At 33.1% G+C, this 57,671-nt stretch carries 47 protein-coding genes (1 of these 47 running past the window's edge); 13 read left to right on the forward strand and 34 right to left on the reverse strand.

Annotated elements, in window-relative coordinates; all coding sequences use genetic code 11:
• Positions 1-431: 431 nt before the first annotated feature.
• The 3 genes from CHB81_RS17475 to CHB81_RS17485 form a co-directional block, all read right to left on the reverse strand.
• Positions 432-680, reverse strand: coding sequence for a hypothetical protein (locus CHB81_RS17475; RefSeq protein WP_141130417.1), 249 nt, complete (start codon positions 678-680; stop codon positions 432-434).
• A gap of 124 nt (positions 681-804) precedes the next feature.
• Positions 805-2,040, reverse strand: coding sequence for an ABC transporter permease (locus tag CHB81_RS17480; protein WP_089353136.1), 1,236 nt, complete (start codon positions 2,038-2,040; stop codon positions 805-807).
• Between the two features lie 120 nt (positions 2,041-2,160).
• Positions 2,161-2,655: a YkgJ family cysteine cluster protein gene (locus CHB81_RS17485; RefSeq protein ID WP_089353137.1), complete on the reverse strand. Its 495-nt coding sequence runs from the start codon at positions 2,653-2,655 to the stop codon at positions 2,161-2,163.
• Between the two features lie 74 nt (positions 2,656-2,729).
• Between CHB81_RS17485 and CHB81_RS17490 the strand changes: the two genes are divergently transcribed.
• Both CHB81_RS17490 and CHB81_RS17495 read left to right on the forward strand, forming a co-directional pair.
• Entirely contained in the window at positions 2,730-3,437 is a 708-nt protein-coding gene (locus CHB81_RS17490; protein WP_089353138.1) for a bifunctional 2-polyprenyl-6-hydroxyphenol methylase/3-demethylubiquinol 3-O-methyltransferase UbiG, read from the forward strand.
• An 18-nt stretch (positions 3,438-3,455) separates the two neighbouring features.
• Positions 3,456-3,998 carry a YfiT family bacillithiol transferase gene (locus CHB81_RS17495; RefSeq protein ID WP_089353139.1) on the forward strand — a complete coding sequence of 181 codons (543 nt, stop codon included), beginning with the start codon at positions 3,456-3,458 and terminating at the stop codon, positions 3,996-3,998.
• A 91-nt stretch (positions 3,999-4,089) separates the two neighbouring features.
• Here the strand turns inward: CHB81_RS17495 and CHB81_RS17500 are convergent, their stop codons facing one another.
• From CHB81_RS17500 to CHB81_RS17535, 8 genes are all read right to left on the reverse strand, one after another.
• Positions 4,090-4,722, reverse strand: a complete 633-nt coding sequence (locus CHB81_RS17500; RefSeq protein WP_089353140.1) for a 7-carboxy-7-deazaguanine synthase QueE — start codon at positions 4,720-4,722, stop codon at positions 4,090-4,092.
• 101 nt (positions 4,723-4,823) lie between these two features.
• On the reverse strand, positions 4,824-6,491 hold the full coding sequence (locus tag CHB81_RS17505) for a tetratricopeptide repeat protein (RefSeq protein WP_089353141.1): 1,668 nt from the start codon (positions 6,489-6,491) through the stop codon (positions 4,824-4,826).
• Positions 6,492-6,507: 16 nt separating this feature from the next.
• A complete protein-coding gene (locus CHB81_RS17510) occupies positions 6,508-7,431 on the reverse strand; it encodes a PstS family phosphate ABC transporter substrate-binding protein (RefSeq protein WP_089353142.1) in 924 nt (307 codons plus the stop codon).
• A 2-nt stretch (positions 7,432-7,433) separates the two neighbouring features.
• The gene (locus tag CHB81_RS27170; RefSeq protein WP_057122313.1) at positions 7,434-7,664 is read right to left on the reverse strand and encodes a hypothetical protein; all 231 of its coding nucleotides are present in this window, start codon (positions 7,662-7,664) and stop codon (positions 7,434-7,436) included.
• On the reverse strand, positions 7,664-8,461 hold the full coding sequence (locus tag CHB81_RS17520) for an energy transducer TonB (protein ID WP_089353143.1): 798 nt from the start codon (positions 8,459-8,461) through the stop codon (positions 7,664-7,666). The genes CHB81_RS27170 and CHB81_RS17520 overlap by 1 nt, the downstream gene beginning before the upstream one ends.
• Positions 8,462-8,498: 37 nt before the next feature.
• Positions 8,499-9,056, reverse strand: a complete 558-nt coding sequence (locus CHB81_RS17525) for a biopolymer transporter ExbD (RefSeq protein ID WP_089353144.1) — start codon at positions 9,054-9,056, stop codon at positions 8,499-8,501.
• A gap of 19 nt (positions 9,057-9,075) precedes the next feature.
• Entirely contained in the window at positions 9,076-9,702 is a 627-nt protein-coding gene (locus CHB81_RS17530; RefSeq protein WP_089353145.1) for a biopolymer transporter ExbD, read from the reverse strand.
• A 57-nt stretch (positions 9,703-9,759) separates the two neighbouring features.
• Positions 9,760-10,584, reverse strand: a complete 825-nt coding sequence (locus tag CHB81_RS17535) for a MotA/TolQ/ExbB proton channel family protein (protein ID WP_089353146.1) — start codon at positions 10,582-10,584, stop codon at positions 9,760-9,762.
• A 379-nt stretch (positions 10,585-10,963) separates the two neighbouring features.
• Between CHB81_RS17535 and CHB81_RS17540 the strand changes: the two genes are divergently transcribed.
• Complete coding sequence (locus tag CHB81_RS17540) at positions 10,964-12,481, forward strand: helicase HerA-like domain-containing protein (RefSeq protein WP_089353147.1); 1,518 nt, start codon at positions 10,964-10,966, stop codon at positions 12,479-12,481.
• A gap of 77 nt (positions 12,482-12,558) precedes the next feature.
• On the opposite strand, the gene CHB81_RS17545 is transcribed toward CHB81_RS17540, so the two are convergent.
• Entirely contained in the window at positions 12,559-13,899 is a 1,341-nt protein-coding gene (locus tag CHB81_RS17545; protein ID WP_089353148.1) for an NAD(P)/FAD-dependent oxidoreductase, read from the reverse strand.
• Between the two features lie 478 nt (positions 13,900-14,377).
• Between CHB81_RS17545 and CHB81_RS17550 the strand changes: the two genes are divergently transcribed.
• The 8 genes from CHB81_RS17550 to CHB81_RS17585 all read left to right on the forward strand — a co-directional run bounded on the left by CHB81_RS17550 (position 14,378) and on the right by CHB81_RS17585 (position 21,864).
• The gene (locus tag CHB81_RS17550) at positions 14,378-14,974 is read left to right on the forward strand and encodes a GNAT family N-acetyltransferase (RefSeq protein ID WP_089353149.1); all 597 of its coding nucleotides are present in this window, start codon (positions 14,378-14,380) and stop codon (positions 14,972-14,974) included.
• Positions 14,975-15,159: 185 nt separating this feature from the next.
• Positions 15,160-15,630 (forward strand): hypothetical protein, encoded by a 471-nt coding sequence (locus CHB81_RS17555; protein ID WP_089353150.1) that lies wholly within the window; start codon positions 15,160-15,162, stop codon positions 15,628-15,630.
• 114 nt (positions 15,631-15,744) lie between these two features.
• Positions 15,745-16,578 (forward strand): alpha/beta fold hydrolase, encoded by an 834-nt coding sequence (locus tag CHB81_RS17560; RefSeq protein ID WP_089353151.1) that lies wholly within the window; start codon positions 15,745-15,747, stop codon positions 16,576-16,578.
• Positions 16,579-16,615: 37 nt separating this feature from the next.
• Positions 16,616-17,422, forward strand: a complete 807-nt coding sequence (locus CHB81_RS17565) for an AraC family transcriptional regulator (protein ID WP_089353152.1) — start codon at positions 16,616-16,618, stop codon at positions 17,420-17,422.
• 74 nt (positions 17,423-17,496) lie between these two features.
• On the forward strand, positions 17,497-19,005 hold the full coding sequence (locus CHB81_RS17570; RefSeq protein WP_089353153.1) for a serine hydrolase: 1,509 nt from the start codon (positions 17,497-17,499) through the stop codon (positions 19,003-19,005).
• 49 nt (positions 19,006-19,054) lie between these two features.
• Positions 19,055-19,522 (forward strand): nuclear transport factor 2 family protein, encoded by a 468-nt coding sequence (locus CHB81_RS17575; protein WP_254921156.1) that lies wholly within the window; start codon positions 19,055-19,057, stop codon positions 19,520-19,522.
• Positions 19,523-19,756: 234 nt separating this feature from the next.
• Positions 19,757-21,208 carry a serine hydrolase gene (locus CHB81_RS17580; RefSeq protein WP_089353155.1) on the forward strand — a complete coding sequence of 484 codons (1,452 nt, stop codon included), beginning with the start codon at positions 19,757-19,759 and terminating at the stop codon, positions 21,206-21,208.
• Positions 21,209-21,414: 206 nt separating this feature from the next.
• The gene (locus tag CHB81_RS17585; protein ID WP_089353156.1) at positions 21,415-21,864 is read left to right on the forward strand and encodes a hypothetical protein; all 450 of its coding nucleotides are present in this window, start codon (positions 21,415-21,417) and stop codon (positions 21,862-21,864) included.
• A gap of 113 nt (positions 21,865-21,977) precedes the next feature.
• Here CHB81_RS17585 and CHB81_RS17590 read toward each other — a convergent pair whose 3' ends face one another.
• Complete coding sequence (locus CHB81_RS17590; RefSeq protein WP_089353157.1) at positions 21,978-24,368, reverse strand: penicillin acylase family protein; 2,391 nt, start codon at positions 24,366-24,368, stop codon at positions 21,978-21,980.
• Positions 24,369-24,485: 117 nt separating this feature from the next.
• On the opposite strand from CHB81_RS17590, the gene CHB81_RS17595 reads away from it, so the two are divergent.
• A complete protein-coding gene (locus tag CHB81_RS17595; protein WP_089353158.1) occupies positions 24,486-26,048 on the forward strand; it encodes a hypothetical protein in 1,563 nt (520 codons plus the stop codon).
• Between the two features lie 174 nt (positions 26,049-26,222).
• A complete protein-coding gene (locus CHB81_RS17600) occupies positions 26,223-28,034 on the forward strand; it encodes a hypothetical protein (protein ID WP_089353159.1) in 1,812 nt (603 codons plus the stop codon).
• Positions 28,035-28,092: 58 nt separating this feature from the next.
• Here the strand turns inward: CHB81_RS17600 and CHB81_RS17605 are convergent, their stop codons facing one another.
• The 21 genes from CHB81_RS17605 to CHB81_RS17705 form a co-directional block, all read right to left on the reverse strand.
• The gene (locus CHB81_RS17605; RefSeq protein WP_089353160.1) at positions 28,093-28,518 is read right to left on the reverse strand and encodes a YMGG-like glycine zipper-containing protein; all 426 of its coding nucleotides are present in this window, start codon (positions 28,516-28,518) and stop codon (positions 28,093-28,095) included.
• A 194-nt stretch (positions 28,519-28,712) separates the two neighbouring features.
• Positions 28,713-29,990, reverse strand: a complete 1,278-nt coding sequence (gene kynU / locus CHB81_RS17610; RefSeq protein ID WP_089353161.1) for a kynureninase — start codon at positions 29,988-29,990, stop codon at positions 28,713-28,715.
• A 317-nt stretch (positions 29,991-30,307) separates the two neighbouring features.
• Positions 30,308-31,357, reverse strand: a complete 1,050-nt coding sequence (gene queA, locus CHB81_RS17615) for a tRNA preQ1(34) S-adenosylmethionine ribosyltransferase-isomerase QueA (protein WP_089353162.1) — start codon at positions 31,355-31,357, stop codon at positions 30,308-30,310.
• Positions 31,358-31,739: 382 nt separating this feature from the next.
• Positions 31,740-32,963, reverse strand: a complete 1,224-nt coding sequence (locus CHB81_RS17620) for a 3-phosphoshikimate 1-carboxyvinyltransferase (RefSeq protein ID WP_089353163.1) — start codon at positions 32,961-32,963, stop codon at positions 31,740-31,742.
• 134 nt (positions 32,964-33,097) lie between these two features.
• Positions 33,098-33,424 (reverse strand): nucleotide pyrophosphohydrolase, encoded by a 327-nt coding sequence (locus CHB81_RS17625; protein WP_012022600.1) that lies wholly within the window; start codon positions 33,422-33,424, stop codon positions 33,098-33,100.
• Positions 33,425-33,426: 2 nt separating this feature from the next.
• Positions 33,427-35,418 carry a DUF3857 domain-containing protein gene (locus CHB81_RS17630; RefSeq protein WP_089353164.1) on the reverse strand — a complete coding sequence of 664 codons (1,992 nt, stop codon included), beginning with the start codon at positions 35,416-35,418 and terminating at the stop codon, positions 33,427-33,429.
• Between the two features lie 2 nt (positions 35,419-35,420).
• Positions 35,421-37,433, reverse strand: coding sequence for a DUF3857 domain-containing protein (locus tag CHB81_RS17635; protein WP_089353165.1), 2,013 nt, complete (start codon positions 37,431-37,433; stop codon positions 35,421-35,423).
• A 2-nt stretch (positions 37,434-37,435) separates the two neighbouring features.
• A complete protein-coding gene (locus CHB81_RS17640; RefSeq protein WP_089353166.1) occupies positions 37,436-39,457 on the reverse strand; it encodes a DUF3857 domain-containing protein in 2,022 nt (673 codons plus the stop codon).
• A gap of 15 nt (positions 39,458-39,472) precedes the next feature.
• Entirely contained in the window at positions 39,473-41,380 is a 1,908-nt protein-coding gene (locus tag CHB81_RS17645) for a DUF3857 domain-containing protein (protein WP_089353167.1), read from the reverse strand.
• An 86-nt stretch (positions 41,381-41,466) separates the two neighbouring features.
• Entirely contained in the window at positions 41,467-41,919 is a 453-nt protein-coding gene (gene dtd, locus CHB81_RS17650; protein ID WP_089353168.1) for a D-aminoacyl-tRNA deacylase, read from the reverse strand.
• A 187-nt stretch (positions 41,920-42,106) separates the two neighbouring features.
• Positions 42,107-43,084 (reverse strand): ribosome small subunit-dependent GTPase A, encoded by a 978-nt coding sequence (gene rsgA / locus CHB81_RS17655; protein WP_089353169.1) that lies wholly within the window; start codon positions 43,082-43,084, stop codon positions 42,107-42,109.
• Positions 43,085-43,242: 158 nt separating this feature from the next.
• On the reverse strand, positions 43,243-46,455 hold the full coding sequence (locus CHB81_RS17660) for a VIT domain-containing protein (protein ID WP_089353170.1): 3,213 nt from the start codon (positions 46,453-46,455) through the stop codon (positions 43,243-43,245).
• A gap of 217 nt (positions 46,456-46,672) precedes the next feature.
• Positions 46,673-47,755 (reverse strand): bifunctional 3-deoxy-7-phosphoheptulonate synthase/chorismate mutase type II, encoded by a 1,083-nt coding sequence (locus CHB81_RS17665; protein ID WP_089353171.1) that lies wholly within the window; start codon positions 47,753-47,755, stop codon positions 46,673-46,675.
• Between the two features lie 20 nt (positions 47,756-47,775).
• A complete protein-coding gene (locus CHB81_RS17670; protein WP_089353172.1) occupies positions 47,776-48,633 on the reverse strand; it encodes a prephenate dehydrogenase in 858 nt (285 codons plus the stop codon).
• Between the two features lie 206 nt (positions 48,634-48,839).
• Positions 48,840-49,985, reverse strand: coding sequence for a pyridoxal phosphate-dependent aminotransferase (locus tag CHB81_RS17675; protein ID WP_089353173.1), 1,146 nt, complete (start codon positions 49,983-49,985; stop codon positions 48,840-48,842).
• A gap of 72 nt (positions 49,986-50,057) precedes the next feature.
• Entirely contained in the window at positions 50,058-50,894 is an 837-nt protein-coding gene (locus CHB81_RS17680; protein WP_089353174.1) for a prephenate dehydratase, read from the reverse strand.
• 459 nt (positions 50,895-51,353) lie between these two features.
• Positions 51,354-51,539, reverse strand: a complete 186-nt coding sequence (locus tag CHB81_RS17685; protein WP_089353175.1) for an addiction module protein — start codon at positions 51,537-51,539, stop codon at positions 51,354-51,356.
• 133 nt (positions 51,540-51,672) lie between these two features.
• On the reverse strand, positions 51,673-52,845 hold the full coding sequence (locus CHB81_RS17690; protein ID WP_089353176.1) for a DUF1501 domain-containing protein: 1,173 nt from the start codon (positions 52,843-52,845) through the stop codon (positions 51,673-51,675).
• Between the two features lie 12 nt (positions 52,846-52,857).
• The gene (locus tag CHB81_RS17695; protein ID WP_089353177.1) at positions 52,858-54,255 is read right to left on the reverse strand and encodes a DUF1800 domain-containing protein; all 1,398 of its coding nucleotides are present in this window, start codon (positions 54,253-54,255) and stop codon (positions 52,858-52,860) included.
• Positions 54,256-54,671: 416 nt separating this feature from the next.
• A complete protein-coding gene (locus CHB81_RS17700; protein ID WP_089353178.1) occupies positions 54,672-57,065 on the reverse strand; it encodes a ribonucleoside-diphosphate reductase subunit alpha in 2,394 nt (797 codons plus the stop codon).
• A 259-nt stretch (positions 57,066-57,324) separates the two neighbouring features.
• Positions 57,325-57,671 carry the end of a ribonucleotide-diphosphate reductase subunit beta gene (locus tag CHB81_RS17705; protein ID WP_089353179.1) on the reverse strand. It continues 631 nt past the right edge of the window, so the window shows 347 of its 978 coding nt (coding positions 632-978); the start codon falls outside the window, past its right edge — the gene reads right to left on this strand; the stop codon is at positions 57,325-57,327.

Raw genomic sequence — 57,671 nt, forward strand, 5'->3', positions numbered from 1 at the left:
TTTTAGCGGGGTGCAAATGTAACATCCATTTTCAATTCTCACAAGCTTTTTTTAATCTTTTTTTGAAAATAAATTTTCTTTTTTGATTATCTTTTTTGATTATCTTTTCTTGTCAGTCTCTCAGTGAACGTCTTCGTTGTTGCGGGTGCAAAAGTAGGGAGTTTATTCTCTTAAACAATAACTTTTCTTAACTATTTTTAATCTTTTTTAAAACTTTCTCTTAACATTCTCATAACAGCAAACTTAGCATTTCATGCTTTTTATCATTTATAAGTTTTTTCTTTCACGTATTGCATTTGTTGCAATTTGATTAATATAAAATCATCCCGCTTTACATGCTTCGCAAACATTTAGCCCATTCCTTGCCAACTTTACAATAGCACTAAAAACCTAGTTTTATCGGGTTTTACTCGTTTTACATGGTTTTGCCACTAAGGCGCTAAGGCTCGAAGTTTTCTGCTTTCCTTTTTTATTGGGTTGAAAAAGCCGCAAAGCCAGGGTTTGTGCTGGAGTTTTCTCGCTTTTGCCCGTTTTTTTCTTCTTATTACTAATGTTTCTTCTGAAAACTGCTGCCATAGCCCCGATAGTCCCGAAGTCCCGAGAGGAAATCCTTTTACTTTTTCTTTAAAAAGCAAAAGATTATAATGGATAGCGGGATTAAGCTCCTTATTTAAAATCAAATTACAATTCTTAAATCCCAAATTCCAAGTATACTTATATACAAGACCAGATTCTAAATTAGAGATATAAAATAAAAAAGCCCGCTAGTAAAACTAGCGGGACAATATATTCTTATTTTTTAAACTAATCGAAACGAATTGCTTTGACTGGAGAAATCTTCGTTATAATATAGGACGGAATTAACAATACCAAAAAACAAACGGTTACTGTTAGCAAATTCAGCAAGGCTACGTAACCCCAATTTAAATAGACTGGCGCCTGATTGACGTAGTAATTTTCAGGGTTAAGTGCAATTACACCAAATCGCTGCTGGATCAACAAAAGCGATATACCTATTAGATTGCCCCAAAACAATCCTCGCATGATTAAATAGAACGCATTGTAGAGAAATATTTTTCGAACGGTCCAGTTGTTTGCTCCCATTGCTTTTAAAATCCCAATCATTTGGGTGCGCTCTAAAATTAAAACCAACAACGCTACTACCATATTAATAGTTGCGACTAAAATCATAACCGCCAAAATCACTATGATATTAAAATCGAAGAGCTGAAGCCAATCAAAAATATAGCTATACTTCTCGATTATGGTTTTAGTATCCAAAGTAGACGGCGTTTGTTCGTAAATTTGATTACCAGCTTTTTTAATATTACTAAAATCATTTACAAAAACTTCAAACGCTCCAACTTGATCCGGACTCCATTTATTAATTCTTTGTATGTGACGAATATCTCCTATTATATAGGTAGCATCAAAATCCTGAAATCCCGAATTAAAAATGCCGGCAATTTTAAATCGGCGAATATTTGGCAATTTACCCTGCTCCTCCTTTACAAAAAAGGTATTAAAACTATCTCCCAGTTTTAAATTAAGCCTGTCAGCAAGAAATCTTGAAATTATGACTTCTTCATTTAATGCTTGTGAGAAGTTTGGTAATCTTCCTTCAACAACATATTCTTTTATATTGTTCCAATCATAATCCGCACCAACGCCTTTGAAAATAATTCCTTCAAAAGCATTTTCGGTTCTAATGATTCCCGCTTTACTTGCGATTGCCTGAATATGTTTTACTTCGGGAACTGATTTGAAATTTGGGTAAAAATCTTGTTTTTTAGAAATTGGCATCAAAGTAACCTCCGAGTTATTATTATCATAATTCGAAATAATAACCTGACCATTGAAAGCGGAAACCTTATCTCGTATTTTTTGCTGCAAGCCGATTCCGGTAGCAACTGAAACCAGCATCATAATAATACCAATTGCAATTGCCGAAATAGCAATTTTTATAATAGGCGAAGAAATACTGCTTTTATAATCTTTGGCAGTAATTAGTCTTTTGGCTATGAAATATTCTAAATTCAAATTTTCAGTTGTCTTGTATTAATTATTATAATGACATTGCTTTATTCATCGAAATCAAAATTACATTTAAAAAAGTAAAAATGTTTTGCTTCTAAAAAACAATTACAAAAACTTTACGGCTTATAAAGGAAGTTTCTTTTTCATTTCTTCCACTATATTATATGCCGCAGGACAAATAGCAACATTCTTTAGGGTAAGATCAGTAATTTGATGAAATTTCTTTCGATCTGTATGCGGAAATTCTCTACATGCTTTTGGGCGAACATCATAAATCATGCAATAATTCTCTCCGTCCAAGAAAGTACATGGAACACTTTTTAAAACATAATCTTTGTCTTCATCAATTCGAAGATATTGCTCGATAAATTGTCGTGGCTTTTGTCTGAAAGATTTTGAAATTCTTTCAATATCAGCCAAAGTAAATAGAGGCCCGGTTGTTTTACAACAATTGGCACATTGTAGACAGTCTGTTTTCTTAAATTCAGCATCATGCAAATCCTGCATAACGTAATCTAAATTCTTAGGCTGTTTCTTTTTCAGCTTATCAAAATACTTTTTGTTTTCGATATGCTTATCTTTGGCTAACTTATTTAAGTTATTTAAAATTTGTTTCAAGTTTAATATTTAAAGTTGATCTGCAAAATTAAACAACTTTAAACTTGAAACCTTAAACTTTGAACTAAATTACAATGAAAGATCTATTTGGGAAGGCGATGTTCGACTTTCAAACCAATAATTCGCCCGAAAATCTGCTTACAGAAACTTCAATTTCTGAAGAAGATGAAATGAGCGTTGATTATTTGTTCCGTTCTTATAATGAAATGCCAAAAATTGAGCAAAAAGCACTGCAATTAGCGACTGGAAAAACTCTGGACGTTGGCTGTGGAGCCGGAAGCCATAGTTTGTCTTTACAAAATGATCGCAATCTAGAGGTTATTTCGATTGATATTTCCGAAAAAGCAATCGAGACTTGCAAACTTCGAGGTGTAAAGAACACTAAAGTTCAAGACATACTAGACTTTGAAGGTGAAAAATTCGATACGATTATTTCATTAATGAACGGAACAGGGATTTTTGGAAAACTGGAAAACTGCAACAAATATTTATCTAAACTAAAATCTCTTTTAAATCCAGATGGGCAAATTTTAATAGATAGCTCAGATATCATTTATATGTTTGATGAAGATGAGGACGGTGGAAAATGGATTCCGTCAAATAATGATTATTACGGAGAACTTGTTTTCAACATTTCTTATAAAGGAGAAAAAGAAGAACCTTTTGATTGGTTGTATTTAGATTATAATACTCTGCAGAATGCAGCAATCGCAAACGGACTTAAATGTGAACTTATTTTGGAGGGCGAACATTATGATTATTTAGCCAAACTTTCTATTTAAAAATAAAACATTGTAATCATGGAAGAGTTAGATTTAGAAAAATTAAAGTATCCAATAGGGAAATTTGAATTCCCACACGAGTATACCCCTGAGTATATTGCCGAAAAAATTGCAGAAATCGAATTTTTTCCTGAAAAATTAAAAAAAGAAACGATTCATCTGACGGATGAGCAACTAGACACTCCATATCGTCCTGGCGGATGGACCGTTCGACAAGTGATTCATCATTGTGCCGAAAGCCACATGAATTGCTATATTAGAATAAAATGGGCGTTGACTGAAAATAATCCTGTGATAAAAGCTTACGACGAAGTTTTATGGTCTGAATTACATGACAATTTAAATATGCCAATTCAACCAACACTAGCTTTATTAGAAGGTTTGCATTTTAGATTAGCTTATATAATGAAGAATTTATCAGAAGCTGATTTAGAAAAATCCTTCATTCATCCGGAAAACAATTCTGAATATAGAATCAAACAGCTTATTGGAACCTATGCCTGGCATGGGAATCATCATTTGGCACACATTACTTCTTTAAAAAAACACAAAAACTGGTAATAATCAGAAACTGTATCTTTTTTATACATTGTATATTATTTACCAAAAACAAAAAATCTCTTCGCTTGAAGAGATTTTTTGTTTTTAATACTTAAGGGATATTTAAATATTTATGTGTTTGAAGTGAAACTCTCCATTTTGGATTATTCATTACATAATCAACAATCAGCGGCGTCATCTCTTCTTTTTTACTCCATTCTGGCTGAAGAAATAAAATTGCCTTATCATTTACAAGTTCAGCTTGTTCTTCAGCAAAGATAAAATCGTGCTTGTTGTAAATAATCACTTTTAATTCATGTGCATTGTCATATACAGTTTGAGTTGGTAATTTGTTTTTCTTAGGTGAAAGACAAATCCAATCCCAAGTTCCGGTTAACGGATAAGCACCCGAGGTTTCTATGTGAACTTTTAAATTTTTATCTTTCAATTGCTGCGTTAACAATGTCATATCCCAAGTTAATGGCTCTCCACCTGTAATCACAACAGTATCCGCATAACTTGAAGCATTATTCACAATTAAATCAACACTTGTTGGCGGATGTAATTCAGCATTCCAACTCTCCTTCACATCACACCAGTGACAACCAACATCACAACCTCCAATTCGTATAAAGTATGCAGCTGTTCCTGTATGAAAACCTTCTCCCTGAATGGTATAAAACTCTTCCATCAAAGGCAACATTGCTCCTTTATTAACTTCTAATTGTATTTCTTTTGATAACATTATTTTATTTTAAAGTGCAAAGATAGTCAATTAAATACGGAACCAAAAAAACCGATAGCTCTTTGAACTATCGGTTTTTATATTTAATTAAAAATCTTTAATTATTTTAAAGCTTTCACAGATTGTGTTGCGTAAGCATTAGTAGGATCTAAAACTAAAGTTTTATTGAAATATTCAACAGCTTTAGCTTTATCAGTATTAGCATAACTTGCACCAATACTATTATAAGATTCTACAATTTTTTTAACTGTTGCAGGTTTTGCCAATTCCTCAGCTCCTTTAGCAGATGTTCTGTTAATATACTCTTGGTAGTTTTTAATGATTAAATCATCTTTCTCTAACAAGTTGTTGATTCTACCTTTGTATAAATAAGCTTCATCATATGTTGGAGAAGCAACTAAAACTCTGTCAAAAGCAGCATCAGCTTTAGCTAAACCAGCAGCGTCAATAGCTGTTTTTTCTTTATTTGCATTTGCATAGTAAAGCGAGATACCATAATATACATTATCGTTCAAATAGTTTTTAGATTCTGTATTAGTAGCACTTAACTCATATAAAGCAGCAGCTTGAGTGTATTGTTTTTTAGTAAACAATTCTTTTCCAAAATCTCCAAGATCTTCAACAGCTAAAGGCTCCATTGCTACAGCTTTTTTGATATCAGCTAAACCAGAGTCAAAAGCAGCAGCATCAACTACACCATCAGCAGCAGTTCCTTTTTTAATTTTAGCGAATCCTAAATATAAATAATCTTTTGCGATTACTTTATTTGTTGGAACTTTTACATAATCTTCTAATGATTTGATCGCTACATCAATGTTTCCATTTTCATAAGCTGAATATCCTAAATATCTGTAAATTCTAGGATTAACTTTGTCTAACTCGATCATTTTGTTCGCTTCAGCTTCCAGAGCTTTGTAGTCTTTTACTAAGATCAAGAAATCAGCATGACGCATTCTTGAGTCCATAGAATAATCAGTAAGACTTAAGTATTTCTCGTAGTTAGAGATTGCTTTTTGATAATTTACTTGTTGAGTAGAAGGTTTGTTTCTAGCCCATTTGTAATATGTTTCAGCTAATTCTCTGTAAACAGGACCATAATTAGCATCTAAAGCGATAACTTCATTAAAAGCTTTAATAGCTTCTTCATAAGATTTAGCTCCTTTTAAAAGAACACCTAATTGCATTTTTGCTCTTAAAAGAGTTGGATCTGCAGTAAAGGCATCACGGTAAGCTTTATAAGCATCATTTTGATTATTTGCTCCATGGTAAGCATCTCCGATTGCCAAAAGTGCAGTAGCATTTTGCGGCTCAATTAACAAAGCTCTTTTTAAAATCGCAACAGCATTAGTGTAATCTGGATTTGCTGAATTCATGTAAGCTCTACCAATGTAAATAAACTCATTTACATCTTTACGCTTCATATCTTTTGCAGCCAAATCAAAATTAGCTTTAGCACCAGCTGCATTTTTAGCATCAAGATCTAATTGACCTAATCCAATATAATTTAAGTTTTTCTTATCTGCTGCTTCTAATCCATTTAAGTAATAAATTTTAGCAGAATCAACAATAGTTTGATTTAAGTAAATATTACCTAAAACAAAATTAGCTTCACCATCAGAAGGTTTAGCTTTAATGATTGATTTTAATAATGATTTTGCTTTATCAAATTGCTCAGCATCGATTGCTTTCTTAGCTTGGTTGATATCTTGCGCTTTTGCTACAGAAGCTGAAGCAACTAAGGCAAGACTAAAAATTTTAAATTTATTCATCTTTATTGTAATTAATTTATTCTTTATCGTTTATAATTTGACTTCTAATCTTAAGTTTTCTTCCCGGTGTTCTAACTGGCATCAATCCAGATTTCAAAACAATACGTTGACCAATATCTCCGGCAATGAATGAAGCAAAGCCCATTCCTAAACCTGAATATCCCTGACAATTTATAATATACAAATCACGTGCCAAAGGATATTTCCTTAATATAAGGTCACTTTGACTTGGATCATAATACTTATCATCATTTAAGCCTTTTACACTTAAAATATTGATTTTTTTTATTGCCTCAATCATATTTGGAGAAGGCTGTGACAGCCAATTTACACCAATCACGCCAATCATTCCATCATTCTCAGAAACGAATTTAATAACTTCATCGTTAGTTTTAAAAGAAAAAACACCTGTTGCAGGAACACTTTTAACTTTAGCCAGCTCTTTCATATAACGCACGGTACTTGAGTTTGGATTATCAAATACTAAACCTTTAATTCTTGGATCAGCTTTGCCCTGCATAAAATCGATTACACTTTTCAACGCAATTAATGTATCATTATTGCTCTTGTTTGAAATTAAAGCAATTGCATCTGTCGCAAATGGAGTAACTCTGGGATTTATCTTACTCTTGTCGAATCTGGCTTTTTCTTCGTTAGTTAAATCTCTTGTTGTTACAGCCACTTTTGCTTTCTGATTTAACAAGTCATTTATAAGTTCTGCTTCTGATTTAGGTGTTACCGAAATATGAGCTCCATAGTAAGTTCCTTCAAAAACAGCAATCTGGTCATCTACAATTGGTTTTACGGTTTCATCAACCGTAATATCCATTTTTCCTTTTAAGATTGTTTCTTTATTGGAATCATTTTTGCTTTTTTGGTTACACATGGCAAACAAAAAGACAAAGACAACCAAGCCAAAAACTCTACTATATTTTAACATAATTACTCTGTGTTTGAATTAATTAATCTCAAAAACCTGATTGCTGAATAAACGATTAGCAAACCACCAAAAGCATATCTGTATTTTGGTTCCATGTCTAATGGGAGCTTTTCCCAAAACATAATCATTAAACCCAGCACAAGATATATTAAAAAAAACAGTATTCCTAAAACAAGAAGAAATCGCTCTTTGAGCGATTTCTTCTGAATATTATTAAGCATATCTTTTAACATTATTCTGCAGATTGAATAGTAATAGGAAGAGAGTAAAGAACCCTAACTTTTTTACCATTTTGCTCGCCGGGAGTCCATTTTGGACATTTTTTAAGAACACGAATTGCTTCTGCTCCCGTACCGTAACCGATATCCCTTAAAACTTTAATGTCGGTTAATGAACCGTCTTTTTCAACTACAAACGTAACGTAAACTTTACCTTTTAAACCTTCTTCTTCCGGAGTTTTGTAATTGTTTCCTACGAATTTGTAGAATTTCTCAATTCCTCCAGGGAAGTCTGGTTTTACTTCGATACCAGCTGTGTTATATACTTGGTTATCTTCTTCTACTACTGCAGCAGTTCCAGTACCTACTGGCTCATCAACAGTTAAAACTGCATCCGGATCTCCTTTAATAGTTTCAGAACCTACCTTTTTGTCTTTAAGTTCCTCAATTTTTGGAGGATCTTCAGTAACCTCTTCTGCCTTTGCAACCACTGGTTTTGTAAACTTCACCTGATCCACTTTTGGTGGTGGCGGTGGTGGTGGCGGCTGGTTAGGCTTTACTTCCTCTTTTTTAGGAGGTAGTTTTATTGTCGCGATCTTAACATTGTTATTCACATCATCTTCACTAGAATCTGGTAAAAAGCTTGCAATAAGAGGAGCTGCAACAGCAAAGCTAAAAATAATCGAACCTATAATAAGCGCCTTAACCGTAGTTTTGCCGTTCGATTTTCTTAACTCATATGCACCATATATCTTATTACGTCCTTCGAATACGATATCAAGCCACTGATTTTTTATAATATCTAATTTCATTTTTCTTGATTATTAGGATGTTAAAACAAGATAACTCTTATTTTTTATCTATCAATTTATTTTCCTCTGGACTAAACTCAGGAACAATAGCATAAGTTTCTACTCCAGTAATAGCCATCTCATCCAAAATATCAACCAAATTACGATAATTCGATTTTTTAGTTGGTTTAATGATAACTATGATCCCATTTTTAGGTTTCCCTTTAGCAGCAGAATATTCTAAAACTGATTTTTTTCTTTTAAGCAGTTCTCTACGGATACCATCTTTACCATAAGTGATATCTTTAGGTCCAGCAATAGGAGTAGCTAATAATCCCATATAATAGGTCAACTTATTATTTTCTCCTAATATTACAGTCATCGTACGATTTTCATCTACTTTAGTATCTATCGTCTTCGTCGAATCTGGTTCTTTATCCGGCAAAGACAAGTCCATCGATTGAGGTTTTGACAACGATGTGGTTAACATAAAGAACGTGATCAATAAGAATGCCAAATCCACCATTGCCGTTAAATCGACTTTCGAATTTTGCTTTTTACTTCTTACTTTGCCACCTTTTCCGCCACCACCGTCGCCGGTATTTAATTCAGCCATTTTAGTGTATCTTTTTTAATTAAAAGTCTTTTCCTCTCGTACCTGTAACTAAGTTAAAGGAATTGATTTTCTGATCTTGTAGAATATCCATAATCTTTTTGATTTGTGGATATTGTTCTTTAGCATCTCCTTTAATTGCAATTTGCAATTCTTTATCATCAATGTCAATTGCAGCTCTTCTTGAAACTAACAACCATTCTTTTAATTGATTATCTAAAGAATCGATTGGAATTCCACCTTGGTCCGCTTTCACTCTATCAGATGCTTTCATAGCAATGATACTTTTCAATTCTGCTACTGGAACACCGAAGTCATCCATTAAAGCAAATTTAGTTTTATCATCTTCTGAAAAAGTCACGCCAAATTTTGCACCCATTCCTTCAAGAGTTCTTTTACGAATCTCTCTTCCTTTGATGTCAAAAAACACTTTGCTTTTCCCGTCTTTGTCTTTTCCTACTGTAATAATTGCCAAATCGGTATCAGGCAATTTAAATTCAGCAACAGAAGCAGGCATATCTACAGGAAGTGCTTCAGGCACCTTAGCAGTAGCGGTCAAAATAAAGAACGTAAGCAAAAGGAACGCAACATCACACATGGCAGTCATATCTGTCGATGTTGACTTTTTTTTCATTTTTATTTTAGCCATTCTCTTTTATTTTTATTTTGATATAATTAATCTTAATTATTAAATATCAAAAATTAATTATTGTTTCAAACTTCCTCTGAATCTTCTGTAAGTATTAACGATTGTAGTACCAGCCTCATCGATAGAGTAAGTTAAATCATCAATCTTAGCAGTAAAGAAGTTGTAAGAAACGATAGCTAAGATAGAAGTAGAGATACCTGTTGCAGTGTTGATAAGTGCCTCAGAAATACCTGTTGCAAGAGCAGCTTGGTCAGGAGTACCAGCAGAAGCTAACGCACCAAACGCTTTAATCATACCTGATACAGTTCCTAATAATCCTCCTAAAGTTCCTAATGATACTAAAGTAGAGATAATAGTCATGTTTTTTTCTAACATTGGCATTTCTAATGAAGTTGCCTCTTCGATTTCTTTGTGGATTACTTCTGAAGCTTCTTCACTGTTGAAACCTTCTTTTTTAACATCTTGATATTTAATCAAAGCAGATTTAATTGCATTTGCAACTGAACCTTGTTGTTTGTCACATGAAGCGATAGCAGCCTCGATGTTTCCTTCTTTAATACTTGATTGTACATTTTTCATAAATGCATCTAAGTTAGCTTTTCCAGCAGCTTTACCGATAACGATAAATCTTTCAATAGAAAAAACAACAACCATTAAAAACATACCTAATAATACTGGTACGATGAAACCTCCTTTATATACTTGACCTAATGTATTGATCGGGTGACCTGTTTCTGGGTTACCTCCCTCGAAGTTAGATGCATCTCCCATGATTACTTTCCAAATAAACACCCCAACCAAAATACACGCAACAATAATGATTCCAGTAATCATTCCTCCTCCATTTGAAGTGCTTTCTTTTTTAACTTTAACGTTTGCCATTTTTTTTAATTTTAATAGTTTTAAATAATTTTATTTTTTAGTTATATTTAACTTGTAGAGGAGCAAATTTATACGTTTAGTTTAAATAAAAAAACTTTTTTTAATTTTATTGAAGGAAATTTAACGTCAATTTAAAAAATATCTCATTAAATTGCCCACATCATTTTTTAAATAAAACAAAAAAAAGGACGATTAATGGGAAAATTACAACGTTTTAGTAAATATTCAAACATTCCTTTGATATCTTCTTAAAAAGTTGCGAAATAATTTTTTGTATTATTTTCAATCGAAAAAAGCTTTTTCCTACTAAAAAAAACGATTCAAAAATGTTAAAAAACAGAGCATTACTCTTATAATCATCTAAATTACAAATAAAAACATGAATAAAAAAGAGAATTTCATTCAAGATATAAACAATGGTTATTTATCAAAAGGTGATAGCATTATATTAGGAGGAGCCATTTTAGACGGAGAACCTATTGCTGAGGCACACGTCAAGATTCCTCTAAAAACTTTAAACCGCCACGGACTAATCGCAGGCGCAACAGGAACCGGAAAAACAAAAACAATACAGGTTTTTTCTGAACAACTCTCAAATGCAGGGATTCCTGTTTTGATGATGGATATAAAAGGAGATTTTAGCGGAATTGCTAAAGAAGGAAAAGAGGAAAGCTTTATTACAGAGCGACATGCAAAAATAAACATACCTTATAATATAGCTTCGTTTCCGGTCGAATTGATGTCTTTATCAAAACAAAACGGGGTTCGCCTTCGTGCTACGGTTTCTGAATTTGGTCCTGTGTTATTTTCCCGTATTTTAGATTTAAATGATACTCAGGCCGGAGTAGTATCTGTTATTTTTAAATATTGTGATGACAATCAAATGCCTTTATTAGATTTAAAGGACATTAAAAAAGTCATTAATTATATTACAGAAGAAGGCAAAGATGAAATCGCAGCCAGTTATGGCAAAATATCTACTGCAACAACCGGAACAATTCTTAGAAAGATAATTGAGTTAGAGCAGCAAGGTGGGGATTTATTTTTTGGTGAAACATCTTTTGAAACAGATGATTTGATGCGTATTGACGAAAACGGAAAAGGCTACGTAAACATCATCCGCTTGACGGATATTCAGGACAAGCCAAAATTATTCTCGACTTTTATGTTGAGTTTATTAGCTGAAATTTACCAGAAAATGCCAGAAAAAGGAGATGCTGAACAACCTGAATTGGTCATTTTTATTGACGAAGCACATTTAATTTTTAGCGAAGCCAGCAAAGCTTTATTGGAACAAATTGAAACTATTGTAAAACTAATACGTTCAAAAGGAGTAGGTATTTATTTTGTAACTCAAAACCCAATGGACGTGCCAAGCGGAGTTTTGGCACAATTAGGATTAAAAATTCAGCATGCATTAAGAGCTTTTACAGCAAATGACAGACAAGCAATAAAAAAGACTGCCGATAATTATCCTACTTCTCCTTATTATAAAACAGACGAATTACTTACCAATTTAGGAATTGGAGAAGCTTTGGTTACAGCCCTTAACGAAAAAGGGATTCCAACCCCGCTTGTAGCCACAATGATGCGTGCGCCAATGAGCCGAATGGATATTTTGACTGCTGACGAAATCGAAGAAATAAACAACAAATCGAAACTCGTTAAAAAATACATTGAAGAAATTGATCGCGAAAGCGCTTACGAAATGCTGAACAAAAAAATTGCTGATGCAGTTCAGGCCAGCGCAGAACAAGAAGAGGAAGCTCCAACAAGGTCTTCAAAATCTGAACCTAGCACAGCAAGTGTTGTTGGAAAATCTGTATTGAAAGTCGTAACGAGCGCTACTTTTATCAGAGGTGTTTTTGGCGTATTGTCAAAAATGTTCAAGAAGTAAATTCAATATCAAAAATCAATTACAATATCAATGTCAAATTTTAAATTGAATTTTGATATTGTAATTGACATTGAATTTTATTTCTTCAACAACTCGAGAATCTTATTTTCGATTTCAGGAGTGTTCCAGATGTTTTCGATATTATCCATTCGTAAAACTTTTTCCATTATTTCATTTTGGAAATCTCCAATTGCCAAAGCTTCGGTATACGGACGATCACTAAAAGTTACACGGCTGTAAAGCGGAATCCATTTATCAGGATGTTTATCAGAGAAGGCTTTTTCAATTTTCTTTTGTAGTAAGAATTTTTCATCAGCCGTTTTTGTGCTCATTTCCATGAAATTGCGATACGAAAGTTCAGCAATTGCATCAGCATTTGGTTTACGTGAGATTTGATATTCAGAGAAAATCTTCTTCCAATCGTCTCCGTATTTTTCAATCATTTCGTATAAGACCGTGATATCTTCAAAACCGGCATTCATTCCTTGTCCGTAAAACGGAACAATAGCGTGACAGGCATCTCCAATTAAAGCAATTTTATCTTCATATGTCCATGGGAAACATTTCATGGTTACCAAAGTACTCGTAGGATTCTTAAAGAAATCTTCTGCCAGCTTCGGAATCACTTCAATTGAATCAGGGAAGTTTTTCGTAAAGAAATCCTCCACCATTTTACGATCTGTTAACGAAGCAAAAGAATTTTCTCCTTCAAAAGGCATAAACAAAGTACATGTAAAACTTCCGTCTAAATTAGGAAGCGCGATTAACATGTATTCGCCACGTGGCCAAATATGAAAAGAGTTTTTATCTAATTTATGTGTAGCGTCAGCATTTGCCGGAATATTTAATTCCTTATATCCCATATTCAAAAATTCCTGCGAATAATTAAACATGCTTTGACGTTGCATTCTGTGTCTGATTCTCGAAAAAGCACCATCGGCACCAAAAACCATATCGTATTTCTTCTCCTCCCACTCGCCTCTTTCCGTTTCACCAATATGCAAAGTAGCATCGCTTAGCGTCACATCCCAGATTTTTTGGTCGAATAAAAACTCCGCTCCCGCTTGTTCAGCAAGATCAATCATTTTCCGGTTTAGCGTTCCTCTCGAAATCGAATAAATCGACTCGCCTTCCTGTCCGTAATTCTGAAAATTGAGTTTATCAACCAAATGAATTGCACGTTTGTCCATTGGAATTGCGATTTCCCGCACCGAATCGCCTACGCCAACGCCATCAAGCGCTCTCCAACCACGATTAGACATAGCCAGGTTAATAGAACGACCCGAAAAATTAATTTTGCGAATATCAGGGCTACGATCATAAACATGAACGGTGTGACCTGCTTTTTTAAGATAAATTGCCAATAGTGATCCTACTAATCCAGAACCTACAACAGCAATTTTTAGTGAAGTTTGCATCAAGAAAAATCTAAATATAAGATCGTAAAAATAAGTAATAATTCTACAAGAGCTTAAAAATAAAGGAAATATTTATGATTTATATGGGCATGACCCGCTCATCCCGAAGCCTCGGGAGCGGGTCGTCCCGAAACTTCGGGATCGGCTATATTCCCGATTAACAAAAACTAAGGCTAAAATGCCTTATTTTTTAAATCGGGAGATACCTCCTCAAATGAAATTCACTGAACTCCGCTAATAATAAAATAATATGAAGTAATCCCTCATGCGGCACAAGTTTTCATAACAAAATCCTGTTTTTAATGATTTATTAGAAATCCGGAAAAGATTACTTTCGTCTTATCAGAAAAAAAATAGCCACGGATTTGACGGATTAAACAGATTACGCAAGTTGTTTACCTTAAAAAATCAGTGTACATCCATTCAACCCGTCAAATCCGTGGGCAATAAACAAAACCACTTCCCTCAAATAAACACTATGAAAAGCGAACTACTACAATCAAACATCATCTTAGAAAACGAAAAAGTTTTATTACTTCCATTTGAAAACGAAAGAAACATCGAACTCAAAGAAATCATCTTCGACGATGAAATATGGAAATATATGGGAATGTACGTTCGAAACGATAATGACTTTAAAAACTACATCCAAAACACCTTAAAACAAAAAGCTGACGGGATTTGTTATCCGTTTTTAATTATCGACAAATCCACAAACAAACTTGCCGGAAGTACCCGTTACGGTTACTTAAACCATGCAAGTCAAAAATGCGAAATTGGCTGGACCTGGTACGGAAAAGAATTCCAAGGAACGGGTTTAAACAAAGCTTGTAAATATGAATTATTAAAGTTTGGTTTCGAAAACATACAATTCAAAAGAATACAATTCAGTGCCGATTTGGAGAACAAAAAATCACAAAGAGCAATTGAAAAGCTGGGCGCAATAAAAGAAGGAATCTTTAGAAATAATTATATCGATTCTGAAGGAAAAAGCAAAGATGATGTTTATTATAGTGTGATTTTGGAAGAATGGGAAGGCACTAAACGGGACCATTTTTCTGAGTTTATTTATTAACTTTTGTAACAACTAAATCACTACTTTTAACTTCTCATAAGGTCAGCTTTTTACTTTTAAAAATGTCTTATTTGATTCTAAAAACTAATACAATTAACTATTTCCTTTAAAATATTGTGGTCAAGAAAAAAGCATTAATTCTTTTACTTTTTGTAATTTATATAAATTCGTTCGCACAATCAAAAATGCTTACGGGTAACAAACACTTAATATTTGTAGAGATCCCTAAAAATTGGGTTCAAGCACCAAACGATCAAATCCCCTTTCTCATAAAACCAAATGAAACTAATATTAGCGAGATAACTTACATGTATGTTTATGGATTAGATTACGCATCAGTTCCAGACTTAAACTTGTGGATTGAAGGAAATAATTCAGAATTAAAAAAAGATATTCCAGATGTAAAAATTGAGCAATTAGATCTTAAATTTGAAAATATAAAAGCAGATAATTTCTTAACCGGAAATTATAAAACAGTTTGTTATACCTATCCGGGCATTAAAAAAGAAGCTCTATTGGTAATCGAATCTAAAACAACCATATTTACCGCAGTACTGTCAGCTAAAGACACTGCAGAATTTGATAAATATCTTGGCTCCTTTAAAGAATTAGTAAATTCATTAAAAATGCAATCTGCAAACGTAAAACAAGAATAGTAAAAACATTTTAGCCTAAAATTTCTCAATCAAAACTGAAACAAAAAAAGGATTAAATAGTCTAACAATAATTATAAGTCAATCACTCAAAAATCATCAATCAATCAAAATCAAATGAAAAAATCAATCCTCCTATTAATCATCTTCATATCGACATTTGCTAAAATTTCTGCGCAATCCGAAATTAAAATTCCATACGGAAATAATCCAGAAGCTGGGCATTACAAAGAAATCAACGGTTTTAAAATGTATTATGAAATTTATGGAACCGGCGAACCTTTGGTTTTACTACATGGTAATGGCGGTTCTATTAAAGGTCACACACGCCGAATTGAATATTTCAAGCAAAAATTTCAGGTCATAGCTATTGATAGCAGAGGTCATGGAAAATCTATTGACAATTCAAATAAACAATTGAATTATGTTCAAATGGCTGATGACGTTAGTGTTTTATTAGATTCTCTTAAAATTAAAAACGCTAATATTTGGGGTCAGAGCGATGGTGGAATTCTAGGCCTTTTATTAGCAATTAATCATCCTGACAAAACCGCTAAAGTGGCTACTTTTGGTGCCAATATATTTCCTGGTAAAAAAGCTATTTTTAACGAAATTGATCAAATGGTTATGGATACTTTAAAAGCAACAAAAGATCCTCATACCAAAAATCTGTATACTTTATTAGCTTATCAGCCGAACATTAGCGAGAAAGATTTACAAAAGATCAAATGTCCCGTTTTAATTATGTCCGGTGACAGAGATGTTATAAGATTAGAACATTCGATTAAAATCTTTAATAATATTGAAAACTCTAACTTTTTTGTAATGCCAGGTGCCACTCATTTTGGTGCTTATGAAAAACCGGAACTTTTTAATCTGGTTTTAATGAGTTTTTTCACTGAGCCTTTTAAGAAAACATCAAGCGTAGAATTATTTACAGGAAAAAAATAAGAGCCAAACAATCATTCAACAACATAATAATCTCCAAATGAACCTATATTCAGAATATTATGTAAGTAAAAATTGCGAGCGTTTTGTCAATAAAATTTGGTGTTTAGACAACAGCATTGGCGAAAGCCTGATCGAAAACAAACTTGTTTTACCAAACGGTTGTTTTAATCTGGCTATTGTGAGCGGAAATGCGATTGAAGTTCATACTAGCAAAAATAAATACACGATGAACGAAGGTTTTTACTTTTGTTCGCAAATGACGAATAATGTTTTGGTTAATATTCAGCCTAAAACTAAAGTTACTATAATACAATTGCATACCTGGACACTTTCGATGTTTCCGATTTATGATTTGAGCAATTTTACAGATTCCATTCTTAAAATAAATCAAAACGAATTGCCTTTCAAAACTAAAATTGATTCGGGCTTAAACAGTGATATCTCGGAATTAGTAAATATATTGAATACTTATTTTGAAGAATTAAATTTTTTAAATCCTGTCAAAAACCAAATCGAGAGAATTTGTGATATTATAAAACTTCACAACGAAGAAATTACGGTTTCGGAAATTGGAAAAAGCTTAAGTGTTTCGCAACGATTGTTGCAGATTAAGTTTAAAACCGCAACTGGACTTACGATTAAAAATTACATTCAGATTCTAAAATTCAGAAAATCGGTCGATCAAATGGTGAATTCCGATTTAGAAAAACTAAAACTGACCGATGTTGCGCTTTACAACAAATATTTCGACCAATCGCATTTTATCAAGAAGTTTAAAGATGTAACCAAAACAACTCCAAAAATGTTTAATTCAAGTTTGTATTTTCTTTCAAAAAAAAGATAAGATTTCGCATTTGTACAATTTTATGAGTGACGATTAAACTAATATTGCAAAATCATCAATCAAATCAATCACAAATGAAAATCAACAAATCATTTTTCCACTTAAAAGCCGTTTTAATTGGAATATTGCTCCTCCAATTCCACATTGGATTTTCTCAGGAAGAAAAAAATTCAAAACTGTACAAAACCATTATGTCAAGGGACAGCCTTCTCTTTAATGTTGGTTTTAATACTTGCGATGTATCTCAGTTTGAAAACTTACTAAGCAACAATTTTGAATTTTATCATGATAAAGACAGTATTCAGGACAGAACTTTATTTTTAAAAAACATTAGAAAAGGCTTATGTAGCGCTACCAAAACCTATCAAGCCAGAAGAGACCTGGTAGAAGGAAGCACCGAAATCTATCCATTAGCCAAAAATGGCGTTCTGTACGGTGCTTTGCAAATAGGAATTCATCAGTTTTTTGAACCTACCCCAGATAAAAAAGACAAATTTGGAAGTACCGCAAGATTCACTCATCTCTGGATATTAGAAAATGGTGTTTGGAAACTGAGAAGATCTTTTAGCTATGATCATCAAACGGTCAATACTGCCGGAACAAAATCAAGCATTTTTGATAATGATTCCGAAATTCAAAAATGGCTAACACAAAACAACGTTCCAACTTTGGGAATTGGCGTTATCAACAACGGAAAACTGCAGGAAATAAAAGTATTTGGCGAACTTAAAAAAGGTATTGCAGCGCCATATAACACGATTTGGAATGTTGCTTCACTAACTAAACCGGTAACAGCAATAGTTGCATTAAAACTGGTAAGTGCAGGAAAATGGAATCTTGACGAACCTCTTTATAAATATTGGACAGATCCGGATATTGCAAATGATCCAAATACAAAACTCTTAACAACAAGAATTATACTAAGTCATCAAACGGGATTCCCAAATTGGAGATTTATGAACGAATCCGGCAAACTGGATTTTAAATTTAAACCCGGTACAAAATATCAATATTCTGGCGAAGGATTAGAATATTTGAGAAGAGCACTTGAAAAGAAATTTCATAAAACATTAGATCAATTGGCGAATGAATTAATTTTTCAGCCTCTAAAAATGATGGATACTCAAATGATCTGGGATGATAAAGTCGATCTTTCAAGATATGCCATTAATTATGATAAGAAAGGAAATGCTTATGAGCCTACTAAAAATAAAACAGCAAACGCTGCCGATGATTTATTAACTACGATTAAAGATTACGGAACATTTTTGTGCAGTGTAATGAACAGCGACGGATTGAGCAAAAAAGTTTTTGACGATATGACTTCGCATCAGGTCGAAACGAAGAAAAACAAATACTTTGGACTTGGATTTGAAATCTATGATTTAGGAAACAATGATTATGCATTATCTCACGGCGGTGCAGACAAAGGCGTTCAGACCATTGTAATATTGCTTCCGAAGACAAAACAAGGTCTTATTATTTTTACCAATGTTGACGATGGTTATAAGGTTTATGAAAAATTAGTGAATCATTATCTTGGCGAAAACGGAAAGAAAATAATTGAGATAGAAACGAAATAAGCCCGAGTCAAAAAAATCAGGTATTAACAAAATCATAATTATGAGATTCATGATAAAACTATTTATTCTTATACTATTATTTTTAACTCAGGTAGTATTTGCCCAAACGAACAATGAGGTTCTGAAAATGGCTGCTTTGAAAACAGAAATTATCAAAATGGATAGTTTGCTTTTTTCAGTTGCATTCAATCAATGTGACACTACACTTTTCAAAAAAATAATTGCCGACGACATAGAATTTTATGATGACCGTTCCGGATTAAATACTTCTAAAGCAAATGAGATAAAATCTTTAATCTCAAAATGTGTGATGGCTAAAAAATTAACCCGAAAATTAAATTCCTGCACTATTGATAAATTAGGTGATTTTGGTGCTGTACAATTGGGTGAGCACACCTTCTATTTTGATGGTAAACCGGAAGGCACTGGGAAGTTTATTCATATTTGGGAACGAACAGGTAATGATTGGAAGTTAAAACGAATTGTTAGTTACGAACATAGACCTATTAAAAAATAGCTCTTCAAACGCATTGCAATTCCGCAGTAGCAAACGTATTTGAAAAAAAATTGATTAAAACTGAAACCAAATGATCTTTTTGTCGTCTATTAAGATTAAAGCATCGTTAAAAGCACTGCTTTAATTTGTAATTTCGTTTAACAAATTAAATTACAAACGTTTATAAAGTTTCAATCATTCAATCAAAAAATCAAACAACGTTTTAATAATCTTAATTACTAATCATCAATCATCATGAAAAAACCAATCAAACTTATTGCACTCAGCGCAATTCTGTTATTTTTCACAATCACTATTAACGCTCAGGATAAGGCCAAACAAATAGACCAGCTCTTGAGTAAATACAACGAATACGGGCAATTTAACGGATCTGCGCTTGTATCTCAAAACGGGAAGGTCATTCTGAAAAAAGGATATGGTTTTGCCAATATGGAATGGGATATCCAGAATCAAGCTAACACTAAATTTAGATTAGGTTCTATCAGCAAACAATTTACATCCTTATTAATTTTAAAATTAGTCGAAGAAGGAAAAATCAAACTCGATGTTCCAATTACAACTTACTTACCGGATTATCCGAAAGCAAATGGCGATAAAATCACGATTCATCATTTACTGACACACACATCAGGAATTCCTAATTATACTTCTTTCTCGAATTTCTTTAAAGATATTAGCCGAAATCCATATACTCCAGAAGAGTTTGTCAAAACGTTCTCAAGCATGCCTCTTGACTTTACGCCTGGCGAAAAATTCAGTTACAGCAACTCGGGGTATTTTGTATTGGGATACATTATCGAAAAAATCACCGGAAAATCATACGAACAATATTTGCAAGAAACCATTCTTACTCCGCTAAAAATGGCAAATACAGGTTACGATCATAGCGATATTATCTTAAAAAATAGAGCTGCGGGTTATGAGAAAAAAGGCAAAACTATTAAAAACACTTCTTATATCGATATGAGTCTTCCTTATGCGGCGGGTTCTTTATACTCGACTGTTGAGGATTTATATCTTTGGGATCAGGCACTTTATACTAATAAATTACTTTCTCCGGCATCAATGGAGCTTTTGTTTAAACCATATATTGCTGCGGGCGGAATTGATTTTTACGGATACGGTTGGTTTACAAATGAGGAAACTGTTGGAAAGAGTAAATTAAGAATCGTAGAACATGGCGGCGGAATCAACGGTTTTAATACGCTCATTTCGCGTATTCCTGCTGATAAAAATCTTGTTGTTTTATTGAACAATACCGGCGGAACTGTTTTAGGCGAAATAAACGCTGCTATTAGAGAAATTTTATACGACCAACCTTTTGATCAGCCTAAAAAATCATTAGCATTTGAGCTTATGGATGTATACGCAGATCAAGGTGTGACAATTGGATTAAGTACTTATAAAAAACTAAAAAATGATCCAACGTACGGCATCAAAGAGAGCGATATTAATCAAGTTGGTTATCAACTTTTGCAACAAGGGAAAAAGAAAGAAGCAATTGAAGTTTTTAAGATAAATGTTGAAACTTTTCCTAAATCCGGAAATGCTTATGACAGTTTAGGCGAAGCTTATCTGGCTGATGGAGATAAAACTCTGGCTATTGCAAATTATAAAAAATCAGTAGAACTTGACCCAAAAAACGAAAGCGGAAAAAAAGTCCTTGACCAAATTTCGAAAAAATAGTACTTATAAGACAAGTATTCAAGGACAGTTATCCTAATTCTTACTTACTCTGATAGTTCTGGTTTATGACCAAAATTATCAGAGTTTTTTTGTTTGAAATTGCATTTTCTGATTCCATATTTATTATAAAAAAACTATTTTAGCACTGCCAAAACAAATCTAAAATTACAATTGTTATAGCTGTAATTTATATCAAATATTAACCTATGAAAAAATTAAAGAAGCACATTCTTTTAGTGTTATTAGCATCTCTGTTTATTCCTGTTGCTGCTATTTCTCAAACAGCTACACCAAAAGTAGCAATGCCTACACAGCAAAATAAAATCATAATTGATAAAATTGTTGAAGCAGCAAAATACAAAAACTACGTTGTAGACTTTTGTCTGGTTACCATAAACGAAGCTGCTGCTACAGAAAAATGGAACGATCAAAAAACAGTTGAAACTACAGAAAGTATCAATTATAAAAACTTTAGAGATGCCGTTTATAATATGTTTGCTTTTTATAACGAAATAGACCTTCAAACGTTATTAAAAACATATCAAAATGACACGGCATATCAAACCACAAACGTCATGACTACGAATGATGCACTAGCTTATAATCTTGAAATATTTGCTAATGATATTGTTCGCGGAAGATATATTTCTAAGTAAGATTCTAAGGTTCTAAGTTACTAAGGTCCTAAGTATTAAAATCTTTGTCAAAGTTTAAAACTTTGACAAAGATCACGCAAACTTGAAACTTGAAACTTGAAACTTCAAAAAACCTACTCCCCTTTTGGTTTTAAAACCAATTTTGTCGAAGTTTTAATAATCTCCTCTTTATTCAATTTCATCTTTCTAAATTTTCCAGCATTGTACATTTCCGCCTGATCGTCATAATGTTTACTAAATGGATTTCCGGATTGTCCTGTTGGCAAAATACTCCAACTATTTTCGATATCTGAGAAATCTACAATTCGTCTGGTCGAAGGCCCGCCTTTTGTATGGTATTTACCTTCTTTATTAAATCCGAAGAACTGATTATTTATTACTTCATTTGCCCCTGGATCAGCAAATGGTCCAACATTAAATAATCTTCGTAAAGCTGCCACTTTTCCTAACGGATGCTCGTGTTCTACCGTATGTACTTTTCCCCAGTTCCAATCAGCAACCTGATTTCCTAATTGTGTCTGAAGCGCTGCAACAGCTTCATGAAATGATTTTGAAACAATTTCGCTTCTGGTTTCTTTTACATTTTTAGTTTTAATATTATCCCACCAAACTGAGTTTTCGTTCTCAATTTGTCTTGCAATAATTTGTTTTCCTAAAGAAGTATCTAAAAACAAGGTGAAATTATCCGCACCCATTTCGTCTTCAAAAGTATTTTTCAGATACAAATAAATCCATTTATTGTAAATCGTTGGCGCAACATCTTCCAGATTATTAGTTCCTTTCCATGATTTTAAAACTTCAATTACTTCTTTTTCTTTTGCCGAAAGTGCGTTACTATTTATGTTCGAAATCAAACTCTGAACCACGCCCGGAGAAACTGGCGAAGTATTATCATAAATCATTTTACTGATCGCTTCTTTATCCCAATCAGATTTCGCATCCATTAAACTTGAAATTCTCTTTGCACGATCTTCCGGTAAATAATATCCGGGATATAAAAATCCGTCAACTGCTTCCGGCTGATTATTTGCCGAATAAACATAACCCCATTTTGGATTTTCAGCTGATGGATTCTTCGAGAAATCCAGATATTCTTTAATATCATCTTTACCGCTTGCACCATCCAAAATAAGAAACGTATTTACTCCCTTATCATGTTTATAAAGTGTTCCTGTTGCCCACCAAGCCACATTTCCTTTAGCATCGCCATACATTACATTCAATCCCGGTGCAGCAACCAATGCAACAGCTTTTCTAAAATCGTCTTTACTTTTAGCATGCGAAAGTCCATAAACAGCATCCAGAATCTGAATTGGCTGTTGGGTATAAATCCATGACATTGCAATTGGGTTTTTCTTATCTAAACGATCTAAAACATCATTCATAATTGGTCCATGTCGGCTTGATTTAACTGTCAAAACCACATCCGAAGTATCTTTTACTTTTATCGTTTTTGTTCTGGTTTCATAAGTAGCAAAACCTGTTGGCGTTTGATATTGATTTGGGTCTCCCGCTTTATTCTTTTCCTGATAAAAATCGATATCATCATTTTCGAACATTGTCAAACCATAAGCATAATTACGATTATGAGCCAATAACGGATATGGCGTTCCTGCCAAATAACATCCGTACAATTCAAAATCTGGCGTTACTAAATGTGCTTCATACCAAGTTCCAGGCTGCGAGAAACTAATATGTGGATCATTGGCAAAAATCACTTTTCCGCTTTTTGTTTTATGAGGTCCGGCAACCCAACTGTTACTTCCCACAAATGGCGGAATTGGAGAATTATCCAATAATGCTGCTACAGATTTTGAAATCGTAGTGTATTCATCAATATTCTCTTTAGAAATCTTGATTCTAGTAGTATTGAACTCGCCTTCAATTCCTAAATCTTTCAAATATTCGACACCATATTTATTACGAACAAAAGTCAATAAAGGATCAGTTTTTTGAGCCATTGCAAAACTAAAAGACATATATCCAAAAATATTATAAACGTCTTTTATCGTAAACTTCTCCTTTTTCACCCCAATCAAAGTAAACTCAATCGGCGTTACACCTTCCTCTAAATATTGATTAATTCCGTCAAGATACGCCATTGTCATTTTATAGCTCTGACTGTTTTTGTCTAATTTGGCAATGGCTTTCGCCGAAGCTTCTTCGATACCAATTCCGGAGAAAAATTTATCATTTTTAAGCGCAACAGATCCAAAGATTTCAGACAATCTTCCGGGTGCAATTCTGCGAAGCAATTCCATTTGCCATAATCTTTCCTGCGCATGAACATAACCCAAAGCTGTCATCGCATCTTTTTCAGAATCGGCATAAATATGAGGAACTCCAAAATCATCAAAATAAACCGTGGTTTCTTTCTGGAGATTTTTCAACTGAACTTCGCCTTCATACTTGGGCTTTAAATGAAAAATATAGGCACATAAACCTATTCCAAGAACAACAATCAAAACGAATAAAACCAGCAGAATTCTTTTAATTTTTCTCATATTTATAAAAAAGTATAATAGTAAATGATTCTCTAATGATGTAACTTAAAGCTAAAATACTGTAAGAAACATCGCTTTTAAAAGTCTAAATTTATGTATTTAAAACCAATACTATAAATGTCTGTCTATAAAAAAATAGCAATCTGTATAATTTCCTTTCTCTTTTTTGTGATTTTAGTCAATATTGGTCTTAATTATTGGATAAAAAAACAATTACCAATCATTATACACGAGAAAAACAAAACAGCTTATAATATTAATTACGAAAAAATCGAAGTGTCGCTTTGGTCGAGAAATATCGATGCGCAAACCTTATTGGTTCACCCAAAGAACCAACCCGAAAACAGTAAAACAAAAATTGGTATATACTCCAAAATAGAATCCATCAGCATTAAAGATTTTAATATTTGGAATTTGGCTTTTCACGATATTATTCAGGCCGAAAGCATTACGATCAATAAAGCGAGAGTGCTTTTATACAAAAAGGATGAGAAACTCCTCAACAATCGCAATAGTATCGAAACCCAAATAATCGAACCTTTCTATAAAATAATTGCTGTTTCTAATATCTATCTCAATGAAGGAAGCGTTGATGTAGTTTCTTTAAAAAATAATAAACCCATTTTCAGCATTAAAAATATCATTTTGAAATTGGAAGGAATTTTAATTTCTGATGCCACATTAAAAGAAAAAATCCCAATGCATTTCGAAAAATATGTTTTAATCTGTGATAGTCTTTATTATAAGCCGAATGCATTTTATCATATGAATATTGGCAAAATTAGTATGCAAAATCGTTTTTTAAGAATTAAGAATTTCTCTTATTTACCTGAGTTTAACAGGAAAGATTTTGTTCGAAAACTAGAAAAGGAGAAAGACATTTATACGATAAAACTCGACTCGGCAGATATTGAAAAAATGGATTGGGGTTTTAAAAATGATCGTTTCTTTTTTAAAGCAAATTCGATTGTTGCTAATCATGTTGACGCTAATATTTATAGAAATAAAATACCGAAAGATGATTTGAGTAAGAAATACCTCTACAATGCTTTATTGCGAAAAATTAAGTTTCCGCTTCAAATCGATACCGTTCAAATTCTTAAATCAAAACTAGTTTATGAAGAAGAAATTGATTTCGCAAAAGGCCCGGGAGTTTTAAATTTCGATCATTTTAACATGCAAATTACCAATATCAAAAGTGGTTTTGGGCTAAAGAAAACTGCCGATGTAAAAATAAAAGTGAATTGTCAGTTCATGAAAACATCACCTTTAGAGGTTGATTGGAGCTTTAATGTTCTGGATCAAAAAGACAGTTTTCATATTCAGGGAACGATTTCAAATTTTAATGTTGCAGCAATGGAGAGATTTACAAAACCCTACATAAACTCTTCGTTTACGGGAACTTTCGACAAATACCGCTTCAATTTTTATGGAAATGATAATACAGCAAAAGGAAATGCTTCGCTGGAATATGATAACTTAAAAGTAAAATTGTATCAAAAGAAACACCGCGAAAAAGAAGCTAAACTAAAAACGGCAGTCGCCAACTTATTGCTAAAAAATGACTCAGGAGACGAAAGTAAAAAAGCGGACGTTGAACTTAATCGCATTCCCGAAAAGTCATTTTATAACTTTTTATGGAGAAGCATCGCTGAATCTTTAAAGAAGATTTTGATTTGATTTTTTCGCCACGAATTTTCACGAATTAATATTTTGCTCCCTCTAAATCAAATTAGTGAAAATTCGTAGCAACCTTTCTCTTATAAAAATTTCAATCATTTATAAACCTGACAATTATCAGGTTTATAGTAAATTCTTTTTCTAACATTTGCTTCTATTTTAATTTAAAAACAAATGACAAAAAAGCCTTTGCATACTTTCCACATTCCTGTAATGGGGCTCGCCTATACAATTGACAGTCCAATTAGAGTGGCGCAATACGGTATTTCATCTGTTGTGTCGATCGCTGATGATGATCTAATTGAAAAAATGCGTAATTTTTATAGTACGAAGTTTAACTTTCCGTACGAAGAGATAAGTCAGAAATTTCACGACTATAGAGCACAAAGAATCACATCCTATCTTAATTTAGTAGATAAAATTGTAAAAGATAAATTTGAACATTTTAAAACTGAATTGATAGAAAGCAAAACTGCTGTAGAAAATTATATTGCGATGCTGCCTAATACGTCAGACATCAAAAAAGGTTTTCAGAATTTGCTTGAAGATGGAATTTCTTTCAAAGAAAACATTCAAAGTTATATCGAATCACATCTTTCTCCAGGTTTAATTGATGTCAATATCATGACAAAACTGGATAAAGATAATTTTGATAAAGATGAACAGCTTCCTATCGAATTTAATGACGCTCACGCAGCTTTAAGAGGTTTTGCCAATAGTAATCTGGAATCTTCGGTAGTACTTTCTGCAGGAATGAATCCGAGATTGTACAGCTACTTTGAAAATTTTTCAGATTTCTTTCCGAATTCAAATAATGAACTTAAAAAGAAAATCATATTAAAAGTAAGTGATTTTAGATCTGCCATGATTCAGGGGAACTTTTTGGCTAAAAAAGGACTTTGGGTTTCTGAATACAGAATCGAATCCGGGCTAAATTGCGGTGGACACGCTTTTGCCACTGACGGACTTTTATTAGGTCCTATTCTGGAAGAATTTAAGCAAAAGAAAGATCAGCTCATACAATCTGCGCATGAGTTGATGACAAAAGTATTATTGCAAAAACAAATTTATGCACCAGAAAATCCTTTGCCTCTTAAAATCACGGTTCAAGGCGGTGTAGGAACTGCTGAAGAACACGAGTTTTTATTAGAAAACTACAAAATTGATTCTGTTGGTTGGGGTTCTCCGTTTTTATTAGTTCCCGAAGCAACTTCTGTAGATAAAGCAACACGCGAATTGTTGATGAATGCCAAAGAAGATGATTTATATTTAAGTCATATCTCGCCTTTAGGAGTTCCGTTTAATACTTTGAAGGGAACTACAAATGAAACTTTAAAACAAAAAAGAATTGAGCAAAATAAAGCCGGAAGTTCCTGCCCGAAAAAATTCCTTGCTTTAAGCAAAGAATACGATCCTGAGGGAATTTGCACTGCTTCGAAAAAATTTCAGGATCTTAAACTAGAAGAATTAAAAATAACAAAAAACACAATTTCTGCAGAGGCTTTTGAAAAAGCAAAATTTGATATTACTGAAAAATCATGTTTGTGTGTAGGTTTGGCAAATGCTGCGTATTTAGAAAATGATATTAAAATAAAAGGTCAGGCACAAGGTGTTGTAATCTGTCCTGGGCCAAATATAGCCTATTTTGACCAAGAAGTTTCTTTGTCTGATATGTTGGGTCATATTTATGGAAATAAATCAATTTTAAGGACCGATAATCGCCCAAATATTTTTGTAAAAGAATTGAAAATGTACATTGATTATTTCAGAAATGAAATTGATGCTCTTTCGGGAGAAATCACCAATGCTCAATTAAAAAAGTGGAATACATTTAAAGCAAATATTCTGGAAGGAATCGAATATTATCAAACATTACTTTCAGCGGCTTCTTATTTTAAAGAAGATTTAAGTAAAATCAGAAAAGACTTTGATTTTTATAAATTAGAATTAGCTCAAATTAAGATTCCAACTTTAGAATTAGCTTAAAAACAGAAACCCCGATTCAGAAACCTGAGTCGGGGTTTTATAATTACAGACCTTATGTCTATTCTTTCTTCTTGCTTCCGTCAATGATTGCACCTGTTCCCGCACCAACACCTGCTCCTGCTAAACCACCAATTATGGCTCCTTCTCCTTTTTTCTTGCTTATAACAGCTCCGGTAATAGCTCCAACTCCGGCTCCAATTACGGCTCCTTTAGCTGTAGAACTCCAACCTTTCTTTTTGGTCGTAGTTGTTGTTGCTGTTCCATCTGCTTGTTGATGTACTACTACAACTTTTTGAGATTCCATTCTTTTTTCCTCCCTTAAGTTTGCCATTTCTGTTCTCATTGAATCAATAACTTTTTGTCTATTAATTTCAACTTTCATTGAATCAATACTAGCTTGTTTTGCTTTATTGATATCTCCTTTTCCTTGGTTTTGACAAGAAACAATAGACAATGCAACAATTAATATATATAAGGCTTTCATGATTGTGGTTTTAAAATTATTACCCTACAAAGTAAGGTCGCTTTATCTGGATTGAGTTACATGATTTTTTAGAAAGGTTATAGAATTTGAAGGTTTTCTTAATCTTTCAACACTGATAAAACAGACTTGTTTCACGCAGATTTTAAAAAGATTCTAGCAGATGCTTAATAATTATAAAAAAATTCGCATTTATATTACTTTCCTAAAATTCCTTTTTTCAGAATTTGCCCAAAATCGAACATATCTTCATAAGAACAATACAATGGAACTGGCGCCAAACGAATTACATTAGGTTCACGCCAATCTGTAATTACGCCATTTTTCATTAAGTAATCGAATAAACTTCTTCCCTCTCCATGTAAAAAGACAGATAATTGAGAAGCTCTTTCTTCAGGATTTGATGGTGTAATAATTTCGAAATTACCTTGTACCTCTTTATCAATTTCATGTAAAATAAATTCTAAGTATGAGGTAATATGATCTCTCTTTTTAATCAAAGCATCCATTCCAACCTCAGCAAACATTTCTACAGAAGCTAAATAAGGCGCTAAAGAAAGTACCGGTAAATTACTAATTTGCCAACCGTCTGCTCCATGAACAGGATCAAAGTTTGGTTCCATCTTAAAACGGCGTTCTTTATTGTGTCCCCACCAACCTGCAAATCTTGGTAAGTCAGGATTATTATGGTGTTTTTCATGGACGAAACAACCAGAAGCATTTCCTGGTCCTGAATTCATATATTTATAACTGCACCAAGCAGCAAAATCTACATTCCAATCGTGAAGTTGTAATTTGATATTTCCAGCAGCGTGGGCCAAATCCCAACCTACTTTTGCACCAGCTTTTTGACCTGCAGCAGTAATAGTCTTGATATCAAAAACTTGTCCGGTATAATAGTTTACACCTCCAATTAAAACCAAAGCCAATTCATCACCAACTTCTTCAATTTTTGCCAAAACATCTTCAAGGCGAATATTATGTTCTCCTTCACGGCGTTTGATTTCTACAATTGCATCTTCTGTTTTATAACCATGGAAATGAACCTGACTTTGAAACATATATTGATCTGAAGGAAATGCTTTTTCTTCGCAGATAATTTTATAACGTTTTGCTGTTGGCTGATAAAAAGAAACCATCAATAAATGAAGATTTACTGTCAAAGTATTCATTACTGTAACTTCTGATGGCAAAGCACCAACTATCTTACTCAGCGGTTCAGCAAATCTTTCCTGATAATCCCACCAAGGTTTATTCGCATAAAAATGTCCTTCTACAGCAAGATCTGCCCAGTCGTTCATTACTTCGTCAATATAAGCTTTGGTACGTTTTGGCTGTAATCCTAAAGAATTCCCTGTAAAATAAATAACGCGTTTGTCATTTACTTTCGGAAAAATAAATTGATCCTGATAATGATTTAATGTGTCTTGCGAATCAAGCTCTCGTGCGAATTCGCGTGTATTTTGAAAAGTCATTGTGTTTTTGTTTTGTCTGCTAAAATAACAAATTTTGTTTGTTTTGTTTCATGTTTTAAGTTTTGCGTTGATATGCTTTGAAGATTTAACCGCAAAGTTCGCAAGGATTTTTATCTAGGTTAACGTTTATAAACGCTAAGTTCGCAAAGCTTTGCGTGCTTTTGCATTTAGCAAACACAAACTGCGCAAAAAATATTTGCGAACTTTGCGTTTAAATTTCGCAAATAATGACAAACTTGAAACCTGAAACTTGAAACCATTTTAAATAAAAAAACCCATCATCACTGACAGGTTTTATATTTTATCTGAATACCTAATTAGATAATCAACATTGCATCTCCGTAAGAGTAGAATTTATATTCTTCTTTAATTGCTTCTTCGTATGCACGTTTCATTAAATCATGTCCACAGAAAGCAGAAATCATCATTAATAATGTTGATTTTGGTGTGTGGAAATTTGTAATCATACAGTTTGCAATACTAAAATCGTGAGGAGGAAAAATAAATTTATTTGTCCATCCTTCATAAGGATTCAAAGTATTTTGAGAAGAAACCGAACTTTCTATTGCACGCATTGAAGTTGTTCCAACAGCACAAATACGTTTTTTGTTTGCTTTTGCAGCATTTACAATATCGCAAGCTTCCTGGTTAATGATCAATTCTTCGGAATCCATTTTGTGTTTAGATAAATCTTCAACCTCAACTGGATTAAAAGTTCCTAAACCAACATGTAAGGTTACTTCAGCAAAATTAATTCCTTTGATTTCTAGTTTTTTCAAAAGGTGTTTTGAGAAGTGTAAACCAGCAGTTGGTGCTGCTACAGCTCCTTCTTCTTTTGCATAAATAGTTTGATATCTTTCAGCATCTTCTGCAGTTACCTCTCTATTGATGTATTTAGGAATTGGAGTTTCTCCAAGTTCTGTTAATTTGTTTCTGAATTCTTCGTAAGAACCGTCATATAAAAAACGTAAAGTTCTACCACGAGAAGTAGTGTTGTCAATTACCTCAGCAACTAATGAATCGTCGTCACCAAAATAAAGTTTGTTACCAATTCTGATTTTACGAGCCGGATCAACCAACACATCCCAAAGACGTTGTTCTGAATTTAATTCTCTTAATAAGAAAACTTCAATTCTTGCTCCTGTTTTTTCTTTGTTTCCGTACAAACGAGCCGGAAAAACTTTAGTATTATTAAGAATTAAAACGTCACCGTCATCAAAATAGTTGATAACATCTTTGAACATTTTGTGCTCTATAGTTTGTTTTTGACGATCGATTACCATTAAACGAGATTCGTCTCTGTTCTCTGCTGGAAATTCCGCTAAAAGTTCTTTCGGTAAATTAAATTGAAAATGTGATAATTTCATTTGAGAAAGTTATGAGTTATAGATTTTCAATCAGGATTATTTGAGGACCTGATTTTTAATCGTGTGCAAATATACGACTGTGAGATAGGCGTTGTCAAGTGTTTTGATGTTTATTTTCAAAAGTCGTTGATTCAGTGGCGTTTCTGATTGAATAAAAATCAAGTTTTGCCTGTTTTTTCACTATATCAGAAATATAAGTTCATTTAATTTGCATTTTTAAAAAATCAATGGTGGTTTTATTTGGCTAAAGCCGAAAAAACAGACATAAAAAAAACCTCGAGTTAAAACTGGAGGTTATTCATTTTTTTGCCACGAATTAACGAATTATTTTAAAGTATCTATGAAAATTAAAATTCGTGAATTCGTAACGAATATTTTTTTATTATAATTCTGAAATTTGGAAATCTAATGCTTTCAAATCATTCCAGAAATCAGGATAAGATTTAGAAACTACCCCGGCATCTTCTATAATAATTGGTACTTTAAGCGCCAGAGGAGCAAATGCCATTGCCATACGATGATCGTTGTATGTAGCAATTTTTACATTATGGTTGATATTTTCTGAAGCTATCAAAGTCAAACTATCATTTGTCACAGAAATATTGGCCCCTAATTTTGTAAGCTCAATTCTAAGTGCCTCAAGTCTGTCAGTTTCTTTAATTTTTAAAGTATGAAGCCCCGTTAAATGACAACCAATCCCTAAACCTAAACAGGTTACGACAATAGTTTGTGCGATATCGGGTGTATTGTTTAATTCAAAATTTATGCTTTCAAATTTAAAATCCTCTTGTTTTACCAATGTCATTTTATTGTCTTGAAACGTAGTTTTCACTCCTAATTTCTCATAAAACGATACTAATTCTGAATCACCTTGTAAACTGTTTTCTTTGTAACTGCTCAAAGTTATCGAAGCTGTATCTGCCAAAGCTACCAAACTAAAGAAGTAAGAAGCCGAACTCCAATCAGACTCTACTACCATTTCTTTTGATGCGACCTCAGCTTTTGGATATACTTTAATTACATTTCCTTCAAAACTGGTTTGAATGTCTAAATCTTTTAGCAAAGCCAAAGTCATTTTAATATATGGAATTGAAGTAATTTCTCCTTCTAAAGTCAATTCTAAACCATTCTCTAATTTTGACGCCACTAATAAAAGCGCCGAAATATATTGACTGCTTACATTTGCTGCCAAAGTTACTTTTGAAGCCGTAACTTTTTTTCCTTTGATTCTAATTGGCGGATAACCTTCTTCTTTTTCATAAGAGATTTCAACTCCCAATTGTCCTAAAGTTTCCACTAAAATCTTTATCGGACGTTCTTGCATTCTGCTGGAACCTGTCATCACAACTTCACGACCTTCATTTACCGCAAAATAAGCAGTTAAAAAACGCATTGCTGTTCCTGCATGATGAATATCTACGATTTCGTCATTTCCTATTAAGGCTTTTTGCATTACTTCACTATCATCAGAATTTGAAGTATTTGCCAATGTAATATTTGGGAACAAAGCTTTTAACAACAATAAACGATTTGTTTCGCTTTTTGATCCTGTTACTGCAATTTGTCCTTTTAAGTTATGTTGAGTTGTTTGAAGTAGTAAATTCATTTTTTTAATTGTAAGTTGTAAATTATGAATTAGGAATGATTAGAAACTTAATTCAGCCCCGCAATTTACCACTCCCCGTTCATAATTCAAAATTCAAAACTCATAATTCAAAACTTATGAGTGATATTTCACAATTATTTTAATTTATCGTTGTTTTTATGGCGGTCTTTATCACGAACTGATTTTAGATCCATTTTTTTATCAAAAGCAGCTTGCAAATCGATTCCGGTTTGATTGGCCAGACATAAAACTACAAAAACAACATCGGCTAATTCTTCTCCCAAATCTTTGTTTTTATCACTTTCTTTTTCTGATTGTTCTCCGTATCTACGGGCAATAATTCGGGCAACTTCTCCAACTTCTTCAGTAAGTTGTGCCATGTTGGTTAACTCATTAAAATAGCGAACTCCGTGTTCTTTTATCCAGGTATCAACATCTAACTGTGCATTTTTCAAATCCATGATTATATTTTTTTAAGAATAATTTTTTCGTTCTGACTTGCAATCGCTTTCTGAAAAAGGTCTTTTAATCCTTTATATGCGTCAGCTGCAAAAATACTATTGTTAATTTCTTTTGTACTCAAAATTTGAATTTTATTTCCATCACTTGAAATATTTAAAGAGAAAACTATTTCTTTTCCTTCTGATGAAATGCGAACAGCAGCTGGTAATGATTCTACCATATATCCTTCAGGAATTTCTAAACTTATAGCATATCTTTCCAAGGTTGGATATCCAAAATAAATCGCCATTTGTCTGTTTTCCTGATTAAAAGGATTTTTACTTCTTGTAAAAAACAATAATGGATTGATAAATATTTTACCTCCAATAATTTCAGATTGATTATCTGACACAAAATCAAAGTTTTCTAAAACCGGACCTGATAAATTTGTCTTTTTATTTTCAATGGTGTAATTTAAAATTTTCACATCGCCTAATTGTTGTTCAAACTTTTCCAGATAAGTCTCATTGTTTTTATCAGCATTGTGAACTCTGAAATTATAAGCATCATAATCTGTTCTCTGAATCCTGCCTTTTCCTTCTATTTTTCCATTGGCATCTACTTTTACTAACAAATTAGACATTTCCCGAGATGGTGTAACAGGTTCCAAATTAATTTCCAGCGAAGTTCCGTCTTTTTTAATCAGTCTTCCTTTCCAGTTCAAAACATTTAATGGCAAGATATTAGGCGTTGTAAATTTATGACTGGCATCCAGAAGTATTTGTTTTCCATCAATCTCAGCTGCTGCAATAACATAATTAAAACCAGTTCTTGTTGGATAAATTGGAACTCCGTTTTCAATCGTGCTTACCAAAACCGGATTTGCAGCTATACCCGCCATTTTTAGCATATTGATCAAAATAAAATTAATCTCAGCTACATTTCCTGTCTGATCCTTATAAGCTTTTACAATTCCTTTATCAGTATAACAACCTCTCGTTTCATCCCAATTCATTTTATTCTGAACGAATTTAAAAATGATATTTAATCTCTCGTCTGGTGATTCAACGTTAGTCAATAATCTTTTTACATCCTCTACTAAAAAGCTGTTTTCACTAAGTTCTTTTCCGAAGCTTTGATCTTTAAAAATTGTTGTTGCCACACCTTCCCAAGTTACTGTATAGTCTTTATCCGGCTGATCAACATATCTAATTCTTTCTAATTCATGTTGAAGAGATCCTCTGTAATTATCAGGATTATTTACGTAAGGCTCTTCTGTTAGTGCCGGAACATCTTTTCCGGAACAAATGGTATTAATTTGTCTATAAGAAAGCCTACTGGTTTGATTATGTTCATTTTCAAAACTTAGACCGCCATTAATCAATTTAGAATCTGTTGTTACGGGCTGCCTCCCAACTAAAATTGTTTTGTAGATATACATCTCCGGAATTTCCGTTTTATATTCAAAATAATTCACAGGAACATCGTACTGAATTTGAAAATCCGGCAGTTTCGTAATATTTTCTGATCGCAAAGTGTATTTATACTCTATGATGGAACCCGCTTTTACATTTGGCAATGTTATGGCTTTCTCATTCCAATATTTATTGATGTTCTTTTTAAAAGTTCCTTCACTTTCAAGTTTTGTTTTTACAACTTTTCCATTTTCTAAATTATAAGTTACAGCATCAGAAAAATCTACTCTGTCTTCATTTAAACTTTCATAACCAATGTAAAATCTTACTTTTTGATTGGCCCAGCTTAATCCTTCCTTTTTATAAATTTTAATTTTAAATTCATAAACATGATTAGCGGAAAAGCCTGTTGTTCGATTATAAGAAAAAAAAGTCCTTCCTTTTTTAAACAAGATAGCGGCCGGAGCCGCAGTATCTTTTGGATTTGATTTTTCTTGTAATTCAGCTATCGTAACTTTTCCCAGTTCATAACTTTGAGCATTACCTTTAGTAACACTCAAAATAAGAAAAAGCAAAAAAACAATTGGACGTATCTTCATTTTTAGATTCTCTTTAAAACTATTTTCTCTGTTTCTTTTGCAATCATTATTTTGTAATATTCTTTTAGCATTTCGTATTTTTCAGTAGAAACAATCGCTTCATTTATTTGATGTGCGATAATCAATTGTAACGAATTACCATTGGCTGCAATATTAAACTTAAAACTCCCCAGGTTATCCTCCATATTAAGAATTGCCGGTGCAGGCAAAGTTTCAACAGCGAAGCCTTCGGGAATTTGAATTGTAATATTGTATTTATCTAAAAACGGATAACCAAAATCTACTGGATATTCACGAACTTCCTGTTTAAATGGATTTTTTTCGTCAGTAAAAAACAACATTGGACTTACATAAATTTTACCCCCAATTACTTCACATAAATTATTTCCCACAAACGAGTATGTCTCTATAGTTGGCAATAAAATATCTTTTTCGTTTGTTCTGGTGTACTCACTAATCTCAATTTTATTATTTATATTCTCGAGCTTCTCAAGATATTCCTCTTCTTTTACTCCATCAATATTACTTCTGGTGATCATAGCATTGTAATCTGTACATTGTCTCCTAGTTTTTCCAGTAACTTTACCTTCAGCGTCAATACTATAAGTCATAAAAACATTATCATTTGACGGTTTACTTGGCATTAAATCAATTTCTTGTGATGTTCCATCTTTTCTAATCAATCTTCCCGACCAGTTTAAAGCTCTTAAAGGCAAAATATTAGGAGTTGAAAATTTCTCAGTACCATCAATTAAAATATTTCCGTTTGGAGTCTCAACTGCAGCAATTACATAATTAAAAGCACTTCTGTTTGGAAAAAAAGCAATTCCGTTAGAACGTGTACTTACCAAAACCGGATTTGCTGTTAACCCTGAATAACGTAACATGGCAGTTAGCATTAAATTAATATCAGCCACATTACCCGTTTTTTCTTTGTATGCTTTTTTAACTCCGTTATCACAACTATACCCATAATATTCATTCCATTTCACATTAGACTTTACGTGATTTAGAATTGCCCATATTTTTTCCTCAGGAGTGTTTTTCCCTGCTAATAAAGCTTTCAAGTCATCTTCAAAATAGCCGGTTTTATTCAACTCAGGTCCAAAATCATCATATTCATAAATCGTCTTTACTACTGAATTCCAATCTGTTGAATATTCTTTTGTTGTCGATTTTGGAAATTTAGTCATAGACAACTCATGTCCAATACTTGAAATATAATTATTAATATTATTTACAAAGGCTTCCTCTTTCATTGCTGGAAAATCTACCGCTTTGAATGTAGTTTGATTTTCCAAATAATCTAATTTATCTGTTGAAAAAGTAGTTGTAGAAACACGCCCCTCAGATCTTTCCTTATTTGTAAAAGTTATAGTCTTAGAATTTTTCTGTGTAGTGATTTTAGGAAAAACATATCCTTTTTGCTTTAAATTAAAAACATAATACTCAGGAATAAAAGTTGAAAATTCAGAATAATTAACAGGGATAGAGGTTTGAAAATCCCAATCTCTGATTATTCTATCACTAGGACATTTAATTGTATATCTAAACTCAATTACTGATCCTTCCTTAACATTAGGCATTGTAATCTTTTTTTGTCCTCTATATTTATTTACTATCTCATCAAATGTTCCATCACTTTTGAGTTTTGTTTTTTCAATTTTACCGTTTACTAAATTGTATGTAACCGCATCCGTAAAAAATACTCGTTCTTTTAAACCATTATAATTATAATACCAAACTTTCTGAGTAGCCCAATCATAACCTTCTTTCTTATAAATCTTAATTCTGGTTTCAACATCAGTTAATACAACAAATCCTTCACTTGGATCATATTCAATTCTTGCATTTCCCTTTTTATACAATATTGCAGCAACCGCAGACGAATCTTTTGGATGTACTTTTTGTTCCAGTTCTGCTATGGACACTTTTCCCTTTTCAAAATTTTGAGCATTACCTTTAGTAACACTCAAAATAAGAAAAAATAAAAAAACAATTGGACGTATCTTCATTTCTAGATTCTCTTTAAAACTATTTTATCTGTTTCTTTAGCAATCATTCCTTTGTAATATTCTTTTAGCATTTCATATTGTTCAACAGAAACTATCGCTTCATTAATTTGATGCTGAATTACTATTTGCAACACATCTCCGTTAGCAACAATATTAAATTTAAAACTTCCTAAATTATCCTGCATATTAAAAACTACTGGCTGAGGCAATACTTCCGTCACAAAACCTTCAGGAATCTTTAATGTGATATTATACTTATCTACAAATGGAAATCCAAAATCTACCGGATATTCTCTAACATCTTGTTTAAAAGGATTACTTTCATTTGCAAAAAATAACATCGGGCGAACATAAATTTTCCCTCCAATTACTTCCGTCAGGTTATCTCCCGCAAAAGAATAACTCTCTATTGTTGGCTGTAATAGGTCTTTTTCATTTGTTCTGGTGTACTCACTAATCTCAATTTTGTTATTTTTATTCTCTAGTTTTTCCAGATATTCTTCTTCTTTTACGCCATCAATATTATTTCTCGTAATCATTGCATTATAATCTGTACACTGTCTTCTAACCTTACCAGTCACTTTTCCTTCGCTATCAAGATTGTAATTCATAAAAACAGTATCAGCCGAAGCTTTTTTAGGCATCAAATCAACTTGTTCAGAAGTTCCATCTTTACGAATTAATCTTCCATACCAGTTTAATGCTTGAAAAGGTAAAACATTTGGTGTTGAAAATTTATCAGATGCATCTAACAAAACATTCCCATTTGGAGTTTCAACCGCAGCGATTACATAATTAAAAGCTGTTCTATTTGGAAAAATTGCAATTCCGTTAGAACGAGTACTTACCAAAACCGGATTTGCAGTCAAACCTGCGTAACGCAACATTGCGGTTAACATTAAATTTATATCAGCAATGTTTCCTGTTTTTTCTTTATAGGCCTTTTTAACACCATTATCACAGCTATATCCTGTGTAATCGTTCCATTTTACACTAGATTTTACATGATTTAAAATTGCTAGAATTTTTTCATCAGTGGTATTTTTATCTACTAATACTTTTTTCAGATCCTCTTCAAAATAACCAGTCTTATTTAATTCAGGACCAAAATCATCATATTCATAAATTGTTTTCACAACTGAATTCCAATCGGTAGAAAATGATTGTGTAGGTCGATTAGGAGATTTAATCATCGCTAGTTCATGCTGAACGCTTGAGGTATAATTATCAATATTATTCACATAATCTTCGTCCTTCATCGCAGGGAAATCAACTGCAGTGTAGGTTGTCTGAGTTTCTACATAATCAAATTTTTCAGTAGAAATATCTGTTCTGGCAGCTGTAAATCCACCCCCACTAGATCTTTCCTTAACTGTGAAAAGAATCGATTTAGTCTTTTTTTCGGCAACAACTTTAGGAAAAAGATATCCTTTTTGCTTAGAATTAAAAACATAATATTCCGGAATATAAGTCTTAAATTCACAATAATTTATAGGAATACTAGTTTGAAAATCCCATTCACGAATCGATCCGTCACGAGGACTTCTTATAGTATAACTAAATTCTATAACTGATCCTTCTTTTACATTCGGCATCGTTATCTTTTTTCTCCCTCTATATTTATTAACGGTTTCAGTAAAAACACCGGCACTTGTAAGTTTTGTTTTTTCAATTTTACCATTTACCAAATTATATGTAACCGCATCATCAAAATCAACTTTCTCTTTTACCCCATCCGAGTTATAAAACCAAACACTTTGATTCGCCCAATTATAACCGTCTTTTTTATAAATTTTAATTCTGGTTTCTACTTCTGTTAAACTAACAAAACCCTCATTTTGATCATATTCAATTCTCGCTTTACCTTTTTTATAAAGTATGGCAGCAACAGCTGATGAATCTTTAGGATGCACTTTTTGCTCTAGTTCTGCAATGGATACTTTTCCTAATTTAAATTCTTGTGCTGTTACTTTTGAAATAAACAACAAAAGGATTGAAAGACTAAAAAGTTTAATAAATTTCATTTGATTAGTTCTTAATTAATTCTTGGTTAATATAATTTTGGCATTATCGTTTCTTGACACTTGCTCCATAAAAAGGCGATACTCATCATATTCTTTGTTTGAATATTTTCCTTTATTCAAAAACATCGAGCGCTTGTATGTCAGTTTGTTGTTTTCTTTTTTGATGATTTCTGTTTTGTATTCTCCAAATTTCCCTTTTAATTCAAAATTTGAAGGCAAAAATTCAATTGTAAAACCTGCTGGTAAGTTAATTTCAATCTCATCGGTATCTAAGTAACCTCGTTGAATTTGAAATGGATTTTTTCGATTACGGATTCGTTTAACATTACTGGCACTTTGATTGAAAGCATCAACTGCAAAAATCATTTTATTGGCAGAAATTGCTCCATAATTTAGAGCACTCAGTTGAATATCTTCAGTAAAACGAACATTATCTTTATCGTTATTAAAAGTTATTTTCCCAAGTTTTAAATTATTAATGTTATCCCAGTGCTTTTTATAATGTGCTTCTTTTTCTGTTGGTTGTAAAGATTCTATTTGCGATTTAAAACTATATTGAGATCCTTCGGAAATCATTGATATCGATCCCGAAAAGTTCCCGTTTTCATCTATTGTATAAGTTCCTTTATCTTTTTGAGTATTACCTTTGTCTGCATAAATAGTAGTTCTAACAATCTGTCCTCCTTCGGGTTTAACTACTAAAACATCTCTGTCATCTGTAAAGGTACCCTGGTATCCAAAAGGATCAACCTGACTTGTACATTCTAACCAGGTATAGCTTTCTCCATTTGGAATTGCTAATATCATATGATTTCCCTGCATCGAAACAAAATCAGCCTGAATATCTGATTTATAACGATCCCCATACAAAATAGTATTATAAGAAGGAACATCAACTACCTGCAAAAGTGCTTTTGTATAATTTGACAGTGCCTTACAATCTCCATATCCTAATCGATCTACATCAGAAGCAAGCATAGGTTTCCATCCTCCAATACCAATCGCAATATTTACATATCTTGACTTTTTCTGAACATAATCATATATAATTTTTGCCTTTTTAATAGGATCTTTTTCATCACCAACAAGAGCTTTTATTTTGGTTTTAGTCTCTTCAGGTAAAACAGTCGTTCCGGCAAGAATTTTTTCGCTATACCATTTACCAAATGCTTCCCAAGTTGTAGCCGTACCGTCTACACCTTCTAAGTGAAAGTGTTCTAACCCCATTATAACTTTAGGAAACAAATCTTCGGCAGAAGGACTGTAATCCTCCGCTTTTCTAGCTAAAATATTAACCGCAACGTAACTAAGTTTAGTGTCGGTATCGCTAGTTTTTTTTATATTAAAATCGGAAAACTGAAACTCTTTCTTTTTAAATCCTAAGTTATTTGGATAAGATATATTTAAGATACATTTCTCTACACTTAAATTATAATCACTCAAGAAATACCATCTTGGAATAAAAGCCGTATTTGAAGTCTCAACCTCACTTGTATAAGCAATAGTAAAAGGATATGAAATTGGTGTATAATCCAAGTAAAGCACACGATTATCTGAAAAAAGAGTACTCCCGCTTACTGCACTTTGATCTTTAAAATCTTTTCGTTTAATCTTTTTGATCTCATTACCCAACATATCATAAACAATAGCTTCGATACTTTTTACCCCGGTTGTTTTATCATAATGTTGATAAGCATTAATATCCCCCAGTCCTTTTTCATTTAAAACTGTTACAACTCGTTGCGCTTTCAGCGTCATATCCCGTTGCGAAGTAATGATAATATCCATTTGATCCAAACGAACTACTGCATTCGCATTTTCTTTAAGGCTATCTGAAATTTTTAATACAGCATATTCGCTCTTTTGAGCAGATGAAATAAGGGTAAATAAGAAAAAAAATAACCCAAAAAAAGTAATTTTCATTAGTAAGTAATTTCGCCAAATATATATTATTTTTAGAAACCCTTAACACTCGTCTAATTATTTTTTAATCCTTTTTTAATTATTTTTTAATCCCGGTTTTTGCTGTCCATCAAAATCGTTACAGGCCCGTCATTCAAGAGACTAACCTTCATATCGGCACCAAAAATTCCGGTTTGGACTTTTTTATTGAAGTCTTTTTCTAATACTTTTACAAAATTCTCATACATAGGAATTGCAAATTCAGGTTTTGCAGCTTTTATGTAAGAAGGACGGTTGCCTTTTTTTGTAGAAGCGTGAAGTGTAAATTGGCTTACTACTATAATATCACCATCGATATCCTGAACCGAGCAGTTCATGACATCATTTTCGTCACCAAAAATTCTCATTTTAATGATTTTCCCAACAAGCCAATCAATATCTTCCTGAGTGTCGGCATCTTCGATTCCAACTAAAACTAATAACCCCTTTTGAATATCTGCTGTTTTTTTATTATCCACAGTTACGGATGCCGAAGAAACTCTTTGAAGAACAATTCTCATATTATTAAATTTTCAATTATAACAAAAAGATGCACTACTGTGCATCTTTACAAATATATAAATGTTTATTATCTTAGAATTGAAATTTGTAGCTTCTTTATTTGAAGTTTGGAGAATTATTTCTGGTTATTTTGATAGTAGAATGACCATTACAAAGTGTAAAACACTGTATATGAGATGTAATCGACTATTTCCTTAGTTCATCGCTGGCTTTTCGGTCCTCATCATAAGAATCTGTACGATAATTTTCGTCATCACCTTCCAGGATCTTCAAATAGCTATTATAACGTGACCATGCAATTTCATCTTTTTCCAAAGCTGCTTTAATCGCGCAATGAGGTTCTTCTTTATGTAGACAATTGTTAAACTTACATTGATCCTTTAATTTGAAAAATTCAGGAAAATAACCGCTGATTTCTTCTTTTTCCATATCAACAATTCCAAAACCTTTAATTCCGGGAGTATCTATAATTTTTGCATCAAAAGACAAGTCATACATCTCGGCAAAAGTCGTTGTGTGCTGGCCTTGTTTACTAGCTTCAGAAATGTTTTTGGTTTTAAGATGCAAGGTAGGTTCCATAGCATTTACCAAAGTAGATTTTCCAACACCTGAATGGCCAGAAAACATACTTACTTTGCCAATCATCATCTCTTTTAATTCTTCGATTCCTTTCATTTCGGTCGAAGAAACTCGAAGACATTTATAACCTATTTGCTGATAAACATATTGCATATACAATTGATCTTCAAGAGTAGGCTCATCAAAAGTGTCTATTTTATTAAAAACCAAAATAGTTTCAATATTATAAGCTTCGGCAGTTACCAAAAAACGGTCTATAAAGTTGAAAGTTGTTGGAGGATTATTAATGGTAATCAATAAAAAAACGCGATCAATATTCGACGCAATAATATGCATCTGATGCGATAAATTAACCGATTTACGAACGATGTAATTCTTTCTTTCGTGAATATTAAAAATCGTTCCCGTTAAAGCATCCGAGGTTTCTTCGAGTTCATAATCCACAACATCACCTACAGCAATAGGATTGGTACTTTTAATACCTTTCATCCTAAACTTCCCTTTCATACGGCATTCTATAAAATCACCTTGTTCCGATTTTACGGTGTACCAACTTCCTGTAGATTTATATACGAGTCCTGTCATTCTTTAATTTTAGATTGCTGATTTTAGTCCCGAAGTTTCGGGATTAGATTTCTCATTCTTTAGAAGAATAAAAAATAAAAGGCAAAATTACGTTTTTAGAATTGAACAACGCAATTTCGCCTTTTAAAATTAAAGACTTACTCTTAATTTTGAAAAATTTACCAAACGATTTCTGCTAAAATTTCATTCTCTTTGATTTTTCCTAACTGAATTGTTTTTAAAGTTTTTGATGTTTTTCCTGCTCTTGTAGTATATATTTCTACCATAACAGTTGCCGGACCGTCCTCTGTTAATTTTGTTTCACCAAAATAATTCGTTTTGATTTTATATTTCCCTTTAATAGCATTTCGAATTAAATACTGCTCAGGTCCGTAACCTCGCGTAAAGTCTTTTGAAAATCTAGCACCCGCCTCAGTATTTTTATGACCATAAAAACATTCTTCACCATTTGGTTCAATTACATGAAGATCTAAATCCACATCCATTTGATTCCAGTTCATTATTATTCTAATATCCACCGGCATTTTGTCAAGATACTTTTTGTCTAATTTTTCGGTTTTCAATCCCGTATGTTCTATAATCATTCGATTCAAATCCATCAGAATAATATCCTCAACTCCCTCATAATGGTCGCGCATTTCGCCATAATAATTTACTTCCAGTGCTTTGATCAATTCATCAAAAGCTTCTTGATATTTTCCGTCATCTTCAAGAGTCAATGCATAATCGCGTAAACTCTGTGGCTCATGCGATCTCCATTTCACTACTTGTTTCGCTGTAAATACTGCATCATCATAATCCTGCCACTGACGTAAAGTATAAGTTAATGTTTTATATAGCTGATGATTTTCTAAACCTAAATCAGCTATATTACTGATTATCTGCAATGCTTTTTTAACATCACCTTGATTGTAAAAGAAGTGAGCAACATCAAAATAAAAACTCGGGTTTCTTTCCTGTGCTTTTCTTAATTCAAAATACAAATCATATTGTTTTTCTTCTGGAGCTGCAGCCAAAGCTTTCAAATACAATCTGTCCGGATTCCAGATTTTAAACTTGTTTGGATTTTTTGTAGTAATACTGATAATCCCATTTGACGCTCGACTGCCATAAATAGAGGTAATAGAAGGATCTGTAATCTTGTCAACCGAAAGCATATTTGCATTTACTACATCTTCGAGTCTTCCATCAAAAATTTGCCCATCAACAATTATTAAAAGTTCCTTGTTTTTACTATCAGACAAATATCCTCTCACGATAGTTGTACTATAATCGTCTTCTTGCTCCGTTTTGACTCCTTCGGGTTTAACAACAGATTGTGTCATAGTATTAGTCAATCCTGGAGCAATATTTTTTGCAGGTCGGTATGATTTTTCTTTTTTGGCTTGATTTTCTGCAGACTCTAATCTCATTGCAGATACTGGTGCTGCGTTATATACACTGTTATCTTCCATAATTTCACTTGCTGACCCTGTACCAACAGGCTCATCAACTGTCAAAACAGCATCAGCATTACCTCTAATTGTTTCAGAACCTCTCTTTTTCTTTGATTTTGGTAAAACTTTTGGCGTTACATATTTTGTATCTAGTTTCCACCAATAATTTAATGCTGTAAAATAACCACCTACATTTTCCCAGTTACTATTTTGTTTTGCCAAACGACTGTCTTGTTCCAGTTTTTTTATCTTGTCAAATTCTGCGCGTAATTCTGTAGGAGGAATAATATCATACATGATATAATCCTGAAGATTTTCCAGAACAATCAACGATGTGTTTTTGGTAATGATTCCGTATTTCTTTCCTAAAGTTTCAATTTCTTCGGCATTTTTGTCGTATTGCAATTCAAGATTTGCGATTTTCTTTTGTGCCCAAAGCTTTTCAATATTAACTTCACTTGCATTTTGATTTGCAGCATCAAAAGTTATTTTTCTTTCCAAAACAGTATCATCACCATTACCAAACAACAACGTAATTTCATTTTTCGGATTTAATGATATTCCCGAAAAACTAAAATTCCCTGAAACCGAAGTTCCTACCATCGGAAACAAATCAGTAATTAAAAGATTTTCTTTTATTCCCAAAAATTTCAGATTTGTGGTAATCAATTTATCTAAAGCATTTTCGGTGCTCAATTGATTTAGATTGATGAAATTCCCTCCCGTTTGTGAAGATGAGTAATTTAAAAAAGTAAAATCAGCCGAGACAGAAGACGAAATGGTAAACACCGCTTTTTTAGTTTTTGGAAAAGAATTTTCACTCAATGACGACAAGCCATCTGTAGAAAACAAATACTGATCGTGATTTGCAAAATTTAACTGCGAATAACGTGTTCCGCCATCATATTTTGTATTTTCCAAAACCGTTTTTAATTTATTCCAATTTCCATTAGAAATAACAAACTCTTTTTGTTTCTCGAAAGTGTAATTCAAAAAGTACAAAGTCACTTTTGTATTCTGTATTTTTTGAAAATAAGCTTCCAATAAATCCAGTTCCTTTCTCAAATCACGATTCTGACAGCTCAAAGAATTATCCCAGATTAAACCTATTGAAGAAGGTGTTTTTCTTGATTTAGTATTACCTTCAATAAAAACATTTCCATAGAAATAATACTGACCACCTGCATCTTGGGTCAAAACACTCGGTGCATTATTTTGTATCGGAACTTCAAAAACTAATTTTTCATCCGGCTGATAATTTTCTTTCTCGAAAGAAGCTTCGAAAGACTGATTCCATTTTGAGAAAGAAATTCTAGTTGATTTTTCGGTAATTTTTGGAGAAGTTGAAACTCCAATAACAGAAATCTTCACTGAAAATTTATCTAGTTTTTTAGGATAACGACTCACCAATTGATATGCCAGATTATCTTTATCTAAAGCCGAAAGTTCTTCTTCATAACCTATTATCACAGTTCGCTCTCCGTTTGGCATTAACGGATAAATTCTTGTTCTAAAATTATTCCCATCTACTTTCTCCAACAATCCCGGATCAACACGACGATGTTCGATAGCTTCAAAAACCTGTTTTCCTTTATTTTTATTGACTGGAACAGCTTCTCTCATTTTACCATTGATATCAATAGCATATCTCGAAACCGAAACATTTTCCGGTAACGGAAAAATAAGTTCCGCCTCCATTTGTCTAGTTCCCGAATTAAAAAAATGCATTTCAGCAGTCGTATAAGCAATGTTGCCCACCACTTTTACATTAACTAAAAGTTTGTTCATTCTCACTTTTTCAGCATCATCACCTTTAACGGTTAGTTCAGGACTTTGTGCAAAAGTTTTTGTTCCGATAAAAAACAGAAAGAAAAGCAATACATTCAAATTCACTTTGAAAATGTGCAACGCAGACGAAAACAATTTTAATTTCATGACACGAAAATTAAGGTTATATTTTTATAGAGAACAAAAAACATCAAAAGGTTGGGAAGGTAATATTTATTTTCAAAAAAAATCCCCAACACTTCTCTCAAAGCGATGGGGATTTTCAAAAAACAATCTATTTTCAACATAGTGATATAAGAAAACCAAAGAGCAAAATTTGCAAAAACTTAAATTGACTTATATTACTTACATGATTTAGAAAATATTATGCATTGAAAATTTTCTCTTGGTGACCAATACTTTCCTGGTGAATTGCTTTGAACATTCTCAAAACAAACTCTTCAGTAAGACCTTTTTTCTCTCCTTCAAGAATCATTTTTCCTAAGATTTCATTCCAACGATTGTTTTGAAGAATAGCTACGTTTGCATCTTTTTTCACCTGACCAATTTCGTCAGCTACTTTCATACGTTTTCCTAATAACTCTAATAAGTTAGCATCAAGAACATCGATGTTAGCTCTTAATTTTTTCATTTTTTGGCTGTACTCATCTGTAGTATCATCCGTTTTTCTAATCGTCAAATCTTTAATGATTTGTTTCAAAGCATCTGGAGTAACTTGTTGCGCAGCATCAGACCAAGCGTTGTCCGGATCGTAGTGCGTTTCGATAATCATACCATCGTAATTCAAATCTAAAGCCTCTTGAGTTACTTCAAAAATCATTTTACGATCTCCTGTAATGTGAGATGGATCGATGATTAATGGTAAATCAGGGAATTTATTTTGCAATTCGATAGCGATTTGCCATTCAGGAATGTTTCTGTATTTTGTTTTTTCGTAAGTCGAGAAACCTCTGTGAATAACACCTAATTTCTCGATTCCAGCCATGTGTAAACGCTCAACACCACCTAACCATAAAGCTAAATCTGGGTTTACAGGGTTTTTTACCAAAACTATTTTATCAGTTCCTTTCAAAGTATCAGCGATTTCCTGAACTGCAAAAGGGTTTGCAGTTGTACGAGCACCAACCCATAAAACATCAATATCATGTTCTAAAGCTAATTTACAGTGAGCCGCAGTTGCAACTTCAGTTCCCATCAATAAACCAGTTTCAGCTTTTGCTTTTTGCAACCATTTTAAACCAATTTCTCCAACACCTTCAAATCCTCCCGGACGCGTTCTTGGTTTCCAGATTCCTGCTCTGAACACACTAACTTTTGAATCTTTCAATTCGTGAGCAATTCTCAATACTTGATCTTCTGTTTCTGCACTACATGGTCCAGCTATCACAAGTGGGTGATTTAAATTGAAATCTTCTAACCACTTTCTCATTTCTTTCTTATTTTCCATCTTAATTTTTAGTTTTATTTTTATTTTTTAATAGTTAATCCGTTTAATATCTCTTTAATCTTATTTGTGCTTTCCATTTCTTCAAAAATGGCATTGTAATCTTCTTCTTTTAACAAATCCCTAAACCGACTGAGATTTGAAATATACGCTTCTAAAGTTTCCAGAACATGTTCTTTATTTTGCTTAAAAATAGGTGTCCACATTGCCGGCGAACTTTTTGCCAAACGAACGGTACTTTCAAATCCGCTTCCCGCCATATCAAAAATATCCTGTTCGTCTTTTTCCTTATTCATTACCGTTTTACCAAGCATAAACGAACTAATATGTGACAAATGCGAAACGTAAGCGATGTGTTTGTCATGCGAAATTGGGTCCATATATCGAATCCTCATTCCTATTTCACTAAAAAGCTTTAACGCCTTTTCCTGCAATTTAAAAGTGGTTTTTTCCACCTCACAAATTATGTTCGTTTTTCCTTTAAACAAACCTTTTATCGCTGCCGAAGGTCCTGAAAACTCAGTTCCCGCTATTGGATGCGTTGCGATAAAATTTCTTCTTTTTGAATGACTGGCAACCGCATCACAAATTGGTTTTTTAGTCGAACCTACTTCAAAAACAATGGTTTTATCTCCAACCAGATCCAAAACTTTAGGTAAAACCACCAGCGCCACATCTACAGGGACCGAAACAATTACAAAATCAGCATCGGCCAATTCTTCAAAGCTTCCTGCCTGATCAATAACGCCTAAATCAATTGCTTCCTGCAAATGTTTCTCGTTATTATCTATTCCAAAAATAGTGGCATCAGGATGTTGATCTTTGATGTCCAGCACCATCGAACCTCCTATTAACCCTATTCCTATTACGTATACTTTCATATTTATTTTTATTTGAAGCAATTTCCTGCTATCCGTTTCAATCTTTTCTGCCTCCCGAAGCCTCGGGACCGGCACAAAAGGATTTCCACTTCTATCAGGGCTAAGCCTTCACGTTTTTTCAAGAACTCTGATTTTCAATTTAACCTTTCTGTCACCAGACAATCTAAAGTCTAAAATCTAATATCTTGCTTCTAAAATCTTAATACTTAAAACCTATCAATCGCCTCTTGTACTTTTTCTTCTTTTACACACAACGAGAATCTAATATATCCTTCACCATTACTTCCGAAGATTGTTCCCGGTGTGATGAAAATATGTTTCTCGTATAATATTTCGTCAATGAACTTTTCTGATGATTCGATTCCTTCCGGTAATTTTGCCCAAACAAAAAGCCCAACCCCTTCTTTATAAACTTTGCAGCCTAATTTTTCTGCTAATTTTTCTGTTAATTCTCTGCGGCGTCTGTAAATTTTGTTCTGATCTTCGAACCAGGATTCATCACAGTTTAAAGCTGCAACTGCACCTTTTTGGATTCCGTAAAACATTCCGCTGTCCATGTTGCTTTTTACTTTTAGGATTGCATCGATAATTTCAGGATTTCCTAAAACCATTCCAACTCTCCAGCCTGCCATATTGAACGTTTTACTAAGTGAATTTAATTCTAAAGCCACTTCTTTTGCACCTTCAACTTGCAATAAGCTCATCGGATTATCATTCAAAACAAAACTATACGGATTATCATTCACCAATAATATGTTGTGTTTTTTAGCAAAGGCAACCAATTTTTCAAATAACGTTAAACTTCCTCTCGCTCCTGTTGGCATGTGCGGATAACCCAGCCACATAATTTTTACTTTCGAAAGATCTAATTTTTCTAAAGCTTCAAAATCCGGTTCCCAGTTGTTTGCTTCTTTCAAATCATAATAAACCGGAACCGCTCCAACCAAATTAGTCACCGAAGTATACGTTGGATAACCTGGATTCGGAATCAAAACGTGGTCACCCTCATTTAAAAATGCTAACGAAATGTGCATAATTCCTTCTTTCGAACCCATCAAAGGCAAAATCTCGTTATTCGGATTTAATTCAACACCAAACTGATTCTGATAAAAATCTGCCATTCCCTTTCTCAATTCCGGCAATCCCTGATAGCTCTGATAACCATGCCCGTTTTCATCTTGAATTGCTGCGGCAACCGCTTCAATTACTGCTTTCGACGGACTCAAATCAGGACTTCCAATTCCCATACTGATGATCGGTTTTCCCTCAGAAATTAGTTGCCTTACTTCTCTCAATTTTGATGAGAAGTAGTATTCTTCAACTGTATCTAATCTTTTTGCTGTTGTAATCATTTTTTTTCTGCTTTAGGCTTTAAGCTGTATGCTTTAGGCTCTTTTTACTTTTGATTTTCTAACTTTTAACGCCTAACCTATGTAAGGCTTAGTATTTTTATATTCTCCCAGCACTTTAAAATATTCTGCCATTATATTTAATAACGTTTTGGCTTTTGCAAAATCTTCGTATTTCTCAAATGTTACATCTACGAAAAACGAATATTTCCAAGGTGTTTCAATTTTTGGAAGCGATTGAATTTTCGTTAAATTCAGTTTGCAATCACTCATTACATTCAAAACTGCTGCTAAGCTTCCTCTTTTATGATCTAATTCAAATTTGATTGAAGCTCTGTTGATTTCGTCTTCAGGCAAAAATGAATTCTGTTTTTTGATAATCACAAAACGGGTCATGTTGTTTTTGATCGTTTGAATTTCCGGAGCGATAATTTCAAGATCATACATTTCAGAAGCCGTTTTACTTGCAATTGCTGCAATTCCGGTTAATTGTTTTTCCTGAATTCTTCTTGCTGTTTCAGCTGTATCTTTATCTTCAACCAGTTTGATGTTTGGATATTGTTTCAGGAAATCCATACATTGTAAAATTGCCATTGGGTGTGAATGAACTTCTTTTATTTCTTCAATTTTCTGACCTTTTAAAGCCATTAAATTTTGGTGAATGCTTAAATAATGCTCTCCAATAATGTGCAAATTATTCTTGTCAATCAAAGCATAATTCGGAATAATTGGTCCCGCAATCGAGTTTTCAATTGCCATAACTGCTTGATCTGATTTTCCGGAAAGCAAGCTGTCAATTAATTCTTCAAAAGACAAACACTCATCAATTTCCACGTTTTCAGAGAAATACTCTTTCACTACCTGATGATGAAAAGAACCTTTTATACCTTGTATTGCAATTTTAGTTGTCATATATTCAAAAAAAAATCCTGATTTTCATCAGGATTGTATATTAGTTTTATTTGTCTTTTAAATTTTCTCAAATAACCATAGCACAATCCTCACTTCTACTAAAGAAGAAATAAAAAGAGTTGCTAAAATAAAAACGGTTATTAGACATTTTGTTTGTGTTTTTCAATAAATTCTCTGCGAATGTATAAATTAATTTCAGTGCACCAAAAAAAATATTGCATTTTATGAAACAAAAAAGGATTTCTTAACAAATTTAGCAGGTTTTGTATGATAATATAAAAATACGAGCTTAAAATGAGATATTTACAATGGGTTTTTCTAAGGTGCTATCCCGAAGCCTCGGGGACTGAGTTGCTAAGATGCTAAGATCTTCACTCAATATTGTCATTTCGATGAAGGAGACTCGAGTGATAACGAACAGACGAAGTAAATCTCCGCAAGTAACTCGACATTTTATTATTATCTAATCGATCTTATATGAGCCTTAACCTCATCCCAAGTATACAACTCAGTTTTCCCCTCTTCTAAATTTTGAATACGAATATCTAATTCCTTCTTAACATCACTAGAAACATTATTCCATAGTTGTTCTGCTAAAACTTTTTTTTCAGTATTTCTATCTTCAGATATTTTTTTGATTCTCATATTCTGTCTAGTTTTTTCGCCACAAATTACACAAATTTACACAAATCATTATGGCTTTTAAAATTCAATTTCTCCAATTCAACAATGGATCACTATAAAATAAAAAATTCGTGAAAATTTGTGAAATTCGTGGCTAACTATAAAACAACCCAGAAACCGGTTTATTTCTAATCCCAATTTTAGAATAATCAAAATTCATTTTTTGCCGTAACAAAGAAGCATACACACTCCTGAAATCAATTTCATATTTCAAATCACCATTATCCAAGTCGGATAAATTTGGGTTATTACCTAAAATTGTTCCTTTGTTATTCCCTCCAATAATAAACATGGGCGCTGCAGTTCCATGATCAGTGCCGTTGCCGTTGTCTTTTACACGTCGTCCAAATTCTGAGAATACAACTACTGTCACATTTTGAAGTAATTGTGCTTGTTTCAGATCCTGATAAAAGCTGTACAATGCATCATTCAAATCTGTTAATTTTTTCTCGTGAATAGCGAGTTGATTGTCATGCGTATCAAACCCTCCAAGTGAAGTATAATATACTTTTGAGTTCAGATTTCCTTTGATTAATCTTCCAATCCATTCCAGATTTTTTGATAAGTCCGTTTTAGGATAACTAATTTCTGTTTTGGACTTTGCCAATGCTTTCTGAATTTCATCCGAACCCTCGGTAACTGAATTGGCAATTTTCCGAACAAAATCTAATTGTGGATTATCTGATAATGTTACGTTTTCTTCTTTGTCTGATTTTACCTTAAATCGGTTTGGATCTTTAACTGTTATAGAATTCGGCTCCATTCCTTTCAAAGCCAGATTATCAATAGAATCCAGATTTATTCCCGCCGTTGCCTGATGTCCGCTACATTGCAAGTCTAAATATCTTCCTAACCAGCCTTCATTTATATATTTATTAGAATCTGTTGCTGTTTGCCAAATTTCCTGACTGCGAAAATGAGAGCGAACTGGCTCGGGATATCCAACATTCTGAATTACGGTTAAATCGCCGTTTTGCTGCATTTGGGCAAAATCTTTTAAAGCCGGGTGAAACGCCATTCCGTTATTTTTTCCAACAACCACATCTTTATTTAAAGCAATTTTGGTCCTCAAATCATAATAGAGCGGATTATCGTACGGAATAAAAGTATTCAATCCGTCGTTTCCACCGTTTAACTGTACAAAAACAATGCATTGCTCACCGATTATCAAATTATTCTGCGAACCAAAAGCATGTAAAAAATCAGGAAGCACAAGCATTCCGCCAGTAAAAGTTCCAGTAAGCGTTAGAAAATTCCTTCTGTTCATGGCTGTAGTTTTCTAAATTAATTGATATTCGGGTAGTTTCGTAATGTAATTAAAGAGTCTTATTACCGCGAAGTTGGCGTGTTCCTCTTTTGGGTCAAAATCATATTTCAGTAAATTTTCCATATCTTTTTGAACGGAATCATTTACTTTAAACAATAGCCTATTTGATAATTCTGTAATAATGGTTTTATTATTTCCATTAGAATCAAAATCGATTTTCACATCAATTTTTTCGAATTCTGCTTTCGGTTTTTCATCACTATTACCTAATGAATTAAGAATTTTTCTGGTAATAGTTCTTCCACTGCAAAGTAAATCTGAGGTATTATTGCGCTGCAAATATATCTGCGAAGTCAACCAGGAATTTCCGCCATCCCAACCTTTTACATTAACCTGATTGTACAAATCCATTCCTTGTTGTTTCAGGAAAAACATAACCATTCCATCATCAAGATCATCAACATGCAATTCATCCAAAAGCTGTAAAATATAAACCAACGGATCTTTGATTTTCGTTCCTGAAGTTTCTTTTTTATATTCTTCCGTAAAAATTTTAGTCAATAACGGTTCAATTTCGAACTTTACTTTTCTGAAATAATCGCCGTAATACCTCACCAATTCTTCTGAAGGATTATCATAAATAAACCATTTTAGAATTTTTCGGGTAATGAGATACGGAATATTTTTTTGTTCGAAAATAATATCAACCAAATCATCCACTTTCCAGTTTCCCGTTTTTCCGAAATAGGTTTTATCGCTATTATCTTCTATATTTTTTCTGTAAACTGCGCCATCATCTCCGTAATTTAATCCGGCCAGAGCTCTTGCACCTTCTTTGATATCGTTTTCAGAATAATTCCCAATGCCAATTGTGAATAATTCCAATAATTCACGGCTTAGGTTTTCGTTGTACTTCCCTTTTTTATTGTCGACATTATCCAGATATTTTACCATTGCATTCGATCTTACGATTTGCTTGGTAAGTTCTTTGAAATTGCCAAAAGCATGTTCGCGCAAAATCATATTGTGCTGATAAATCCAGTAATTGACTTTTACTTTTTGAGTTGTAGAAACGAAATGATTGTGCCAAAAGCAAACCATATTTTCACGTAAAGGAAATTCATCATTCCGCATTTTAGAAATCCACCATTTTTTTAGTTCAACGGCAGAATAGATTTCTTTTTTGAGGGCTTTTTTCTTGAATTCAGAATCGGCGGTTTTGATAGATTCCCGCAATTCTTTAAGCTCAAGAAGCGTTTTGGGATCCGCATTTAAAAAAGCTGGAAGTTGTGTATCAAACTTGGAACCATAGGAATGTTTTAGAAATTTTTCTAATCCTAGTTTTTCAATTTTATCGGATTCTTTTCCGGAAAAACCCAATCGTAACGACCAAAGATTGCTTTTTTTCATAACACAGGAATTTGTTTAGCAATAAGACTCGACTTTTTCTTAAAGGTTTAATTTGAGAAAGGCCCTGAGGTTCTTAGATGCTAAGGTGCTAAGTTTTAAAAATCTTTGGTATTAATTAGAACGGAGAATTTTTAGGGATATTGTAATGTGACTTTGATTGCGTAGAATGGATTAAAATCCATCCTTACAATATAATTTGTTCCTCCGGAACGTAATTCACAAAGTTCCGGTAATTAAATAGCCCCGATTGAAGAGGAAATCCTTTTTTATTCGCCGCGGCGAATAAAAAAGATTGTAACAAAAAGCGGGAAATAGCTCCTAAAAAAACAAAAGCAGCCACCTTACGATAACTGCTTTCTATAAATTAAGAATAAATCTTTTCTCTTTATTCTATTTTCTTTCTTCTAAATCAAGAATTATGACCCACACATTTCACAATCTTCAGGACCTGCTGCTTGTGCCTTTAGCAACATTGCTTTATACTCCTCAATATTGATCTCTTCAGTTTCTGCAACTAAAGCTGGTGCTGTTTCTTCTTTTTTATCGTTGTTTAATGTGAATTTAATCGCATCAACCGCAGATTTAGTTCTTAGGTAATACATTCCTGTTTTTAAACCAGATTGCCAAGCATAGAAGTGCATTGACGTCAATTTAGAATAGTTTGCATCTTGCATGAACAAGTTCAATGATTGCGATTGGTCAATAAAGTAACCTCTCTGGCGTGACATATCGATAATGTCTTTCATCGACATTTCCCAAACAGTTTTATAAAGGTCTTTTAGATCTTGCGGAATAATGTCAATGTTTTGAACAGATCCGTTATGACGCATGATTTCTTGTTTCAAATCTTCGTTCCATAAACCTCTGTCTACTAAATCGTGAAGTAAGTGTTTGTTTACTACGATAAATTCTCCAGACAATACACGACGTGTGTAAATGTTTGATGTATATGGTTCGAAAGCTTCGTTGTTTCCAAGAATTTGTGAAGTCGAAGCAGTTGGCATTGGCGCAACCAATAATGAGTTACGAACTCCGTGTTCCATTACTTCTTTTCTTAATGAAGCCCAGTCCCAACGTCCTGATAATTCTTCATCTTTCATTCCCCACATGTTGTATTGGAACTCTCCTTGTGACATTGGAGAACCTGCAAATGTAGAATATGGACCTTCTTCTTTTGCCATTTCCATAGAAGCGGTTACGGCAGCGAAGTATAATGTTTCGAAAATTTCCTGATTTAAGGCTTTTGCTTCATCACTTGTAAACGGCATACGCAACATGATAAAAGCATCTGCTAAACCTTGAACACCTAATCCTACCGGACGGTGACGTAAGTTAGAATTTTCAGCTTCTTTTACCGGATAATAATTTCTGTCGATTACTTTGTTCAGGTTACGAGTTACACGTTTTGTAACATTGTAAAGTGCTTCGTGATCGAATTTTCCGTTTTCAATAAACATTGGTAACGAAATAGAAGCTAAATTACAAACCGCAATTTCATCTTTAGAGGTAAACTCCATAATCTCTGTACACAAGTTCGAAGAACGAATTGTTCCTAAGTTCTTGTGGTTCGATTTACGGTTTGCTGCATCTTTGTACAACATATAAGGCGTTCCTGTTTCGATTTGTGATTCAAGGATTTTTTCCCATAATTCACGTGCACGAATCGTTTTTCTACCTTTTCCTCTAAATTCATAATCCAAATACATGGTTTCGAATTCTTCTCCGTAAACGTCATATAATCCCGGACATTCATTAGGACACATTAAAGTCCAAGATGCATCTTCCTGAACACGTTTCATGAATAAATCTGAAGTCCACATGGCGAAAAATAAATCTCTTGCACGCATTTCTTCTTTTCCTGTATTTTTCTTTAAATCCAAAAATTCGAAGATATCAGCATGCCATGTTTCGATATAAATCGCAAAACTTCCTTTACGTTTTCCACCACCCTGATCTACGTAACGAGCCGTATCGTTGAAAACTCTCAACATTGGTACGATTCCGTTTGAAGTTCCGTTTGTACCGCGAATATAAGATCCCGTTGCACGAACGTTATGGATAGAAAGACCAATTCCCCCCGCTGATTGCGAGATTTTAGCCGTTTGTTTTAAAGTATCATAAATACCATCAATACTATCATCCTGCATTGCCAAAAGGAAACAAGAAGACATTTGTGGTTTTGGAGTTCCGGCATTGAACAACGTTGGCGTTGCATGCGTAAAGAATTTTTTAGACATTAAGTCGTAAGTTTCAATTACCGATTTTAAATCGTCAAGATGAATACCTACTGAAACACGCATCAACATATGTTGTGGTCTTTCTACGATTTTTCCGTTGATTTTTAATAAATACGAACGCTCTAAGGTTTTGAAACCAAAGTAATCGTAATTGAAATCTCTTGTATATATAATATGAGAATCCAAGAAAGCAGAGTTTTCCTGAATTACATTAAATACTTCATCCGAAAGTAATGGTGCTTCTTGTCCATTTCTTGGATTTACGTAATGATACATATCCTTCATCGTCTCTGAGAACGATTTTTTCGTATTTGAATGTAGGTTTGAAATTGCCACACGCGCTGCTAATTGTGCATAATCAGGATGCGCAATTGTCATAGAAGCCGCCGTTTCTGCCGCAAGATTATCTAGTTCAGAAGTTGAAACCCCATCATACAATCCTTCGATAACTCTCATCGCTACCTTAACAGGATCTACAAGCTCATTTAAGCCGTAACACAATTTTTTGATTCTTTCTGTAATCTTATCAAACATTACGGGCTCTCTGTGGCCATCTCTTTTTACTACATACATAAGCTTACTATTTTAGTTATTGAAAAAATGAAAGACACTGGAATAACGAATTCCAGATCTTAAACATTGCGTGTTTTTAAATTATTTTTTGAGAATTGTAGGATCCTCAATAGTTACCCGATTCAAATTCGAAAAATGAATTTAAATGCATTAAAAATTGTTATTGAATCGACGATTTGGGATGAAGATTCAATCTTAAAAAATCTACTATTATTCTTTTTTAGCGTTTCTTAGATCGCGCTAAAAGTTTTTTTGTTGTCTAAAAATCTGCATCGAATGAAATTTTCTGAGCATCACTATCCGTGTTCATCACACCAGATTTTTGATATTCGGCAACACGTTTTTCAAAGAAATTAGTTTTTCCCTGAAGAGAGATCATGTCCATGAAATCAAACGGATTCGCTGATCCATACACACGTTCGCAACCTAATTCTACTAATAATCTGTCCGCAACAAATTCTAGATATTGCGTCATTAAAACAGCATTCATACCTATTAAACTTACCGGAAGAGATTCTGTAACAAATTCTCTTTCGATATCTAAAGCATCAACAATGATTTCTTTAATTCTGTCTTTTGGAACTTTGTTAATCAAGTGATGATTGT

The sequence above is a fragment of the Flavobacterium sp. ov086 genome (assembly GCF_900187965.1).
In the GTDB taxonomy this organism is placed as follows: Bacteria; Bacteroidota; Bacteroidia; order Flavobacteriales; family Flavobacteriaceae; genus Flavobacterium.

What these genes read in the sequence shown, in the direction of transcription:
- CHB81_RS17490 (WP_089353138.1), top strand. Translation starts at nt 2,730, where the DNA reads ATGAAAGATCTATTTGGGAAGGCGATGTTCGACTTTCAAACCAATAAT.
- CHB81_RS17495 (WP_089353139.1), top strand. Translation starts at nt 3,456, where the DNA reads ATGGAAGAGTTAGATTTAGAAAAATTAAAGTATCCAATAGGGAAATTT.
- CHB81_RS17500 (WP_089353140.1), bottom strand. Translation starts at nt 4,722, where the DNA reads ATGTTATCAAAAGAAATACAATTAGAAGTTAATAAAGGAGCAATGTTG.
- CHB81_RS17505 (WP_089353141.1), bottom strand. Translation starts at nt 6,491, where the DNA reads ATGAATAAATTTAAAATTTTTAGTCTTGCCTTAGTTGCTTCAGCTTCT.
- CHB81_RS17510 (WP_089353142.1), bottom strand. Translation starts at nt 7,431, where the DNA reads ATGTTAAAATATAGTAGAGTTTTTGGCTTGGTTGTCTTTGTCTTTTTG.
- CHB81_RS27170 (WP_057122313.1), bottom strand. Translation starts at nt 7,664, where the DNA reads ATGTTAAAAGATATGCTTAATAATATTCAGAAGAAATCGCTCAAAGAG.
- CHB81_RS17520 (WP_089353143.1), bottom strand. Translation starts at nt 8,461, where the DNA reads ATGAAATTAGATATTATAAAAAATCAGTGGCTTGATATCGTATTCGAA.
- CHB81_RS17525 (WP_089353144.1), bottom strand. Translation starts at nt 9,056, where the DNA reads ATGGCTGAATTAAATACCGGCGACGGTGGTGGCGGAAAAGGTGGCAAA.
- CHB81_RS17530 (WP_089353145.1), bottom strand. Translation starts at nt 9,702, where the DNA reads ATGGCTAAAATAAAAATGAAAAAAAAGTCAACATCGACAGATATGACT.
- CHB81_RS17535 (WP_089353146.1), bottom strand. Translation starts at nt 10,584, where the DNA reads ATGGCAAACGTTAAAGTTAAAAAAGAAAGCACTTCAAATGGAGGAGGA.
- CHB81_RS17540 (WP_089353147.1), top strand. Translation starts at nt 10,964, where the DNA reads ATGAATAAAAAAGAGAATTTCATTCAAGATATAAACAATGGTTATTTA.
- CHB81_RS17545 (WP_089353148.1), bottom strand. Translation starts at nt 13,899, where the DNA reads ATGCAAACTTCACTAAAAATTGCTGTTGTAGGTTCTGGATTAGTAGGA.
- CHB81_RS17550 (WP_089353149.1), top strand. Translation starts at nt 14,378, where the DNA reads ATGAAAAGCGAACTACTACAATCAAACATCATCTTAGAAAACGAAAAA.
- CHB81_RS17555 (WP_089353150.1), top strand. Translation starts at nt 15,160, where the DNA reads ATGCTTACGGGTAACAAACACTTAATATTTGTAGAGATCCCTAAAAAT.
- CHB81_RS17560 (WP_089353151.1), top strand. Translation starts at nt 15,745, where the DNA reads ATGAAAAAATCAATCCTCCTATTAATCATCTTCATATCGACATTTGCT.
- CHB81_RS17565 (WP_089353152.1), top strand. Translation starts at nt 16,616, where the DNA reads ATGAACCTATATTCAGAATATTATGTAAGTAAAAATTGCGAGCGTTTT.
- CHB81_RS17570 (WP_089353153.1), top strand. Translation starts at nt 17,497, where the DNA reads ATGAAAATCAACAAATCATTTTTCCACTTAAAAGCCGTTTTAATTGGA.
- CHB81_RS17575 (WP_254921156.1), top strand. Translation starts at nt 19,055, where the DNA reads ATGATAAAACTATTTATTCTTATACTATTATTTTTAACTCAGGTAGTA.
- CHB81_RS17580 (WP_089353155.1), top strand. Translation starts at nt 19,757, where the DNA reads ATGAAAAAACCAATCAAACTTATTGCACTCAGCGCAATTCTGTTATTT.
- CHB81_RS17585 (WP_089353156.1), top strand. Translation starts at nt 21,415, where the DNA reads ATGAAAAAATTAAAGAAGCACATTCTTTTAGTGTTATTAGCATCTCTG.
- CHB81_RS17590 (WP_089353157.1), bottom strand. Translation starts at nt 24,368, where the DNA reads ATGAGAAAAATTAAAAGAATTCTGCTGGTTTTATTCGTTTTGATTGTT.
- CHB81_RS17595 (WP_089353158.1), top strand. Translation starts at nt 24,486, where the DNA reads ATGTCTGTCTATAAAAAAATAGCAATCTGTATAATTTCCTTTCTCTTT.
- CHB81_RS17600 (WP_089353159.1), top strand. Translation starts at nt 26,223, where the DNA reads ATGACAAAAAAGCCTTTGCATACTTTCCACATTCCTGTAATGGGGCTC.
- CHB81_RS17605 (WP_089353160.1), bottom strand. Translation starts at nt 28,518, where the DNA reads ATGAAAGCCTTATATATATTAATTGTTGCATTGTCTATTGTTTCTTGT.
- kynU (WP_089353161.1), bottom strand. Translation starts at nt 29,990, where the DNA reads ATGACTTTTCAAAATACACGCGAATTCGCACGAGAGCTTGATTCGCAA.
- queA (WP_089353162.1), bottom strand. Translation starts at nt 31,357, where the DNA reads ATGAAATTATCACATTTTCAATTTAATTTACCGAAAGAACTTTTAGCG.
- CHB81_RS17620 (WP_089353163.1), bottom strand. Translation starts at nt 32,963, where the DNA reads ATGAATTTACTACTTCAAACAACTCAACATAACTTAAAAGGACAAATT.
- CHB81_RS17625 (WP_012022600.1), bottom strand. Translation starts at nt 33,424, where the DNA reads ATGGATTTGAAAAATGCACAGTTAGATGTTGATACCTGGATAAAAGAA.
- CHB81_RS17630 (WP_089353164.1), bottom strand. Translation starts at nt 35,418, where the DNA reads ATGAAGATACGTCCAATTGTTTTTTTGCTTTTTCTTATTTTGAGTGTT.
- CHB81_RS17635 (WP_089353165.1), bottom strand. Translation starts at nt 37,433, where the DNA reads ATGAAGATACGTCCAATTGTTTTTTTATTTTTTCTTATTTTGAGTGTT.
- CHB81_RS17640 (WP_089353166.1), bottom strand. Translation starts at nt 39,457, where the DNA reads ATGAAATTTATTAAACTTTTTAGTCTTTCAATCCTTTTGTTGTTTATT.
- CHB81_RS17645 (WP_089353167.1), bottom strand. Translation starts at nt 41,380, where the DNA reads ATGAAAATTACTTTTTTTGGGTTATTTTTTTTCTTATTTACCCTTATT.
- dtd (WP_089353168.1), bottom strand. Translation starts at nt 41,919, where the DNA reads ATGAGAATTGTTCTTCAAAGAGTTTCTTCGGCATCCGTAACTGTGGAT.
- rsgA (WP_089353169.1), bottom strand. Translation starts at nt 43,084, where the DNA reads ATGACAGGACTCGTATATAAATCTACAGGAAGTTGGTACACCGTAAAA.
- CHB81_RS17660 (WP_089353170.1), bottom strand. Translation starts at nt 46,455, where the DNA reads ATGAAATTAAAATTGTTTTCGTCTGCGTTGCACATTTTCAAAGTGAAT.
- CHB81_RS17665 (WP_089353171.1), bottom strand. Translation starts at nt 47,755, where the DNA reads ATGGAAAATAAGAAAGAAATGAGAAAGTGGTTAGAAGATTTCAATTTA.
- CHB81_RS17670 (WP_089353172.1), bottom strand. Translation starts at nt 48,633, where the DNA reads ATGAAAGTATACGTAATAGGAATAGGGTTAATAGGAGGTTCGATGGTG.
- CHB81_RS17675 (WP_089353173.1), bottom strand. Translation starts at nt 49,985, where the DNA reads ATGATTACAACAGCAAAAAGATTAGATACAGTTGAAGAATACTACTTC.
- CHB81_RS17680 (WP_089353174.1), bottom strand. Translation starts at nt 50,894, where the DNA reads ATGACAACTAAAATTGCAATACAAGGTATAAAAGGTTCTTTTCATCAT.
- CHB81_RS17685 (WP_089353175.1), bottom strand. Translation starts at nt 51,539, where the DNA reads ATGAGAATCAAAAAAATATCTGAAGATAGAAATACTGAAAAAAAAGTT.
- CHB81_RS17690 (WP_089353176.1), bottom strand. Translation starts at nt 52,845, where the DNA reads ATGAACAGAAGGAATTTTCTAACGCTTACTGGAACTTTTACTGGCGGA.
- CHB81_RS17695 (WP_089353177.1), bottom strand. Translation starts at nt 54,255, where the DNA reads ATGAAAAAAAGCAATCTTTGGTCGTTACGATTGGGTTTTTCCGGAAAA.
- CHB81_RS17700 (WP_089353178.1), bottom strand. Translation starts at nt 57,065, where the DNA reads ATGTATGTAGTAAAAAGAGATGGCCACAGAGAGCCCGTAATGTTTGAT.